The sequence below is a fragment of the Mixta hanseatica genome (genome assembly GCF_023517775.1).
GTDB lineage: Bacteria > Pseudomonadota > Gammaproteobacteria > Enterobacterales > Enterobacteriaceae > Mixta > Mixta hanseatica.
The window spans coordinates 2050781-2108451 of the sequence record NZ_CP082904.1; the positions used below are offsets into that span (position 1 = coordinate 2050781).

General features: G+C 55.6%; 53 protein-coding genes and 3 tRNA genes (1 of these 56 cut by a window edge). 26 read left to right on the plus strand and 30 right to left on the minus strand.

The window, feature by feature from the left end; translation table 11 throughout:
* Positions 1 to 187: 187 nt before the first annotated feature.
* From K6958_RS09960 to K6958_RS09975, 4 genes are all read right to left on the minus strand, one after another.
* Positions 188 to 264: transfer RNA gene (locus tag K6958_RS09960), tRNA-Val, on the minus strand.
* An 11-nt stretch (positions 265 to 275) separates the two neighbouring features.
* Positions 276 to 352: transfer RNA gene (locus K6958_RS09965), tRNA-Val, on the minus strand.
* Positions 353 to 356: 4 nt separating this feature from the next.
* Positions 357 to 433, minus strand: a tRNA-Val gene (locus K6958_RS09970).
* A 138-nt stretch (positions 434 to 571) separates the two neighbouring features.
* Entirely contained in the window at positions 572 to 1945 is a 1374-nt protein-coding gene (locus K6958_RS09975; protein WP_249894482.1) for an MATE family efflux transporter, read from the minus strand.
* A gap of 222 nt (positions 1946 to 2167) precedes the next feature.
* Between K6958_RS09975 and K6958_RS09980 the strand changes: the two genes are divergently transcribed.
* Positions 2168 to 2818 (plus strand): riboflavin synthase subunit alpha, encoded by a 651-nt coding sequence (locus K6958_RS09980; protein ID WP_249894483.1) that lies wholly within the window; start codon positions 2168 to 2170, stop codon positions 2816 to 2818.
* 56 nt (positions 2819 to 2874) lie between these two features.
* Here K6958_RS09980 and cfa read toward each other — a convergent pair whose 3' ends face one another.
* Both cfa and punC read right to left on the minus strand, forming a co-directional pair.
* Positions 2875 to 4023, minus strand: a complete 1149-nt coding sequence (cfa, locus tag K6958_RS09985; RefSeq protein WP_249894484.1) for a cyclopropane fatty acyl phospholipid synthase — start codon at positions 4021 to 4023, stop codon at positions 2875 to 2877.
* A gap of 289 nt (positions 4024 to 4312) precedes the next feature.
* Positions 4313 to 5515, minus strand: a complete 1203-nt coding sequence (punC, locus tag K6958_RS09990; RefSeq protein ID WP_249894485.1) for a purine nucleoside transporter PunC — start codon at positions 5513 to 5515, stop codon at positions 4313 to 4315.
* A gap of 111 nt (positions 5516 to 5626) precedes the next feature.
* Here punC and punR point away from each other — a divergent pair, with 111 nt between their 5' ends.
* Positions 5627 to 6535 (plus strand): DNA-binding transcriptional activator PunR, encoded by a 909-nt coding sequence (gene punR / locus K6958_RS09995; protein ID WP_249894486.1) that lies wholly within the window; start codon positions 5627 to 5629, stop codon positions 6533 to 6535.
* A 35-nt stretch (positions 6536 to 6570) separates the two neighbouring features.
* Here punR and purR read toward each other — a convergent pair whose 3' ends face one another.
* Positions 6571 to 7596 carry an HTH-type transcriptional repressor PurR gene (purR, locus tag K6958_RS10000; protein WP_249894487.1) on the minus strand — a complete coding sequence of 342 codons (1026 nt, stop codon included), beginning with the start codon at positions 7594 to 7596 and terminating at the stop codon, positions 6571 to 6573.
* A gap of 283 nt (positions 7597 to 7879) precedes the next feature.
* Here purR and cydH point away from each other — a divergent pair, with 283 nt between their 5' ends.
* A complete protein-coding gene (cydH, locus tag K6958_RS10005) occupies positions 7880 to 7969 on the plus strand; it encodes a cytochrome bd-I oxidase subunit CydH (protein WP_249894488.1) in 90 nt (29 codons plus the stop codon).
* Positions 7970 to 8031: 62 nt separating this feature from the next.
* Here cydH and K6958_RS10010 read toward each other — a convergent pair whose 3' ends face one another.
* Complete coding sequence (locus tag K6958_RS10010; RefSeq protein ID WP_249894489.1) at positions 8032 to 8838, minus strand: C40 family peptidase; 807 nt, start codon at positions 8836 to 8838, stop codon at positions 8032 to 8034.
* 357 nt (positions 8839 to 9195) lie between these two features.
* Between K6958_RS10010 and K6958_RS10015 the strand changes: the two genes are divergently transcribed.
* Entirely contained in the window at positions 9196 to 9531 is a 336-nt protein-coding gene (locus tag K6958_RS10015) for a Grx4 family monothiol glutaredoxin (protein ID WP_208615362.1), read from the plus strand.
* Between the two features lie 65 nt (positions 9532 to 9596).
* Here the strand turns inward: K6958_RS10015 and rnt are convergent, their stop codons facing one another.
* The 4 genes from rnt to eptA form a co-directional block, all read right to left on the minus strand.
* Positions 9597 to 10277, minus strand: coding sequence for a ribonuclease T (gene rnt, locus K6958_RS10020; RefSeq protein ID WP_249894490.1), 681 nt, complete (start codon positions 10275 to 10277; stop codon positions 9597 to 9599).
* Between the two features lie 102 nt (positions 10278 to 10379).
* The gene (gene gloA / locus K6958_RS10025; RefSeq protein WP_249894491.1) at positions 10380 to 10787 is read right to left on the minus strand and encodes a lactoylglutathione lyase; all 408 of its coding nucleotides are present in this window, start codon (positions 10785 to 10787) and stop codon (positions 10380 to 10382) included.
* Between the two features lie 130 nt (positions 10788 to 10917).
* Positions 10918 to 11508 (minus strand): TetR/AcrR family transcriptional regulator, encoded by a 591-nt coding sequence (locus K6958_RS10030; RefSeq protein WP_249894492.1) that lies wholly within the window; start codon positions 11506 to 11508, stop codon positions 10918 to 10920.
* Positions 11509 to 11546: 38 nt separating this feature from the next.
* The gene (eptA, locus tag K6958_RS10035) at positions 11547 to 13184 is read right to left on the minus strand and encodes a phosphoethanolamine transferase EptA (RefSeq protein WP_249894493.1); all 1638 of its coding nucleotides are present in this window, start codon (positions 13182 to 13184) and stop codon (positions 11547 to 11549) included.
* Between the two features lie 201 nt (positions 13185 to 13385).
* On the opposite strand from eptA, the gene K6958_RS10040 reads away from it, so the two are divergent.
* The 4 genes from K6958_RS10040 (at position 13386) to slyA (ending at position 16076) form a co-directional block, all read left to right on the plus strand.
* Positions 13386 to 13625, plus strand: coding sequence for a DUF1289 domain-containing protein (locus K6958_RS10040; RefSeq protein ID WP_249894494.1), 240 nt, complete (start codon positions 13386 to 13388; stop codon positions 13623 to 13625).
* A gap of 71 nt (positions 13626 to 13696) precedes the next feature.
* Positions 13697 to 14593, plus strand: coding sequence for an aldo/keto reductase (locus K6958_RS10045; protein ID WP_249894495.1), 897 nt, complete (start codon positions 13697 to 13699; stop codon positions 14591 to 14593).
* Positions 14594 to 14684: 91 nt separating this feature from the next.
* Entirely contained in the window at positions 14685 to 15206 is a 522-nt protein-coding gene (sodC, locus tag K6958_RS10050; protein WP_249894496.1) for a superoxide dismutase [Cu-Zn] SodC, read from the plus strand.
* A 426-nt stretch (positions 15207 to 15632) separates the two neighbouring features.
* Positions 15633 to 16076, plus strand: coding sequence for a transcriptional regulator SlyA (gene slyA / locus K6958_RS10055; protein WP_249894497.1), 444 nt, complete (start codon positions 15633 to 15635; stop codon positions 16074 to 16076).
* 53 nt (positions 16077 to 16129) lie between these two features.
* On the opposite strand, the gene slyB is transcribed toward slyA, so the two are convergent.
* Positions 16130 to 16597, minus strand: a complete 468-nt coding sequence (gene slyB / locus K6958_RS10060) for an outer membrane lipoprotein SlyB (protein ID WP_249894498.1) — start codon at positions 16595 to 16597, stop codon at positions 16130 to 16132.
* A gap of 287 nt (positions 16598 to 16884) precedes the next feature.
* On the opposite strand from slyB, the gene anmK reads away from it, so the two are divergent.
* From anmK to pdxY, 5 genes are all read left to right on the plus strand, one after another.
* Complete coding sequence (gene anmK / locus K6958_RS10065; RefSeq protein WP_249894499.1) at positions 16885 to 18003, plus strand: anhydro-N-acetylmuramic acid kinase; 1119 nt, start codon at positions 16885 to 16887, stop codon at positions 18001 to 18003.
* 19 nt (positions 18004 to 18022) lie between these two features.
* Positions 18023 to 18334, plus strand: coding sequence for an MliC family protein (locus K6958_RS10070; protein WP_249894500.1), 312 nt, complete (start codon positions 18023 to 18025; stop codon positions 18332 to 18334).
* 58 nt (positions 18335 to 18392) lie between these two features.
* Positions 18393 to 19049, plus strand: a complete 657-nt coding sequence (gene pdxH, locus K6958_RS10075; protein WP_249894501.1) for a pyridoxamine 5'-phosphate oxidase — start codon at positions 18393 to 18395, stop codon at positions 19047 to 19049.
* 133 nt (positions 19050 to 19182) lie between these two features.
* Complete coding sequence (gene tyrS / locus K6958_RS10080) at positions 19183 to 20457, plus strand: tyrosine--tRNA ligase (RefSeq protein WP_249894502.1); 1275 nt, start codon at positions 19183 to 19185, stop codon at positions 20455 to 20457.
* Between the two features lie 57 nt (positions 20458 to 20514).
* Complete coding sequence (pdxY, locus tag K6958_RS10085) at positions 20515 to 21375, plus strand: pyridoxal kinase PdxY (protein ID WP_249894503.1); 861 nt, start codon at positions 20515 to 20517, stop codon at positions 21373 to 21375.
* Between the two features lie 51 nt (positions 21376 to 21426).
* Here pdxY and gstA read toward each other — a convergent pair whose 3' ends face one another.
* The 3 genes from gstA to betT form a co-directional block, all read right to left on the minus strand.
* Positions 21427 to 22032: a glutathione transferase GstA gene (gene gstA / locus K6958_RS10090; protein WP_249894504.1), complete on the minus strand. Its 606-nt coding sequence runs from the start codon at positions 22030 to 22032 to the stop codon at positions 21427 to 21429.
* Positions 22033 to 22155: 123 nt separating this feature from the next.
* Positions 22156 to 23643, minus strand: coding sequence for a dipeptide/tripeptide permease DtpA (gene dtpA / locus K6958_RS10095; RefSeq protein ID WP_249894505.1), 1488 nt, complete (start codon positions 23641 to 23643; stop codon positions 22156 to 22158).
* 534 nt (positions 23644 to 24177) lie between these two features.
* Positions 24178 to 26187 (minus strand): choline BCCT transporter BetT, encoded by a 2010-nt coding sequence (betT, locus tag K6958_RS10100; RefSeq protein WP_249894506.1) that lies wholly within the window; start codon positions 26185 to 26187, stop codon positions 24178 to 24180.
* Between the two features lie 162 nt (positions 26188 to 26349).
* On the opposite strand from betT, the gene betI reads away from it, so the two are divergent.
* From betI to betA, 3 genes are read left to right on the plus strand one after another with little or no spacing between them, the layout of a single operon-like run.
* Positions 26350 to 26955, plus strand: coding sequence for a transcriptional regulator BetI (gene betI / locus K6958_RS10105; protein ID WP_249894507.1), 606 nt, complete (start codon positions 26350 to 26352; stop codon positions 26953 to 26955).
* 11 nt (positions 26956 to 26966) lie between these two features.
* A complete protein-coding gene (gene betB, locus K6958_RS10110) occupies positions 26967 to 28427 on the plus strand; it encodes a betaine-aldehyde dehydrogenase (RefSeq protein WP_249894508.1) in 1461 nt (486 codons plus the stop codon).
* Positions 28428 to 28469: 42 nt separating this feature from the next.
* Complete coding sequence (gene betA, locus K6958_RS10115; RefSeq protein ID WP_249894509.1) at positions 28470 to 30155, plus strand: choline dehydrogenase; 1686 nt, start codon at positions 28470 to 28472, stop codon at positions 30153 to 30155.
* Positions 30156 to 30216: 61 nt separating this feature from the next.
* On the opposite strand, the gene nth is transcribed toward betA, so the two are convergent.
* The 9 genes from nth to ydgT form a co-directional block, all read right to left on the minus strand.
* On the minus strand, positions 30217 to 30852 hold the full coding sequence (gene nth / locus K6958_RS10120; protein ID WP_249894510.1) for an endonuclease III: 636 nt from the start codon (positions 30850 to 30852) through the stop codon (positions 30217 to 30219).
* Complete coding sequence (locus K6958_RS10125) at positions 30849 to 31538, minus strand: electron transport complex subunit E (RefSeq protein ID WP_249894511.1); 690 nt, start codon at positions 31536 to 31538, stop codon at positions 30849 to 30851. The genes nth and K6958_RS10125 overlap by 4 nt, the downstream gene beginning before the upstream one ends.
* Positions 31531 to 32163 (minus strand): electron transport complex subunit RsxG, encoded by a 633-nt coding sequence (gene rsxG / locus K6958_RS10130; protein ID WP_249894512.1) that lies wholly within the window; start codon positions 32161 to 32163, stop codon positions 31531 to 31533. The genes K6958_RS10125 and rsxG overlap by 8 nt, the downstream gene beginning before the upstream one ends.
* A gap of 3 nt (positions 32164 to 32166) precedes the next feature.
* Positions 32167 to 33222: an electron transport complex subunit RsxD gene (gene rsxD, locus K6958_RS10135; protein ID WP_249894513.1), complete on the minus strand. Its 1056-nt coding sequence runs from the start codon at positions 33220 to 33222 to the stop codon at positions 32167 to 32169.
* Entirely contained in the window at positions 33223 to 35625 is a 2403-nt protein-coding gene (gene rsxC, locus K6958_RS10140; protein ID WP_249894514.1) for an electron transport complex subunit RsxC, read from the minus strand.
* Positions 35618 to 36196: an electron transport complex subunit RsxB gene (gene rsxB / locus K6958_RS10145; RefSeq protein WP_249894515.1), complete on the minus strand. Its 579-nt coding sequence runs from the start codon at positions 36194 to 36196 to the stop codon at positions 35618 to 35620. Before rsxB ends, rsxC begins: the two co-directional genes overlap by 8 nt.
* Positions 36196 to 36777, minus strand: a complete 582-nt coding sequence (gene rsxA, locus K6958_RS10150; RefSeq protein WP_249894516.1) for an electron transport complex subunit RsxA — start codon at positions 36775 to 36777, stop codon at positions 36196 to 36198. Before rsxA ends, rsxB begins: the two co-directional genes overlap by 1 nt.
* A 125-nt stretch (positions 36778 to 36902) precedes the next feature.
* Entirely contained in the window at positions 36903 to 37346 is a 444-nt protein-coding gene (locus K6958_RS10155; protein ID WP_249894517.1) for a DUF2569 domain-containing protein, read from the minus strand.
* 110 nt (positions 37347 to 37456) lie between these two features.
* Positions 37457 to 37672, minus strand: coding sequence for a transcription modulator YdgT (ydgT, locus tag K6958_RS10160; protein WP_249894518.1), 216 nt, complete (start codon positions 37670 to 37672; stop codon positions 37457 to 37459).
* A gap of 682 nt (positions 37673 to 38354) precedes the next feature.
* Here ydgT and ytfQ point away from each other — a divergent pair.
* The 4 genes from ytfQ (at position 38355) to yjfF (ending at position 42897) form a co-directional block, all read left to right on the plus strand.
* Entirely contained in the window at positions 38355 to 39311 is a 957-nt protein-coding gene (gene ytfQ / locus K6958_RS10165; protein WP_249894519.1) for a galactofuranose ABC transporter, galactofuranose-binding protein YtfQ, read from the plus strand.
* Between the two features lie 71 nt (positions 39312 to 39382).
* Positions 39383 to 40900: a galactofuranose ABC transporter, ATP-binding protein YtfR gene (ytfR, locus tag K6958_RS10170; RefSeq protein WP_249894520.1), complete on the plus strand. Its 1518-nt coding sequence runs from the start codon at positions 39383 to 39385 to the stop codon at positions 40898 to 40900.
* Positions 40893 to 41912, plus strand: coding sequence for a galactofuranose ABC transporter, ATP-binding protein YtfT (gene ytfT, locus K6958_RS10175; protein ID WP_249894521.1), 1020 nt, complete (start codon positions 40893 to 40895; stop codon positions 41910 to 41912). Before ytfR ends, ytfT begins: the two co-directional genes overlap by 8 nt.
* The gene (gene yjfF, locus K6958_RS10180) at positions 41905 to 42897 is read left to right on the plus strand and encodes a galactofuranose ABC transporter, permease protein YjfF (RefSeq protein WP_249894522.1); all 993 of its coding nucleotides are present in this window, start codon (positions 41905 to 41907) and stop codon (positions 42895 to 42897) included. The genes ytfT and yjfF overlap by 8 nt, the downstream gene beginning before the upstream one ends.
* A gap of 327 nt (positions 42898 to 43224) precedes the next feature.
* On the opposite strand, the gene araA is transcribed toward yjfF, so the two are convergent.
* Positions 43225 to 44727: an L-arabinose isomerase gene (araA, locus tag K6958_RS10185; RefSeq protein WP_249894523.1), complete on the minus strand. Its 1503-nt coding sequence runs from the start codon at positions 44725 to 44727 to the stop codon at positions 43225 to 43227.
* 9 nt (positions 44728 to 44736) lie between these two features.
* Positions 44737 to 46422, minus strand: a complete 1686-nt coding sequence (locus K6958_RS10190) for a ribulokinase (RefSeq protein WP_249894524.1) — start codon at positions 46420 to 46422, stop codon at positions 44737 to 44739.
* 372 nt (positions 46423 to 46794) lie between these two features.
* Between K6958_RS10190 and K6958_RS10195 the strand changes: the two genes are divergently transcribed.
* The 5 genes from K6958_RS10195 to add all read left to right on the plus strand — a co-directional run bounded on the left by K6958_RS10195 (position 46795) and on the right by add (position 52532).
* Positions 46795 to 47778, plus strand: coding sequence for an arabinose ABC transporter substrate-binding protein (locus tag K6958_RS10195; protein ID WP_249894525.1), 984 nt, complete (start codon positions 46795 to 46797; stop codon positions 47776 to 47778).
* Positions 47779 to 47905: 127 nt separating this feature from the next.
* Positions 47906 to 49429 carry an L-arabinose ABC transporter ATP-binding protein AraG gene (araG, locus tag K6958_RS10200; protein ID WP_249894526.1) on the plus strand — a complete coding sequence of 508 codons (1524 nt, stop codon included), beginning with the start codon at positions 47906 to 47908 and terminating at the stop codon, positions 49427 to 49429.
* Between the two features lie 15 nt (positions 49430 to 49444).
* A complete protein-coding gene (gene araH / locus K6958_RS10205; protein WP_249894527.1) occupies positions 49445 to 50428 on the plus strand; it encodes an L-arabinose ABC transporter permease AraH in 984 nt (327 codons plus the stop codon).
* Between the two features lie 54 nt (positions 50429 to 50482).
* Positions 50483 to 51400, plus strand: coding sequence for an arabinose operon transcriptional regulator AraC (gene araC / locus K6958_RS10210; protein ID WP_249894528.1), 918 nt, complete (start codon positions 50483 to 50485; stop codon positions 51398 to 51400).
* Between the two features lie 133 nt (positions 51401 to 51533).
* Positions 51534 to 52532 (plus strand): adenosine deaminase, encoded by a 999-nt coding sequence (gene add / locus K6958_RS10215; protein ID WP_249894529.1) that lies wholly within the window; start codon positions 51534 to 51536, stop codon positions 52530 to 52532.
* A 38-nt stretch (positions 52533 to 52570) separates the two neighbouring features.
* Here the strand turns inward: add and K6958_RS10220 are convergent, their stop codons facing one another.
* The 3 genes from K6958_RS10220 to manA form a co-directional block, all read right to left on the minus strand.
* Complete coding sequence (locus tag K6958_RS10220) at positions 52571 to 53356, minus strand: DUF1460 domain-containing protein (RefSeq protein WP_249894530.1); 786 nt, start codon at positions 53354 to 53356, stop codon at positions 52571 to 52573.
* Positions 53357 to 53562: 206 nt separating this feature from the next.
* A complete protein-coding gene (locus K6958_RS10225) occupies positions 53563 to 55062 on the minus strand; it encodes a YdgA family protein (RefSeq protein ID WP_249894531.1) in 1500 nt (499 codons plus the stop codon).
* 74 nt (positions 55063 to 55136) lie between these two features.
* A complete protein-coding gene (gene manA / locus K6958_RS10230) occupies positions 55137 to 56309 on the minus strand; it encodes a mannose-6-phosphate isomerase (protein ID WP_249894532.1) in 1173 nt (390 codons plus the stop codon).
* Positions 56310 to 56509: 200 nt separating this feature from the next.
* Between manA and fumC the strand changes: the two genes are divergently transcribed.
* Positions 56510 to 57671, plus strand: the 5' portion of a protein-coding gene (gene fumC / locus K6958_RS10235) for a class II fumarate hydratase (protein ID WP_249894533.1). 236 nt of this gene lie beyond the right edge of the window; only the first 1162 of its 1398 coding nucleotides appear in the window; its start codon is at positions 56510 to 56512; its stop codon lies off the right edge, out of view.

Sequence of the window (57671 nt, forward strand, 5' to 3'; positions counted from 1 at the left end):
ATGCCGCCTGTATACCAGGAAAGTTCTGATATGGGCAATTTTATTACCCACAGATTTTGGGTAAAAAAATATTTTTATGTGCAATAAAACAGGCAGAAAAGGGAGGTGTTTTAAGGTTTCGGACAAAGATAAATTAAGTGCGGAGTATGCCTGATGCTGCAAAAGAGGATAACGCAGAAAAAGAGAGTGGTGCGTTCTAATGGACTCGAACCATCGACCCCCACCATGTCAAGGTGGTGCTCTAACCAACTGAGCTAAGAACGCATCATGATTTTTGGTGCGTCCGAGTGGACTCGAACCACCGACCCCCACCATGTCAAGGTGGTGCTCTAACCAACTGAGCTACGGACGCACTTTGGTGCGTTCTAATGGACTCGAACCATCGACCCCCACCATGTCAAGGTGGTGCTCTAACCAACTGAGCTAAGAACGCATCTGCCGTCTTGGGTGACGGCGGGGACGAATATTAGCGACACTGTTCATCGCTGGCAAGCAGAAACATGCAATTTTCTGCGCAACTGCCCATCAACTGTGCGACCCGCCGTTTTTTTAGACGCGACGGGCCTTTATCTTAATGTTCCGCGCGGCTCAGGATCAGTTCAGGCGGTAATTTTTGCAGCCGACGAATCCGCCACAGCATCATAATCGCCGCTGAGGTTAAGCCCAGGATAAAGCCGCACCAGAATCCCGCCGGACCCATTGGCGCGACAATCCAGTCGGTTAGCGCCAGCAGATAGCCGCTGGGTAAACCTATCACCCAATAAGCAACCAGCGTAATAAAGAAAATTGAGCGTGTATCTTTATAGCCACGCAGAATGCCGCTGCCGATCACCTGAATGGAATCGGAAAACTGGTAGATGGCGGCCAGCATCATCAGCTGCGAGGCCAGCATAACCACCTGCGGATTATCGTTATACAACAGAGCGATCTGTTCTCGGAAGGTAACGGTAAACAGCGCGGTGATGGCGGCCATCATGATGCCGACGCCCTGGCCAGTCCAGGCCGCCACCTTAGCCGCCTCAACCGACCCCTGACCGAGGCGAAAGCCGACGCGAATCGTCGTCGCAACGCCCAGCGAAAGCGGCAGTACAAACATTAATGAGCTGAAGTTAAGCGCAATCTGATGGCCGGCGACATTCACAATGCCCAACGGCGAAACCAGCAGAGCGACCACGGCAAACAGCGTTACCTCGAAGAATAGCGCCAGCGCCACCGGCAGCCCAAGGCGTATCAAACGCTTCAATACTGTCCAGTCTGGCGTACTGAAATAGTCGGGCAGGGTAATATCGCGCATTGAGCGCGCGCGCCGCACCCACAGCCGCATAACGATAAACATCACCCAGTAAACCGACGCCGTCGCCACGCCGCAGCCGACGCCGCCCAACGCGGGCATGCCAAGGTGACCGTAAATAAAGACATAGTTAACCGGAATGTTCACCAGCAGGCCGATAAAGCCCATCACCATGCCGGGTTTGGTCTTCGACAGCCCCTCGCACTGGTTACGTGCGACCTGGAAAAAGAGGTAGCCCGGCGCGCCCCATAATAAGGCGCGCAGATAGCCTACCGCCTTATCGGCTAAGGCGGGGTCGATATCATGCATCGCGTGGATCATATAGCCGGCGTTCCACAGCACAATCATAATCAGCACCGAGACCATCGCCGCCAGCCAGTAAGCCTGACGTACCTGAGCAGCGATACGCTCACGACGCCCGGAGCCGTTAAGCTGCGCCACTACTGGCGTTAGGGCCAAAATCAGACCGTGGCCGAATAAGATAGCGGGGAGCCAAATTGAGGTGCCGACCGCAACGGCGGCCATATCCGTCGCGCTAACCGAGCCTGCCATAATGGTATCGACAAAACCCATCGCCGTCTGTGCGACCTGCGCCAGAATAACCGGAATGGCAAGAGCCAGTAATTGACGCGCTTCTGTCAGGTACTTCTGCACGTATACACCTTTTTAGTTTTAAGAGATGAATAAATAACGCCCGGAGGACAGGATAATAAAGAATAGATAATGATGCACAACGCTGGTGCAGAATCATAACGACATCATACGATGAAGGAAACCGCATTTTATGGCACCCGGACGGCGCTTTTCGCCCCTTTGCCAACCTGCTCTGTGCTGGAGAGTATGGTAATATCAACAAAAACTGACCGAGGCCAATCTATGTTTACCGGAATTGTGCAGGGCACCGCAGAGCTGGTTGCCATTGAAGAAAAACCTAACTTTCGTACGCATATTGTGAAAATGCCGCCGGCATTATTACCCGGCCTGGAACTGGGCGCTTCGGTAGCGCATAATGGCTGCTGTCTGACCGTGACGGAAATTAATGGCGATCGGGTTAGCTTTGATCTGGTAAAAGAGACATTGCGCATTACTAACCTGGGCGATCTGCAGCTGGGCGACGTGGTAAATATTGAGCGTGCGGCGAAGTTCAGCGACGAAATTGGCGGTCATTTGATGTCCGGCCATATTATGACCACCGCTGAAATCAGCAAAATTATTAATGCCGAAAATAACCGTGAGATCTGGTTTAAACCGCAGGACAGCTCGCTGCTGAAATATATCCTGCATAAAGGCTTTATCGGGATCGATGGCATCAGCCTGACGGTGGGCGACGTGACCAAAACGAAATTTTGCGTGCATCTTATCCCCGAGACGCTGATGCGTACCACGCTGGGCGCCAAAAAACTGGGGCAACGGGTAAACATCGAAATCGATCCGCATACTCAGGCGATCGTGGATACGGTTGAACGCGTGCTGGCTCAGCGTGAAGCGGCGCTGGCGGCCACGCTGCAAAATAACACCGCAGAGTAAGTAATAAAAAACAGGCAACCGTGAGGTTGCCTGTTTTTTAAGTGCGCCGCAGGATATTAATGCGGTACGCGCAAGCCGCCTTCAACGCCGCGGCTGAATACCACCTGCCACAGTTGAATATCACGCGCGCGAAACGCGCCGGCGCAGGCGTTCAAATAATAGGTGAACATCCGTTTAAAGCGTTCGCCATACTCCTCAGCCAACTGCGGCCAGGCCTGCAGAAAACGTTCGTGCCATGCCATCAGCGTCGTATCATAATCGGCGCCAAAGTTATGCCAGTCTTCCATAATAAAATGCGGCTCGCTGGCTTCGGCAATATGACGTACCGACGGCAAACAGCCGTTGGGGAAGATATATTTATCAATCCACGGGTCAACGTTCATATCGGTTTTAATCGCGCCGATAGTATGCAGCAGGAACAGGCCGTCCGGCTTAAGGTTACGATCGACCACGTTAAAATAGGTCGCGTAATTTTTAGGGCCGACATGCTCGAACATGCCTACGGAAACGATGCGGTCGTACTGATTATTCAGATCGCGATAATCCTGCAGTAGAATATTGACATCAAGCCCTTCGCAGCGCTGCTGCGCCATTTTCTGCTGTTCGGCGGAGATGGTTACCCCATCGACCGTTACGCCATAGTGGCGCGCGGCAAACTCCGCCAGTCCGCCCCAGCCGCAGCCGATATCAAGCAGCTTAAGCCCCGGTTTCAACTGAAGCTTTTCGCAGATCATTTTTAGCTTCGCCTGCTGCGCCTCTTCCAGCGTTTGGGCTGTTTTCCAGTAGCCGCAAGAGTATTGCATAAAGGGATCGAGCATTAGCGAAAAAAGGTCGTTGCCTAAATCGTAGTGCTCCTTGCCAACCATCCACGCGCGTTTTTTCGACTGTAAATTAGTCAGTCGCGCTGCGGCAATACGTAACGTATCTTTGAAATGATGAGGGAGCTGTTGATCCAACTTGTGCTTTAGCACGCGATGAAAAAACATATCAAGGCGTTCACATTCCCACCAGGTGTCCATATAACTTTCGCCCAGGCCGAGGGATCCCTCCTGTAAAACGCGTTTAAAAAAGTCAGGATTTTTTACCTGAATATCCCAGGGGCGCTGACCATTGATCTCAATATCCGCCATTTCCAACATTTCATGGGCGATACGATACCAATGGTTTTCCTCCAGGTTCACTTCTTCTATGCACGATGAACTCATAGCTTCTCCATCACCTGTGTGATACGAACCTGAGAAACAGAATAGTCAATTTCTCAGGATTGTGAGAAATCTCACGGAAGACCGTGTGCCAGATATCCGACGTTAAGCAGAGGATTGAAACTGAATGAAAGCCCTGACCAGTACGCTGCCGCCTGAAAGGCGCTGGCTGGCCGGGGAAAAAGCACGTTAATTATTATAAGTGACTGCCTTGCAAGGAGTATATTCTCCCGCAAGGCATTATACAATGGCTAATAGTTAGTGCGCTAAGCATGCCGACAGCGGCGGATGCTTAATTGGAAAGGGAAGACGGCGGGCTGTTTTTCGTTTCCGCTGTGCGGTCGTGGGCTACATGCTGCAAGGCATAACCCAGCGCCACCAGGATAATCGTCGACACCATTACCGAGCTGGTGGTCAGTAAAGGCTGGGTCAGCCAGGAGGAGACGGCGAGGCTGGCGAAAAAGCACAGGCCCAGCTGCAAACAGTTCTGCAGCGCCGCAGCCTTACCAGTGTCATCCGGGAAGGGCAGCAGGGCGTTAGCCACCACGATGGGATAAATCGCGCCGTTTGCCAGCGCCATGCCGCAAAACGGGATCAGCAGGCCCCAGAGCGTAACATGGTCGCTTATCGAAACCATAAATAGTGCGGTCACGCTTAGCGCATAAAAAATCAGCAGGAACGGCAGCAGGCTGCGGCCGCTATGACGCTGAAGCGCAGAGCGACAGCCAAAGCCGCCGACCAGAAACGCCACGGTTTGCGGTAGATAGCTCAGACCGATATCAGCCGGACTCAGGCCCAGATCGTGCAGGATAAACGGCGAACCGGTTAGCCAGGCGAAAAAGCTGGCTGAGCAGGCGGCGTAAATCAGCACGTTGCCACTGTAGATACGTGACGCCAGCAGACGGAAAAAGCCGCTGCGTTGAGCGGTGGCTGCAGAGGCGGGTGCAGTTTTTTTCAGCTTCGCCGTTGCAAACAGCAGCGGCAGCGTGACCAGCAACAGCGCCAGAAAAATCGCACGCCATGAAAAATGACTGAGCAGCCAGGCACCTAACAGCGGCGCCAGCGCCGGCGACAGGGCCACTAGCGGCATGATGGTGGCAAAAACGCGATTAGCCTGCGCGCCGCGATAGCGATCGACCACCAGCGCCTGCCAGCTTACCGCCGCCGCACAGACGCCTACCGCTTGAATAAAGCGCAGGGTTAACATCTGCCAGGTGGCATTCGCCCACAGCATGCCCGCGCAGCCCAGTGCAAACAGCACGAGGCCCAACAGCAGTATCGGTCGGCGACCATAGCGATCGGAAAGCGGCCCCCACAGCAGCTGGGCGCAGGCGAAGCCGCCTAAAAATACGGTCAGGCTGGCGCTGATAATCCCAGCGGAAGTCGCAAAACTTTCCTGCATGGCGGTAAACGCCGGCAGATACATATCGGTGGCCAGAAAACCCAGCGTGCTGAGCAGGGCCAGATAGAGCATAAATCCTTTTGAACCAGGCATCTCTTTCTCGTTTATAAGCAGGTGAACAGACGGCGCGAGGGTAAAGGATGTTTTTCTCAATGTGAAACGCTAAAATTTGCCGCTTGATATCAAAATTTTTGCAGGCAAAAAATGTGGTCTGAATATGCACTGGAAGTGGTTGATGCCGTGGCGCGTAACGGCAGCTTTTCTGCTGCCGCGGAAGAGCTGCACCGCGTACCCTCAGCCATCAGCTATACGGTGCGTCAGCTGGAATCCTGGCTGGCGGTGCCGCTTTTTGAACGGCGGCATCGCGATGTGGTGCTGACCGAGGCAGGAGAGCTTTTTATTCGCGAAGGACGCGCTGTTATCAAAAAAATGCTAGCCACGCGGCGACAGTGTCAACAGGTGGCGAACGGCTGGCGCGGGCAGTTAAGCATTGCGGTGGATCGTATCGTTAAACCGCAGCGTACCCGCCAGCTGGTGCTCGATTTTTACCGGCACTTTCCGGATATGGAGCTGTTGATTACGCCGGAAGTGTTTAACGGCGTCTGGGATGCGCTGGCCGACGGACGGGTGGATGTGGCGATTGGCGCAACCCAGGCGATCCCGGTGGGCGGGCGCTTCGCCTTCCGCGATATGGGGGCGCTCAACTGGCGCTGCGTGGTCAGCGTTAATCATCCGTTAGCCGGCATAACGACCCAGCTGCAGGATGATGATATTCGTCCCTGGCCGTCGCTGGTGCTGGAAGATACCTCGCGCGCGCTGCCGCGACGTACCACCTGGACGCTGGATAATCAGCGCCGGCTGGTGGTGCCCGACTGGGAAAGCGCCTTTGATTGCCTGCGCGCCGGGCTGTGCGTGGGGATGGTGCCCGGCCACTTTGCCGCGCCGCTGCTGCAAGCCCGGCAGCTAACGGAGCTGACCTTACCGCAGCCTTTCCCGGATAGCTTCTGTTGCGTGAGCTGGTCAGAGCAAAGTAATTCACCCGCGCTGCGCTGGCTACTGGACTATCTTGGCGATACGGAAACCATCAATCGGGAATGGCTGCGTGAGGAGTAGCAGGCTCAGGAAGCGGTTTTCCTGAGCCTCAGGCATTAACGGCGGTAGTCGCGGAACGGACCGTCAGCAACGGAGCGGCGTTCAATCAGCGTAGGATGCACTTCAATGGTCTGCGGTTCTTCGCGTTTGCTGGTAATACGGTCCAGCAGCATATCGAAAGCGGTTTCGCCCAGCTGCTCTTTTGGCTGATGTACCGTGGTCAGCGCTGGGGTGAAATAGCGCGCGTTGCGCACGTTATCGTAGCCGATAACGGAGATATCCTGCGGCACGCGCAGCCCCATCTCATCCGCAGCGCAAATCGCGCCCATCGCCATAATATCACCGCCGCAGAAAACAGCGGTAGGGCGCTGCTTTTGCGCCAGGATTTGCTGCATGGCGCGATAGCCCGATTCCGGTTCAAAGTCGCCCTGCACGATCCACTCATCACGTACCGGGATGTTGGCTTCATTCAACGCTTTTACGAAACCTGCAAAACGTCCGCTGCCGGTGTTGCGCTCCATCTGGCCGGGGATCGCGCCGATGTCGCGGTGGCCGCGCTCGATCAAATAGCGCCCGGCCAGATAGCCGCCTTCAAACGCGTTATCCAGCACGGTATCGGTAAAATCGCCGCGGGATTCGCCCCAGTCCATCACCACCATAGGGATATTGCGGTTCTCCTCAAGCATCTTCAGCAGTGCTTCAGGATACTCAGAACACATTACCAGCAGGCCATCCACGCGCTTCTGCGCCATCATGGAGAGGTAAGCCTGCTGTTTCTGTAAATCGTTGTGGGCATTGCCCAAAATCAGGGTATAGCCGCGAGCGAAACAGCGCGTTTCCACCGCTTCTATAATCTCAGCGAAATAGGGCGCTTCGCTGGAAGTCGCCAGCAGACCAATCGATTTGGTATGGTTAACCTTCAGGCTGCGCGCAACGGCACTGGGCGAATAGTGTAATTCTTTGATGGCTGCCCAGACGGCCTCTCGGGTCTCTTCCGCGACAAAACGCGTTTTATTGATGACGTGCGATACCGTAGTAGTGGAAACGCCGGCACGCTTTGCGACATCTTTGATTGTTGCCATTAAAAAGATACTCCTGCGCCTGACGTAATAGTCTGATCAGGCTAATGTTAATCGTTTGCGTCCGCATGGCGTTATTCAGCACGCATAAAGGTGAAATTGGCGGGCTGAGGTACGTCTGATAGGCGGGACGTCTTTAAAATAAGGGTTGGCAACGGTGGTTTTTTGTCGTTGCGCAACGCAAGGCGGGGATTCTATCAAGGTGGCGCAAAGAAAACGAGATTTTTACCAGGGAGTATGGGAAAATCTATACCGTTATTTTTTGTGTGGTTAAAGGAGAGGGTGAATGAGCACCGATTTAAAACTATCAATAGGCACCACGGTTGCGGCATTGCTGATGATTATTGCATTTAGCTTCACTGCCGTAATGCACTGATCGCAGCACGAAGGATAAAAAAAGCCTGTCACTAAGACAGGCTTTTTTGTTGCGCAACAGCGTTAGCGAATGGTGCGCGGCGTCATCACGCGGCGCGCGCCAACATAGTGCCGCTGCCAGTAATCATCGCTAAGCTGGCTAATCTGGATATCTTTACCGGTTCGCGGTGACTGAATAAAGCGGCCGTTACCCAGATAGACGCCCACGTGATCGGCCGCGCCGCGGTTATTGATGCGGAAGAAGACCAGATCGCCTTTCTCCAGCGCCTCACGGTTAATCGGAGCCGCATCACGCAGGTGATACATCTCATTGGCGGTACGCGGGATCTTAAATTTCACTACATCTTTATAGGCGTACCAGACCAGACCGCTGCAGTCGAAACCGGTATGAGGCGAGGTGCCTCCCCACAGATAAGGCTTACCTAGCTGACTCATCAGTTTGTTCATCGCCGTTTCACGCGCTTTTTGATAGCGTTCACGGTGCGCCTTACTCATTTCCAGCGGCCCGCGCTTTGCGAGCGCCGTCGAATTTTTGTCGCCGCGCTGACGACCATAGCGTTGTTTGCTCTTTTTAAGGCTGCTTTTTTTCACGCTGGCGGTTTTGGTTGCGGCGCGACTTTTTTTTGTGCTGGCGGCGGTTACCACCGCAGGCTTGCTTTTTTTCTTCAGCTTGTTTTTTTCAACGCTGGCCGGACGCGCCTTTTTACTGGCCGTTTTCACCGGCCGACGCTTACGACGATCGTCGTCGCGGGCGATTTTTTTATCAACTTTATGCTGGCTGGCCTTAACCGGCGCCTGCGGCGATGCCTGGGCAACGTTAAAAAAGAGTTGGGCAACGGTCAGCATAAAAAGCGTAATCAATAAACGCATGGTGTGGTTACACTCAAAGCGCAGTGATAGCGCAAGGTTAATCTTATTTCTGCCATAGCGGCAGACTCCTGGTGGCCAATTCTAATCGAACTTATTGCGAAAAGATAAAGCCTTTTTTAGTGAAATAAACTTTAAGTGCATACAGATGTAAAAATAAGCATAAACAGGCTTTTATCTCAGCAATGTTATGACCAGTTATTAATCGCCGCCGCAGAAATGCCCCAGACGGTGGTTATTTTGGCCGCGCAACCCGGTACAATAACCTGCGTTATTTAACCTTACAGAAAATGTCGTTTTCAGCAACCCGCTACAGTCGCTACAATCAATAGACACGAAGCATGCTATTTAAGGAAGGCAATTATGAGTACTGTTGAAAAAATTCAGCGCCAGATCGCAGAAAACCCGATTCTGCTCTATATGAAAGGCTCGCCGAAGTTACCAAGCTGCGGCTTTTCTGCGCAAACGGTTCAGGCTCTTTCTGCCTGCGGCGAACGCTTCGCCTATGTCGATATCCTGCAGAACCCCGATATTCGTGCTGAACTGCCGAAATATGCTAACTGGCCGACCTTCCCGCAGCTGTGGGTAGATGGCGAACTGGTTGGCGGCTGCGATATCGTAATCGAAATGTTCCAGCGCGGCGAACTGCAAACGCTGATTAAAGAAACTGCAGAAAAATATAAAGAAGCGGAATAAGTCCTTATCCCGTTTATGACAGCAAAGGGCGCTTCGGGCGCCCTTTTTTATTTTATGCTGACCGGCTATTCGCCCTCGGCGATCTGCGCGTCGACAGGCTGCTCTTCAGCCACCGGCAGCGGCGGCCAGCCGCCCAGCCGTTTCCAGCGGTTAACCAGCTCGCAGAATAGTTCTGCGGTACGCTCGGTATCGTACAGCGCCGAGTGGGCCTGGCTGGCGTCAAAGGCGATGCCCGCCGCCTTACAGGCTTTCGCCAGCACCGTCTGGCCAAGGACCAGCCCGCTCAGGGCTGCGGTATCAAAGGTGGCGAACGGATGGAAAGGGTTACGCTTTAGCGCGGCGCGCTCGGCGGCGGCCATCATAAAGCTGTGATCAAAGTTGGCGTTATGCGCGACAACAATGGCGCGGTTGCAGCCCTGATCTTTTATACCTTTGCGCACCTGCTTAAAAATAGCGTGCAGCGCATCATATTCATTGACCGCGCCGCGCAGCGGATTTGCAGGATCGATACCATTGAACGCCAGCGCTTCCGGATGCAGAATCGCGCCCTCAAAAGGCTCCACGTGAAAATGCAGCGTCTGGTCGAGCTGTAACCAGCCATCTTCATCCATTTTCAACGTAACGGCGGCAATTTCCAGCAGTGCATCGGTTTTGGCATTAAATCCGGCGCTTTCAATATCAATCACCACCGGATAAAACCCGCGGAAGCGGTCAGATAATGCGTTCAGTTGTTTCGATTCAGACATCAGGATCTCATTGGCGAAAAAATGCAGCGCGCATTATGGCAAATTTCGCCAGGGGTTGCAGCAGCGGGAAAAAAGAAGGGCGCCAGCAGACGCCCTGAAAACTTAGTTGCCAAGGCCGTGGCCGGCGTGGGCGTTTTCAATCAGTTCGATTTTATAACCGTCCGGATCTTCCACAAAGGCGATAATGGTGTTGCCGCCTTTAACCGGGCCAGCCTCACGGGTCACCTTGCCGCCCGCCTGACGAATTCTTTCACAGGTCGCGGCGACATCATCAACGCCCAGCGCGATGTGACCATAGGCGTTGCCCAGGTCATACTGATCAACGCCCCAGTTATAGGTCAGCTCAATCACTGCGCCTTCGCTTTCGTCAGTGTAGCCAACAAACGCCAGGTTATATTTATATTCCTGGTTTTCGCTTTCGCGCAGCAGACGCATGCCCAGCACGCGGGTATAAAAATCAAGGGAACGCTGCATATCGCCAACGCGCAGCATAGTATGAAGTAAGCGCATAATAGTCTCCTGAAAGGGGTGTCATCGTCCGATGACGGTCAAAAAAGCTTAGTATAGCGGCCTGTTTCCAGCTGGAAAAACCGCGGTCAGTCATTAGTAGACCAGTCGTCTTGAAAATGGTTTTTTTAATTTAGCTCTCTGGCAGCAGCTGTAAAATTGCCTGTAGCGCATCGGTCAACGCGCTGCCATCGCGGCGTATTTTGCTCTGCAGGCTGGCGCCGAGCCAAAGAGAATAGAGCGTCTGCGCCATCGCTTCAGGCGAACAGCTCAGGCGAAGCGCCTCTTGCGCAACCGCAGCACGCAGCGCCGTAGCCAGGATCGCCATCTGAGCGGCGGCGCCCTGTTCCAGCGCCACTCTCATCTCTTCCGACAGGTCGCACACCTCGGCGGAAATTTTCACCGCCAGACAGTTTTCAATATGGCCGGTTGCGCGAAAGCGCTGTTCCGCCTGATGATAGTAATCCAGCAGGCGCTGACGCGGCGGCAACGGCGCATCGAACCATATCTGCATGTCGTGACGCACATGGCTGAAATAGCGCTCCAGCATGGCGACGCCAAAGGCTTCTTTAGAGCGAAAATAGTGATAAAACGACCCCTTCGGCACGCCGGCCTGCGCCAGCAGTTCACTCAGCCCCATGCCGGTAAAGCCGCGTTGCAAACAGAGCTGCTCGCCGATGGCGAGCAGCTGTTCACGGGTATCATGTCGGGTCGTTTTACTCATAGCGCTCAGGGTAATAGACCAGTTGGTCTAATGCAACCCTAATGCGCCTGACAGGCGGTTAACAGGTCAAGATGCGGCTGATAGAGGCGGGTTTGAACGTTCACCATGCCTAACAGCGTATGGAATACATTATCCTGCGATATCTCATCCTGCTGCGCATGCTGCCGCAGGCAGGAGAGGTTAACGCCAAACGTACGGGCATAATCGGCAGAGAGCCACATCAGAAAAGGGATATGCGTCTGTTGGCTGGGAGCGAACAGATAAGGCGCGCCATGCAGATACATACCGTGCTCGCCAAGCGATTCCCCATGATCGGAGAGATAAATCAGCGCCACGTTAAAGCGATCCTGATACCGTTTTAGCAGGTCGATGGTGTCGCTTAGCATTGCATCAGTATAAAGCAGCGTATTGTCATAGGTATTGACCAGCGCCTGATGATCGCAATCCTGAATCTGTTTGCTGTCGCAGGTTGGCGTAAACTGACGCATCGCAGTCGGATAGCGCAAATAGTAGGCGGGGCCGTGACTGCCCATCTGATGCAGCACAACCACCGAATCATCTTTCACGCCATCAATATAGTGCGATAAACGATGCAGCAGGACCTCATCCAGGCAAGCGTCGCTGCGGCAAAGATCCGTCAGTTTCCATAATGTCATATCGCTATGCGGAATACGGTTGCAGGCGCCTTTGCAGCCGCCATCGTTCTCGCGCCACAGGAGGTTAACGCCCGCATGCGCCAGCACATCCATCAGCCCTTCCTGATGGCGCGCCAGGTTGGCGTTATATTGCGCGCGCGGCATGCCTGAAAACATGCAGGGCACCGAAATAGCGGTTTCGGTTCCGCATGAGCTGGCGTGCTGCCAGTAAATTACGTTCTGCTGTTTCAGCCGCGGATTGGTCTCACGGCCATAGCCGCCGAGTGAGAAATTTTCCGCCCGCGCCGTTTCGCCCAGAACAAAAATAACCAGCGTCTTTTTTTGCGCGGTTTTAATCAGCGGCCCTTTATGCGCATCCTGCCCGATGCGCACCAGCGCCTGGCTGCCCTGCAGCCAACGATTATCAACATAGTTAATCACTCCGCTGACCACATTGGCGGGCGTAACCATTTTGACCAGCCCTTTATTATTGCGAAACAGCGAGGCGTAATCCTTATACATCAGGGCCGCTATCAGCAAAATAACCAGCACGGAGCCGATAGCCCATAGCGCCCGCATCGCCAGGGAGAACCACCATGGGCGGGTAGCGGTGATCTTCGTTAGCGCTATGATCAGCGCAGGGATCACACCCAGCACCAGCAGCCACAGCAGGTAGCGCACGCTAAGCAGGGCTGTCGCCTCTTGCAGATCGGTTTCAAACACGTTTTGCACCATATTGGTGTCAATAACCGTACCGAAGCTATACATAAAGTAATTTGCCGCCGCGCCGCACAACAGCAAAATAATCAGCAGCGGTTTGCGAATCCAGGGCAGCGCCAGCAGGCTAAAAATCAGCATAAAGGCGCAAAACAGCACCAGCGGAATTGAGGCGATAAACAGATAATCATGCAGAGCTGTTCGGGGCGTGCGTTCTGCCGCACGTACAATAAACTGAGCATTAAGGATAAAGGTAAAAAACAGGGCGCAACCGATAAGGAACCAGGATTCACTACAGCGTATTTTTTTTAGCATCCGCATCATCAAAATAAAAGTGGAGGGTTTTATGTATCCTGGTTGAAAAGCCTTAATAAAACCTTAATAGCGGTTTAATAAAGTGACTATTGGCATGCCGCAAATCATTATCGTGCTTTTATTCACCGTTAGGATGAATTTTTGTCGCCAGGCTTGCGCTCCTGCCTGAAGCTGTCTTGAATGAAAGAGGATGTTTACTCAGGAGGCGATGTGGCAGAGCAGCTTGAATTTTTCCCGGTGCCAAGCCCGTGCCGCGGTATTTGTCAGTCGGATGAACGCGGCTACTGCCGTGGCTGTCTGCGCAGCCGCGAAGAGCGCTTTAACTGGATGCAATACAGCGATGCGCGCAAGCGCGAAGTGCTGCGTCTGTGTCGGCAGCGCTGGTTACGCCTGCATCGCAATGAAAAAGCGTCTCCTCCTGAAGAACCCCAACAGCCGTCACTGTTTTGATATCTGTCCCTTTTTTTTGCTGACGTCGGCGTATACTGCCTGCCCGAAAAGTGAATCTTAAAGGTAAAAAAATGACAGAACGCGTATGTATTGCGCCACAGGGGCCAGAGTTTTCCCGTATGGTAATGGGCTACTGGCGGTTGATGGAGTGGCAAATGTCTGCGCAGCAGTTGGCGACATTTATCGAGCAGCATCTGGAGCTGGGCATCACCACTGTCGATCATGCCGATATTTATGGTGATTATCAGTGCGAAGCGGCTTTTGGCGCCGCGCTGCGCCTGGAACCCTCGCTACGTCACCGCCTGGAGCTGGTAAGCAAGTGCGGCATCGCCACCACCGCCAGACCGGAAAATACGCTGGGCCACTACATTACCGATGGAGCGCATATTATCCGCAGCGCGGAAAACAGCCTGCGTCACTTCTCGACCGATTACCTCGATCTGCTGCTAATTCATCGGCCCGATCCGCTAATGGACGCGGATGAAATTGCCGAGGCCTTTAGCGCGCTGCATCAGAGCGGCAAAGTACGCCATTTCGGCGTCTCCAACTTTACGCCATCGCAATTTGCCCTGTTACAGTCACGCCTGCCGTTTACGTTGGCGACCAACCAGGTTGAAATTTCTCCGCTCTGTCAGGACGTGCTGTTAGACGGCACGCTCGATCAATGCCAGCAGTTACGCATTAAGCCGATGGCCTGGTCCTGCCTTGGTGGGGGACGACTATTCAGCGAAGAGAAGTTTGCGCCGCTGCGCGCTGAACTCCAGACTATTGCCGAAGAGACGAGTGCCGAATCGCCGGAACAGGTGGTTTACGCCTGGATTCTGCGTCTGCCTTCTATGCCGCTGCCGGTGATCGGGTCGGGTAAAATCGAACGGGTGCGCGCCGCACATAAAGCCAGCGCAGTTGAGCTTAGCCGCCAGCAATGGTTCCGCATTCGCAAAGCGGCGCTGGGCTATGATGTGCCGTAAAGATTCGCAAAAAAATAACTTCCCGTTCGGCTAAAGTATTATTTTCCGCCAGGCTGTAGAGGCAAGCTGACATTAATCTGCAGGAGGTTGGATGAAATATTACGGTTTGGCAGCGTTGGCGCTGTTGGTCTGCGGCTACGCTCAGGCAGCCAGTGAAGAGGTTACGCTGCATAGCGTGACCAAAGAGGGCGTAGGCGCCTCCGTTGGCATCGTCACCATTGATGAAACGGCCTACGGGCTGACCTTTACGCCGAAATTGACCCAACTGCCGCCCGGCATTCATGGTTTCCATGTTCATGCTAACGGCAGCTGCGAGCCGGCCACCACCGACGGCAAAACCGTGCCGGCGGGCGCGGCGGGCGGCCACTTTGATCCGCAAAACAGCGGGAAACATCTTGGTCCCTGGGGCGAAGGGCATCTGGGCGATCTGCCGGCCCTTTACGTGAATGCCGAAGGGGAAGCCAGCTATCCGGTGCTGGCGCCGCGACTGAAAAAAATCAGTGAAATTTCCGGCAAGGCGCTGATGGTGCATACGGGCGGCGATAATCACAGCGATCACCCACAACCGTTAGGCGGCGGCGGCGGGCGTTACGCCTGCGGCGTCATTAAGTAACTATTTGGCTGAAGCCGCCAGCATGATGCCTGATTTACGAATCGGGCATTTTTTTAAGTCGAACCTTTCTGCGCTTACGGCAAACGCGCGATTTTGCCGGGTAATACGCCATTCAACACGTTTTATCGCTTCTTTGAGACGATGCCCATTGCTGCCACCGCCTGACCCGGCATGATCAGCAGGGCGCACCTGTCTGAATATTCTGTGCGTTACGGCGTAATGTCCGTCCAATTAATCGCCTCTGGCGCCTGAGTTTCCGCTACTCACCAGGGCAAGAGACGCCCGACTTTACTCATACAGCGATGCAAGCTGTTTGCATCAGGAATGAACCCGCTTTCTACAGCGTGTCGAATTTGTATTTTGCCCGATAAACTCGCAGAATAGGATTAAATCGCGCTTGATTGCTAGCAAGCTAATTATAAGGAGATGAAATTGGATACGCCATTAGGAACGGATTTAGCACGCTTAGTGCGCATCTGGCGTGCGCTGATTGATCAACGTCTTAAACCGCTGGAACTGACGCAAACCCATTGGGTGACTTTGCATAACATTCATCAGTTACCGCCGCATCAGTCGCAAATTCAGTTGGCTAAAGCTATCGGTATTGAGCAGCCTTCACTGGTGCGCACTCTCGATCAGCTGGAAGAAAAAGGGCTGATTATGCGCTGCACCTGCGCCAACGACCGGCGAGCGAAACGCATCAAACTGACGAAAGCGGCAGAACCGGTTATCCAGCAGGTAGAGCATGTTATCGATGCCACGCGTGATGATATTTTAGCAGGCATCTCAAAACGTGAAGTGGATCAGCTGATTACGCTGATTGCCCGTCTGGAGAAAAATATCGCTGAACTGCAAAAGAAAAGCGAGTGAGGGATAGGATAAAAAAACCGACGCGGGGCGTCGGTTTTTGCTTTCAGCAAGCCTTAGCGCGGTGAAACGGTCACCTGGCTGCCGTTAGAGGCAAGCACCACACGCTGGCCTACGGAATAGCGGCTGGCGGCCTGTTTCTGCACGACCATAATGGTGTTGCCGTCATCCTTCCGAATTTCCAGCTCGACACCGTCCGCTTTGTTCATCGCGCCCTGCACGCCCTGACCTGCCACGCCGCCCAGCACCGCGCCGCCCGCGGTAGCCAGACTACGACCTGCGCCGCCGCCAACCGTATTACCCAGGAAGCCGCCCAACACCGCGCCGCCAATAGCGCCGATCACGTTATTATCATCGCCGCCCTGAATTTTAACCGGACGAACAGAGACCAGCGTCCCGTAGCTTACGCTCTGCACCTGTTTGGCTTCGTTAGCGCTGTACACGTCACCGGAAAGCGTATCCGTGTTAGCACAGCCTGCCAGCGTAATGCCTGCCAGCGCCACAACTAATAAACGCTTCATCATTATAAAGCTCCTTTCATGATTGTTGACTGCAATGAAAAAGCAGCCACAGATGACTTAATTATACGGCAGAACCTGCGCCTGTTTTAAAATAGTGAAAAAAAGACGAGGACTGAGCATAGACCGTCCCGGATAAACAAAGATTCAATTATGCCAGCAAAAAATCATGCCCGAATGTAAAAGCGCTGGTGGTACTTAAAAAAGGACAATTAATCATAGAATTACCCAGTGTTTTTTGCCAGGCTGAGTGCTGTTTGGATTCTCTTCCCGTGCGGAAGTAAGGTCAGTGAATGAAATCGGGACGCTATATTGGCGTGATGTCCGGTACCAGCCTGGATGGCGTGGATGTGGTGCTAGCCGCGATTGATGAACGTATGGTGGCGCAACAGGCCAGCTACTGTCACCCGGTGCCGCAGGCGATACGCCAGCAGCTGTTGGCGATCAATCAGGGGCAAAGCCTGACGCTGTCGCAGCTGGGGCAGCTGGATACGCGTCTTGGCCGCCTGTTTGCCGAGGCGGTGTTAACGCTTATGAAACAGCAAAACCTGAGCGCCGATGACATTACCGCTATCGGCTGCCACGGCCAGACGGTATGGCATGAACCTTATGGCGATGCGCCGAGCACGTTACAAATTGGCGACAATAACCAGATCGCCGCCGCGACCGGTATCACCGTAGTCGGTGATTTCCGCCGCCGCGATATGGCGCTGGGCGGGCAGGGTGCGCCGCTGGTCCCGGCCTTTCATCAGGCGCTGTTGATGCATCCACAGGAGCGGCGCATGGTATTGAATATCGGCGGCATTGCCAATCTTTCGGTATTGATCCCGGGCAGGGCGCCTGGCGGTTACGATACCGGGCCCGGCAATATGCTGATGGATGCGTGGATCTGGCGTCATCGCGGCCTGCCTTTTGATAAGGATGGCGCCTGGGCGGGCGGCGGCCAGGTTATTCTGCCGCTACTGAAGCAGATGCTCAGCGACGGCTGGTTCGCGTTGCCGGCGCCGAAAAGCACCGGCCGGGAATATTTCAATTTCGGCTGGATCGAAAAGCAGCTAAGCCGCTTTCCCGGCGTGGCGGCACAGGATGTGCAGGCCACGCTGCTGGAGCTGACGGCGGTGACCATCAGCGAGCAGGTGTTGCTGAGCGGCGGCTGCGATCGGTTGCTGGTGTGCGGCGGCGGCTGTCGTAACCCATTGCTGATGGCGCGTCTGGCCGCCTTGTTGGCCGGCACCGAAGTGTCCACCACCGATAAAGTCGGAATTAATGGCGACGATATGGAAGGGCTGGCGTTCGCCTGGCTGGCTTACCGCACCTTATCCGGCCTGCCGGGCAATCTGCCTTCGGTTACTGGCGCGCGCGAAGCCAGCGTGCTGGGCGCGATTTATCCGGCCAATCGGCCGCCATTGTGAAGCCTTGTAAGGAGAGACTATGCGTAACTATTTGCTGCTGCCGATCGTATTGCTGTCCGGCTGCAGCCTGTTTGGCCAATCTCAGCAGGAAGCGCAGACGCTACACTATCTTTGCGGCACGCTGCCGCTAACGGTAAAAATAACCCCGCAGCAGGCGCGTTTGATCATGGATGGCCAGCCGCTGACGCTTACCGAGCAGGAATCCGCCTCCGGGGTGCGCTACAGCGACGGCACTTATACCTTTTGGTCTAAAGGCGATAGCGCCTTTATTGAACGTAATCAGCGCATTATCGTGAATGATTGTCAGCTGCAAACGCCGCAGGCGCGTTGAATATTATCAAGGGGAATAGCACAATAGCCTTACCCCTTAGCTTTGGTGGAATTCGGTTATGAGTGAAAAGGATAGTTTGCAACAGATTGCCCATTTACGCCGCGAATATACGCGCGGCGGCCTGCGCCGTAAGGATCTGCCCGAACAGCCGCTGGCGTTATTTGAGCAGTGGCTGCGTCAGGCCTGCGATGCCCAGTTGCCCGATCCCACTGCGATGTGCGTGGCGACGGTCGATGCGCAAGGCCAACCTTATCAGCGTATCGTACTGCTAAAGCATTACGACGAGCGCGGTATGATTTTCTATACCAACCTGGGCAGCCGTAAGGCGCAGCAGCTGACCGCTAACCCGCGCGTGAGCCTGCTGTTTCCCTGGCATTTCCTGGAGCGTCAGGTCATGGTGCTCGGCGAGGTGGAAAAACTTTCGACGCTGGAAGTGGTGAAATACTTCCACAGCCGACCGCGCGATAGTCAAATTGGCGCCTGGGTTTCTCAGCAGTCGAGCCGTATTTCCGCCCGCGGCGTGCTGGAAAGCAAATTTCTGGAGCTGAAACAGAAATTCAGTCAGGGCGAAGTGCCGCTGCCCAGCTTCTGGGGCGGATTTCGGGTAAAAATTGACGCCATGGAATTCTGGCAGGGCGGCGAGAACCGGCTACACGATCGCTTTTTCTATCAGCGCGACGGCGAGTGCTGGAAAATCGATCGGCTGGCACCCTGAATTCACGAAATATCCGCCTGAGGCGCTGGCGCTGGCGGCAACGGCGCTTTATTCTATACGCCTTCATTTCTCCGCACGTCAGCGGAAAGCTGTGTACCAGCATAGGTGCAGTCGTTACAACATGGAGTCTTTAATGACCAGCAGTAACCTGATTAAACAATTGCAAGAGCGGGGGCTCATCGCCCAGGTAACGGACGAGGATGCGTTAGCAGAGAGACTGGCGCAAGGGCCAATCGCTCTCTATTGCGGCTTCGATCCTACCGCCGACAGCTTGCATTTGGGCCATCTGGTACCTTTGCTTTGTCTGAAACGTTTCCAGGATGCGGGACATAAACCCGTTGCGCTGGTGGGCGGCGCCACCGGACTGATTGGCGATCCCAGCTTCAAGGCGGCAGAGCGCAAGCTGAACACGACTGAAACAGTGAATGAATGGGTAGAAAAAATCCGCCGGCAGGTCGCCCCGTTCCTGGATTTCGACTGTGGTGACAACAGCGCTATCGCAGCCAATAATTACGACTGGTTCGGCAGCATGAACGTGCTGACCTTCCTGCGCGATATTGGCAAGCACTTCTCTGTTAACCAGATGATTAACAAAGAAGCGGTAAAGCAGCGTCTGAACCGTGAAGATCAGGGCATCTCGTTTACCGAGTTCTCCTATAACCTGCTGCAGGGCTATGATTTCGCCTGCCTGAACGAGCGTTATGGCGTGGCGCTGCAGATTGGCGGATCTGACCAGTGGGGCAATATCACCTCCGGCATCGATCTGACGCGTCGTCTGCATCAGAATCAGGTCTTTGGCCTGACCGTTCCGCTGATCACTAAATCCGACGGCACCAAATTTGGTAAGACGGAAGGTGGCGCGGTATGGCTCGACGCGAAGAAAACCAGTCCATACAAATTCTATCAGTTCTGGATCAACACCGCCGATGCGGATGTCTATCGCTTCCTGAAATTCTTTACCTTTATGAGCATTGAAGAGATCAATGCGCTGGAAGAAGAAGATAAAAACAGCGGTAAAGCGCCGCGAGCCCAGTATGTACTGGCCGAGCAGGTAACCCGGCTGGTGCATGGAGAAGAAGGTCTCGCCGCCGCGCAGCGTATCACGCAGAGCCTGTTCTCCGGCAGCCTGAGCGCAATGACCGAAGCGGATTTCGAACAGCTGGCGCAGGACGGCATGCCGACCATTGCGCTGGACGACGAGGCCGATCTGCAGCAGGCGTTAGTTAACGCGGAACTGGTGCCGTCACGCGGTCAGGCGCGTACCATGATCAATTCCAACGCGGTGACGGTTAACGGTGAAAAACAGTCTGATGCGGAATATCGCTTCAGCGACAGCGATAAGCTGTTTGGCCGTTATACATTGCTGCGTCGTGGTAAAAAGCACTATTGTCTGGTGTGCTGGAAATAAATATAAAAGGCCGGTTCGACCGGCCTTCTTTTTTTGGCAGGGCTGTGCAGGTTTAACATGAAAAATATTCTCGCTATTCAGTCTCACGTAGTTTTTGGTCACGCCGGCAACAGCGCGGCGGAATTCCCGATGCGCCGTATGGGCGCCAACGTTTGGCCGTTAAATACCGTCCAGTTCTCTAACCATACGCAATATGGGCACTGGACCGGCACCGTGATGCCGGCATCGCATCTCACTGATATTGTTAAAGGCATTGCCGATATCGATCGCTTAAAAACCTGCAATGCTGTGCTGAGCGGCTATCTTGGTTCCGCCGAGCAGGGCGAACAGATTCTGGAAATCGTCCGCCAGGTGAAACAGGCGAATCCCGATGCCTGGTACTTCTGCGATCCGGTGATGGGCCATCCTGAGAAAGGCTGTATCGTGGCGCCGGGCGTGGCGGAGTTTCACTGTAAATCCTCGCTGCCGGCCAGCGATATCATCGCGCCGAATCTGCTGGAACTGGAAATGCTGAGCGGCAGCAGCGTGGCAACGGTAGAAGAAGCCGTGACAGTGTCACGTAAGCTGATTGCGCAAGGACCAAAAATTGTGCTGGTTAAGCATCTGGCGCGTGCCGGTCGCCGTAGCGATCGCTTTGAAATGCTGCTGGTGACCACGCAGGAGGCCTGGCATATCAGCCGTCCGCTGATCGATTTCGGCGTCAGACAGCCGGTAGGCGTTGGCGATTTAACCAGCGGCCTGCTGCTGGTAAATCTGCTAAAGGGAGAGACGCTGAAACAGTCGCTGGAGCACATCACTGCAGCGGTGTATGAAGTCATGTTGAAGACCCATGAAATGGGCGAATATGAGCTTCAGCTGGTGGCGGCGCAGGATCGGATTGCGCAGCCGCAGCAGCACTTTGTGGCGGAAAAACTCTAAGCCGCCATGGCATAGCAGAAATAACGGGACGCGCTGGCGTCCCGTTTAGCATCAGGCTAATCCTTCCGCCTTCAACGCGGCGACCACCGCAGGACGTTCAGCGACGCGCGCCTGCCAGGCTGACAGCGCCTCCAGACCGTTCAGATCAAGCTGCACCGCTTTGGCCCAGCGCGTCACCACAAACAGATAGGCGTCCGCCACGCTAAAGCGCGTCCCCACCAGCCACTGCTTATCCTGTAATTGATTATTGATATAGCGGAATTTACGCTCCAGCTGTTGGCGCTGCTGCGCCTTGTATTCTTCTGGCGTATCCGGGCGGAACAGCGGCGTAAAGCCCTTATGCAGCTCGGCCGCGATATAGCTTAACCACTCCAGCGTATGATAGCGCGTCAGGCTTCCGGCAGGCGCCAGCAGCTGGCGATCGGGTTTTAGATCGGCCAGATACTGCACAATGGCCGGGCCTTCAGTGAGCAGCGTGCCATCATCCAGTTCCAGCGCGGGTATCTGTCCTTTGGGGTTGATTTGCAAATAATCTTCACCGCGCTCGGTTTTCTTGCTGGCTAAATCGACATTCACCTGGGTGAAATCCAGGCCGCACTCGCGCAGGATGATATGGGGAGAAAGGGAACAGGCACCGGCCTTACTGAACAGTTTCATACAATGCTCCTTGTTGCATGCGGGGTGAGCATCATCCTACTGCGAGCAACCTGAAATGTCAGCGTAAAAAAGCATAAAAAAAGCCGTCACGAGGACGGCTTTCTGCTGCGTTACGCCAGTCGCTTAAGGCTGTTTAGGCGCGTCATGATCGATAGTCATTCGATTCAGGATCGGCGCCGTCAGCAGCATCAGCACGGCGATAACCGCGGTGGCGATACCAATTTTCTGGAACACATCGCTGTAAATTTGCAGTGACTGCAGCGGATCGTTGATACCTTCCGGCACCGCCATCAGGTTCGCGACCTTACCGGCAATCATTGCCGCACCGGCGGTGGTCAGGAACCACGAGCCCATAATAAAGCCCATCAGACGCTGCGGCACCAGCTGCGCGACCATCGCCAGACCCAGGCCTGAAATCATCAGCTCGCCGATACTCTGCAGCGCATAGCTCAGGATCAGCCAGTTAACCGAGACGATGCCCATCTGATTAGCAAAGCTGGCGCCCAGCGGCAGCACCAGGAAGGCGCCGGAGCAAAGCACCATACCGATAGCAAACTTATGCGGCATTGGCAGGCGGTCGCCCATTTTATTGTAAACGGCAGCCAGAATCGGACTGGCGACCATGATCCAGAACGGGTTCAGCGCCTGATACTGTTCAGGTTCGAAAGTGATGCCCAGGATGCTGTGTTCCACGTTGCGGATGGCGAAAAAGTTCAGCGAGGTCGGCATCTGCATATAGAGTACGAAAAACACAATCGCTTCTATCATCAGCAGGAAGGCGACGATCATTCTACGGCGCGCCGCGCCCTGTAAGGCGAACGCTTCTTTAGCAAAGACCAGGATGATGCCCAGCGCAATCACGCCCAGTACGATACGGGCAATGAACTGATGATGCAGCAGCCAGGTGGCGACAGAAATTAACACCACCACGCCTACCAGCGTTGCCAGCAGTTTACCCATATTCAGCGGAGCGAAATCGGGCTTAGAACCGTAGTTCTTGACCATTTTTTGGCACAGCAGGAAGTTAACCACCGTGATCGCCAGGCCAACCACGGAAAGCGCAAAGGCCACGCTCCAGCCGTAGCGGGCCGCCAGCCACGGCGTCAGCATCATAGAGACCAGTGAACCCACGTTGATCGACATATAGAACATGGTGAAAGCACCATCGATACGCGGGTCATCTTTGTCATAGCAGGTAGAGAGCAGAGAAGCCGGGTTGGCTTTAAACAGGCCGCTCCCCATCGCGATGGTGGCCATGCCGATATAAACCATCGACACATCATGCCCTGACCAGGCCACCAGGCTGTAACCTACCGCCAGCACCAGCGCGCCAAGCACGATAACGCGTTTGGTGCCTAATACTTTATCGCCCAGCCAGCCGCCGATGGCGGTCAGGCCATACACCAGCGCGCTAAAGGAGGAGAAAAGCGTGATCGAATCAGACTCGGACATTCCCAGCTGTTTAACCAGGTAGACCGCCATAATGGCCTGCAGGCCGTAGTAACCGAAACGTTCCCAAAGTTCGATAGAAAAGATCAGATAAAACGCTTTTGGTTGTTTGAACGCGTTGAGGCTTGCCGCCTCATCAGTGTGTTTGTTTGCTGTAGACACTGTTACCTCTGTTGTTTCAACCTGATTTTCATCAGGAAATAAGACCGCGTCGCTGGCGAAACCGGCGCACGATTCTGTAATAAAATCTGAAAAAACGGCGGTTAATTTCTCCTATCCGGTCACGAGTGGCAAGTGTTTTTTTATTTGCTATCTGTAGGGTCGCCGTCAGGGTTAACGGTAAGAGTTGGCCTTGTTAAATAGTGTTAAGTGCTGTTTGATATTTTATTGACGGAATAATATGTTATTTTTTCCGGGCGAAAGCTGGCAGCAGAGCGATTGTTTTCTGGTTAACAGTTTAACCTTATGTCATATAAATAATCCCTAATAATGCAGAATAAATGGCTGGCGTGGGCGGTTTTATAACAATTTTGTGAATATTTATAATGCGTTACGTAACAGGTTTAATTGATAAGCGTTGCGATGTGAGCGCGATCACGTTTTAGAGGATTAATTTAAGGCGAAAATTAAGGGTTGATGAAATATTAAGCCAGATAAGCCGGGCAAAGCTATATTATGCCCGGCTAAAAAGGGAAATTAGCGAATTAAATGCAGGTACTGCAGGTGTCGTTCATAGTGATCCAGAATATCGTTAATTATCTGCTCCTCGGTATAACCCACCAGATCATATTCCTGGCTACCTTCCCACAAATGGACTTCGGCACGATAATAACGACTGGCGGTGGGTAAACTACTGCCGCGCCGCATAAACGAAGGAGTGCGGTATCCCTGCATCTGAACGCCATAAACAAACGGCGCCTCATCGCCATGTTCGACGCGTATGCTCATTGAAAAATCATGCGGCGAAAGATCGCTTTCTACCTGCAGGCCTTTTTCTTCCAGTACTTCTACCACCTTGCTCAGCGCCGGACGCGCCGTCTCATCCATAAAACGATAAACCATATCGCGCCCCGGATAAGAGATGGCCCGGTTCAGGCGGCGGCGCCAGCTGCTGGTATGGCCAGGACGATAGCGACCGTTCAGCAGCGGTGAGGCTATCGCCAGCGACCGGCTGCGGTCACGCTGCTTTTCATGATGCAGCGCGCGATACATCGCCACCACAAACAGCACCAGTACCAGCGAGAAGGGCAAGGCGCTCAGCACCACAGCCGTTTGCAATGAGGTATAGTCGCCGGCAAACAGCAGAGAGAGCGTCAGCATACAGACCGCAGCCGCCCAAAAAATACGCAGCCAGTTTGGCGCATCGCTGCTGCTGTCGCCAGTGCACGAGAGATTGGCGACGACCAGCGCGCCGGAATCGGCGGAAGTAACAAAGAAGATAAAGCAGATAATCACCGCCAGCACAATGAGCGGCGTCGCCAGCGGATAGCTGGAGAGCATATGGTAAACTGCCATCGCCGGCTCGCTGAGCGCAATATCGCCCAGCTGTTTCATGCCGTGCTGGAAGAAGCTCAGGGCGCTGTTGCCGAAGACCGACAGCCAGGCCAGGGTAAAGCCCATCGGGATCAGTAACACGCCGATCACAAACTCGCGCAGGGTACGGCCACGGGAAATACGTGCGATAAACATGCCGACAAACGGCGACCAGGCAATCCACCACGCCCAGTAAAAGACGGTCCAGCTGCCCAGCCAGCGCTCTTTGCCGCTGTCGCTATAGGCGTAGAGATCGAAGGTTTTGCGTGGCAGGCTGGTGAAGTAATCGCCAAAGTTTTGCACCAGCGCGTTGAGCAGATGGCCCGTTGGGCCGGCAAACAGCACAAAGAAGAACATTAGCAGCGCCAGCAGCATATTCAGCTCTGACATCCGGCGGATGCCCTTATCCACGCCGCTGACGGCTGACAGGGTGGCGGCACCCATCACCACGACAATCAGGATGACCTGCATGGTATGGCTTTGGGCGATGCCGGTTAAAAAGCTGATGCCGGAGTTAATCTGCATCACGCCGATCCCCAGACTGGTCGCCAGGCCAAACATGGTGCCGACGATGCCGAAAATATCCACCGCATGGCCGACCGGGCCGTTAATGCGATCGCCGATCAGTGGATAGAAAGCGGATCGCAGCGCCAGCGGTAAATTATGCCGGTAAGCAAAATAGGCCAGTGCCATCGCCACCAGGGTATAAATGCCCCAGCCGTGTAAGCCCCAGTGCATCATAGTCAGCACCATCCCGTCGCGCGCCGCCTGCGCGGAGCCTGCCACGCCTTCTGGCGGCTGCAGTAGATGATCCAGCGGTTCAGACGCGCCGAAAAACAGCAACTCGGAACCGATGCCGGCGGAAAATAGCATCGCTGCCCAGCTGCCATAGCTGAAATCGGGCGTGGCGTGATCCGGGCCCAGCTTAATATCACCATAGCGAGACAGGGCGACAAACAGCACAAAGCCGAGATAGAACGCCACCACCAACATGTAATACCAGCCAAAGGTGGCGGAGGCCCAGGTCTGCGCCTTGCCCAATATCAGGCTTGCCTGTTGAGGAAAGGCCAGCACGCCGGCGGAAAAGAGCACAATAATTAGCGCGGCGCCGTAAAACACCGCTCGGTTAAGCGTAACTGACTGAATAAGTTGTCGGTCTTGTGACCCTGGCATGCCTGCTCCTCATCAAAGTCGGTAAATCATCCCTGCCGGAAAGCCCCTGTAAAGTTCAAGGTTTTGTTATCCATTTGTTATAGATAGTAGGTTTTATTGATTGAACGTTCAATATAAAAAAGCTAGCCTATAAGGACTTTAACGGTGAGAAGTGACAGGACGATGCCAAAAGTCGGAATGAAAGCTATACGCCAGGCGCAGCTGATTAAAGCCACCCTGACGGTGATTGATCGGGTTGGGCTGGCGGAAGCCAGTATCGTAGTGATTGCCAAAGAGGCGGGTGTCTCAACCGGCATCGTCAGCCACTATTTTGGCGATAAAAATGGTCTGCTGGACGCCTGTATGCGGCAAATCCTGGCCGATCTCTACCTGGCGGTCGAGCGGCAAAGACGTCAGGCGCCGGATACGCCGGAGGCGCAGATCCGCGCCATTATCGACGGCAATTTTGACCTGTCACAGGTTGATGCGCCGGTACTGAAAACCTGGCTGGTGTTCTGGACCAACAGCCTGCATCAGCCCAGGCTGCAGCGTCTGCAAAGCATCAACGATCGACGGCTGTGGTCGAACCTTACCGCGCAGTTTGCCCGTGTGATGCCGCGTGAGCAGGCACGGGCGGCAGGCAGCAGTATGGCGGCGGTGATCGATGGTCTGTGGCTGCGTATGACGCTGGCGCCGCTGCCAATTGAAGACGGACTCGAGCGGGCCCGATCGCTCTGCTATCAGAATCTCGCGCTCTGGCTGCAGTCGCCGGGGCAGAATACGGATTAACAGGAGGAATCATGGCGGAACGCCGCGGAAACTATATCAACGGTCGTGAGGAACAGGGCCGGGGAGCCACTTTTACCAGCATCAATCCCGCTACTGGCAAGGTACTGGCGGAAATCAGCGCCGCCAGCCGTGACGATGTGGATCGCGCCGTCGCCAGTGCGCTGGCCGGGCAGCGTATCTGGCGCAGCTACACGCCGGTCGAGCGCAGCCGCGTGTTGCTGAAGGCGGTCGCGCTGCTGCGTGAGCGTAACCAGACGCTGGCGGAACTGGAAACCGCCGATACCGGCAAGCCGATTAGCGAAACGGCGACGGTGGATATCGTTACCGGCACTGACGTACTGGAGTATTACGCCGGTCTGGCGCCCGCTCTGCAGGGTGAACAAATCCCTTTGCGTGACAGCGCGCTGGTTTATACCCGTCGTGAGCCACTGGGCGTCTGCGCTGGTATTGGCGCATGGAACTATCCGATCCAGATCGCGCTGTGGAAGAGCGCGCCCGCGCTGGCGGCTGGCAATGCGATGGTGTTTAAGCCCAGCGAAGTCACGCCGCTGAGCGCGCTGGAGCTGGCGAAGCTCTACAGCGAAGCGGGCCTGCCGGATGGCGTATTCAACGTGGTGCAGGGCGCAGCCGAGGTAGGACAGGCGCTGAGCCAGCATCCGGATATTGAAAAAATCTCGTTTACCGGGGAAGTGAATACCGGCAAGCGGGTCATGGCGGATGCGGCGCTGGCTAACCTGAAAGAGGTCACCATGGAGCTGGGCGGCAAGTCGCCGCTGATTGTATTTGACGATGCCGATCTGGAGCGCGCCGTGGATGGCGCCATGATGGCCAATTTTTACAGCAGCGGGCAGGTTTGCACCAACGGCACGCGCGTCTTCGTGCAGCGCTCGCTGCTACCGGCGTTTGAGCAACGACTGCTGGAAAAAATGGCGCGCATCAAAACCGGCGACCCGCGCGATCCGACGGTTAACTTTGGTCCGCTGGTCAGCGCGCAGCACTGCGAAAAAGTGGTCTCCTACCTGCAACTGGGTAAAGAGGAGGGCGCACGCCTGCTGGCCGGCGGCCAACGCATCACCGAAGGGGCGCTGGCGGCAGGTTACTACGTAGAGCCGACGGTGTTCAGCGATTGTCACGATGAGATGCGCATTGTACAGGAAGAGATCTTCGGTCCGGTGATGAGCATTCTCACCTTTGACGATGAAGATGAGGCGATCCAGCGCGCTAACGCCACCGGCTACGGTCTGGCGGGCGGCATTTTCACCCAGTCGCTGAACCGGGCGCACCGCGTTATCCATCAGCTGGAAGCCGGTATCTGCTGGGTTAACAGCTGGGGAGAGTCGCCGGCGCCGATGCCGGTTGGCGGCTACAAGCAGTCGGGCGTGGGGCGTGAAAACGGGCTGGATACGCTGCAGCACTATACCCGAACCAAATCCGTGCTGATCGAGATGGGAGACTATCCGTCAGCGTTTTAATGACGATACCGGCGGCGCAGGTCGCCGGCTGCTGGAGGTTTAATGCAGGAATTTGATTACATCATTATCGGCGCTGGTTCAGCGGGCAATGTGCTGGCGACGCGTCTTACCGAGGATGCTGACGTATCGGTACTGTTACTGGAAGCCGGCGGACGCGATCACCGCTGGGACTTCCGTACCCAAATGCCAGCCGCTTTGGCCTATCCGTTACAGGGTAAACGCTACAACTGGGCTTACGAGACCGATCCCGAACCCCATATGAACGATCGTCGCATGGAGTGCGGACGCGGCAAAGGACTGGGCGGCTCCTCCCTGATTAACGGCATGTGTTACATCCGCGGCAACGCGCTCGATTATGATGGCTGGGCCAAAAAAGCAGGACTGGAAAGCTGGTCCTATCTGCACTGTTTGCCCTATTTCCGTCGGGCGGAAAAGCGCGATATCGGCGAAAACGACTATCACGGCGGCGACGGCTATCTGAGCGTAACCACGCCGAAAGTCGGCAACAATCCGCTTTATCGCGCCTTTATCGAGGCGGCAAAGCAGGCCGGACATCACGAAACTGACGATCTGAACGGCTATCGGCAGGATGGCTTTGGCCCGATGGATCGCACCGTTACGCCGCAGGGGCGTCGTTCCAGCACCGCGCGCGGCTATCTGGATGTGGCGAAGCAGCGTCCTAACCTGACCATTATCACCCATGCGCAAACCGATCGTATTCTGTTTACCGGTAAAACCGCCACTGGCGTAACCTGGCTGCGTAAGGGCGTGCGTCAGCAGGCCAGCGCGCGACGTGAAGTATTGCTTTGCGCGGGCGCGATCGCCTCACCGCAGATCCTGCAACGTTCCGGCGTGGGGCCGGAAGAGTGGCTGCGCGAGCTGGATATCGATGTGGTGCATGCGCTGCCGGGCGTAGGGCGTAATCTGCAGGATCATCTGGAAATTTATATGCAGTTCCGCTGCAAAGAGCCAATTTCTCTCTATCCGGCGCTGAAATGGTGGAACCAGCCGGCGATCGGCGCTGAGTGGCTGCTGAAAGGAACCGGCATCGGCGCCAGCAATCAGTTTGAAGCGGGCGGTTTTATCCGCAGCGACAAGCATCCGGAATGGCCGGATCTGCAATATCACTTTCTGCCGGTGGCGATTAACTACAACGGCAGCAGCCCGGTTAAAGAGCATGGTTTCCAGGCGCACGTTGGGCCGATGCGTTCTATGAGCCGGGGACGTATCAAGCTGAAGTCGAAAGATCCTTATGAGGCGCCGTCGATTTTCTTTAACTATATGTCCGAGAAGCGCGACTGGGTCGAGTTTCGCGCGGCGGTGCGTCTGACGCGTGAGATTATGCGTCAGCCGGCGCTGGAACCTTACTGTGGAGCGGAGATCCAGCCAGGGCTGGCGGTACAGAGCGATGACCAAATCGACGCTTTCATTCGCCAACATGCGGAAACCGCCTATCATCCCTGCGGCAGCTGCGCCATGGGATACGGCGAAATGGACGTGGTGGACAGCGAAGGGCGGGTGCACGGCCTGCAGCAGCTTCGCGTCGTGGATGCCTCGATTATGCCGCAAATCACCACCGGCAACCTGAACGCGCCGACGGTGATGATTGCCGAGAAGATGTCCGATCTGATCCGCAGCAAACAGCCAATCGCGCCGTCGCAAGCGGACTATTATCGCCTGCAGCGCGAACAGGATATTGCCGAAGCGGATGCGCGGGAGAGCGCATAATCAATAAGCCGGTCAGCAGAGCCTGAGTCGGTCAGTGAAAGCTGACCGGCTGTATGACGCCCTAAAGATCGACTTTCTCTTTATACTCGCACAGATCTTCAATCAGACAGGAGCCGCAACGCGGCTTACGGGCGATGCAGGTATAGCGGCCGTGTAAAATCAGCCAGTGGTGGCAATCCACTTTAAATTCGGCAGGCACTACCTTTAACAGCTTCTCTTCTACCTGTTCAACGTTCTTGCCCGGGGCAAAATTGGTGCGGTTGCAGACGCGAAAAATATGGGTATCCACGGCGATGGTCGGCCAGCCGAAGGCGGTATTCAATACCACATTGGCGGTTTTACGGCCGACGCCGGGCAGGGCTTCCAGCGCGGCGCGATCTTCCGGCACCTCACCCTGATGCTTCTCCAGCAGAATGCGACAGGTCTTAATCACATTTTCCGCTTTGCTGTTAAACAGGCCGATGGTTTTAATGTACTGCTTTACGCCCTCGACGCCGAGCTCCAGCATCGCCGCAGGCGTATTAGCCACCGGATAGAGTTTCGCCGTCGCCTTATTGACGCTGACATCGGTCGCCTGTGCCGAAAGCAGCACCGCAATCAGCAGCTCAAAAGGCGAATTAAACTGCAGTTCGGTGGTCGGATGCGGATTATTCTCCCGCAGTCGTGACAGAATCTGATAGCGTTTTTCTTTATTCACACCGCTTTCCCGGCTGGTTGCTGGGCAAGGATCTGCTGCGCGGCGGCGCGCGCCTTCAATTTCTGATCGATGATATATTTGGCCGCCAGCAGCATGCCAAGGCCGATAAACGCGCCCGGCGGCAGCATCGCCAGCAGCATCGGCGAATCGAAATGCACCACTTCAATCCGCAGCGCTTTCGCCCAGCTGCCCAGCAGCTGATCGGCGCCGTTAAAAATGGTGCCGTTGCCAATAACCTCACGCAGGCAGCCCAGCACGAACATGGCGCAGGTGGCGCCCATGCCGATAGCAAAGCCATCCAGCGCCGACAGCGGCACAGAACTTTTCGAGGCGACCGCCTCCGCGCGTCCCACCACAATGCAGTTAGTCACGATTAGCGGGATAAAGATCCCCAGCGACTGATACAGGCCGTAGGCCCAGGCGTTAATCAGCATCTGCACACAGCTCACCACCGAAGCGATGATCATCACGTAAATAGGAATACGGATTTCCGACGGCACCCAGCGGCGTGAGGCGGAGATGGCGCTGTTGGTAATTGTCAGTACCAGCGTCGTGGCCAGCCCTAATCCCAGCGCATTAGTGGCGGTGGAAGTCACGGCCAGCAGCGGGCAGAGGCCCAGCAGCTGCACCAGCGACGAGTTGTTTTTCCACAGCCCGCCGATTAACAGATTTTTAGCTTCACTCATTAGCGTCTCCACAAACGGGTAGCGCAGAAATTTTTTCTGGCAGAGTTTCTATAAGCAGCGTAGCGCGTTTCGCCGCGTTAACCACTGCGCGTGGGGTAATGGTCGCACCGGTAAACTGATCAAAATCACCGCCATCTTTTTTCACTGCGAAATGGCTATCCTGCGCGCCGTTCAGCTGCACGCCGCTAAAAGCGGTAATCCAGTCGGAAATGCGCAGGTCGATTTTATCGCCCAGCCCGGGCGTTTCGTGATGTTCAACCACACGCACGCCCAGCACTTTACCGTGAAAATCGGCGCCGACCAGCATCTGGATTGCGCCGGAATAGCCGTCCGGCGCGGTGGTCTCCAGCGCCGCCGCCACCGGACGATCGTCTTTACGCGCCACGTATAAGCGGTGGGGCTTATCATTGCCCAGCGTGCTATCCGTGACAACGTAACATTCATTCTGCATGGCGTTGTTATAATTTTCCGGCGGCACCACCTGATCCAGCAGAATTTTTTGCTGTACCGCGGTTTGATGATCGATGGTTGGCTTGGTAACCGCATTGATCACCGCCGTCAGGCCGGTGGTTACAGCGGCAAACAGCGCCAGCCTTACGCCATTTTTACGTATGGTATCCAGCATGCTTTACTCCTTGCGGTGGCCGTACACGCGCGGCTGGGTATAGTAATCGATCAGCGGAACGCAGATGTTCGCCAGCAGCACCGCAAAGGCGACACCGTCGGGATAGCCGCCGAAACTGCGGATCAGCCAGACCAGCAGACCAATTAACGCGCCGAAGATCAGGCGACCTTTATTGGTAGTGGCGGCGGAAATCGGGTCGGTAGCGATAAAAAATGCGCCGAGCATGGTGGCGCCAGAAAACAGATGAATCATCGGCGACGCCAGCGTAGAAGGTGCAAACAGCCAGCTCAGCGTGGCACAGACCAACAGCGAAAGCAGGAAGCTTGCCGGGATATGCCAGCGGATAGTACCTTTCGCCAGCAGGAAGAGCCCGCCCAGCAGGAAAGCCGCGTTTACCCACTGCCAGCCGAGGCCGGCAAGAACGCCGCTGTAAATCGGCTGGGCCAGCAGCTGTTCGGCGCTGTGGCCGGCGCGCAGGCCGGTTTTAAAGTTATCCAGTGGGGTTGCCTGGCTAATGCCATCCACGCCCAGCTGCAGCTGTTGCATGGTATCGCCTGCCAGCGTGTGATGGGTGAAGATCATGCTCAGCGAATCGAGCAGGCCGGGCGTCACCGATTGCAGCGCCTGCGGCGGTAGCCAGCTGGTCATCTGTACCGGGAAAGAGATCAAGAGCACCACATAACCGATCATTGCCGGGTTAAACGGGTTTTGTCCCAGCCCGCCGTACAGCTGCTTGGCGATGATAATGGCGAAGGCGGTGCCAATTACAATCAGCCACCATGGGGCCAGCGGCGGCAGGCTAATGCCCAGCAGCACAGCGGTGAGCAGGGCGGAGTGATCTTTGAGATTCAGCAGCACCGGTTGCTTGCGCAGGTGCAAAATCGCTGCCTCAGTGCCCCATGCGGTCAGCGCCGCCAGCGCTATCTGGATAAGGTTGCCATAGCCAAAGTAGTACCACTGGACGGCAATGCCCGGTACGGCGGCCAGCAGCACCAGCAGCATAATGCGGCTGGTGGCGCGATGGTTGTGGGTATAAGGGGAACTTGCAATACGAAACATTTAATCCTCAAGGCTCTGCTGCTGTGCTTTGCGCGCTTTCGCACGGGCAACGGCGTCGGCGACTGCGGCTTTACGACGCGCAGCCGCATCCATTTCGCTATCCGCCTGCGGCGGGATATCACTATTTTGCGATTCAGCGCTGGCGGCCTGTGCCGCCTTCTTCGCTTTGGCGCGGGCGATTGCTGCTTCTACCGCTGCCTTGCGCGGATCGACCGCAGCGTCGGCGTTCGGCGCGCTTTGCGGCCTGGCGTCGGGTTCTGCCGTGCTGGCGGCCTGCGCTGCCTTCTTCGCTTTGGCGCGGGCGATTGCCGCTTCTACCGCTGCCTTGCGCGGATCGAGCGCGGCGTCGGCGTTCGGCGCGCTTTGCGGCTCGGCGTCGGGTTCTGCCGTGCTGGCGGCCTGCGCTGCCTTCTTCGCTTTGGCGCGGGCGATTGCCGCTTCTACCGCTGCCTTGCGCGGATCGACTGCGGCGTCGGCGTTCGGCGCGCTTTGCGGCTCGGCGTTGGGTTCTGCCGTGCTGGCGGCCTGCGCTGCCTTTTTCGCTTTGGCACGGGCGATTGCCGCTTCTACCGCTGCCTTGCGTGGATCGACCGCGGCGTCGGCAGGCGGCGAAGTAGCTGCGGTGGCCGGCACGCTGTGGCCTTCCGCATTCATCTCATTTTCAGCTTCTGAGCGTGCGACGCCAGCCACCTGCGCTTTCCTGGCTTTAGCGCGGGCAATCGCGGCTTCCACCGCCGCCTTACGCGGGTCGCCAGCCTGACGTGACAGCGGTTCGGTCTCCGCCTGTTTCTCTGCCTGGCGCGCGCGCGCCATCGCCTTACGTGCTTCACGTTGGGCAATAACCGCGGCGTTATCCGGTTCTTCTCCTGCTTTTACCTCTACCGGCTCGGCAGCTTTCGCCTTCACGCGCTCAAGCGCGGCGGCGATTTCATCCTGTTCGCTGGCGCTAACCCGACGTTTCGCCTGAGCATGACGCGCTTCGCGTGCCAGTTTTTCGCGCTCAAGACGTGCCTGGCGCGCTTCGAAACGCGCTTTCGCCTCCGCGGTGCGCTTCGCTTCCAGATCGATGGCGCGCAGCTCCGCTTTTTCCTGACGGTAATACTGCACCAGTGGAATATTGCTTGGGCAAACCCAGGCGCAGGCGCCGCACTCGATGCAATCTTCAATATTATATGCACGCGCTTTATCGTGATCGGCGCCCTGGCTGTACCAGTACAGCTGTTGCGGCAGCAGATTAGCCGGGCAGACGTCGGCGCAGGCGCTACAGCGAATGCAGGAGAGCTCCTGCTGGGGCGTGCCCATCTCACTGGCGGAAGGCGCCAGCAGACAGTTAGTGATTTTAACCACCGGCACATCCAGCGCGGGCAGGGTAAAGCCCATCAGCGGGCCGCCCATAATCACCATTTGCTGCGGCTGCGGCTGGAAACCGGCTTGATGCAGCAAATGGCTGACGGGCGTACCAAGACGCCCCCAGACGTTGCCGGGGTTGCTCACCGCTTCGCCGGTTAGGGTAACGACGCGCTCGGTTAACGGCTCTCCGTCGATAATGGCGCGCTTAACCGCATAAGCGGTGCCGACGTTCTGCATCAGCACGCCGATATCGGTTGAGCGCCCGCCGTGCGGCACCTCTTTGCCGGTAAGAATTTTGGTTAACTGCTTTGCGCCGCCGGAAGGATATTTGGTGGGAATGACCCGCAGCTGCAAATCGTTGCTGCCGCCCAGCGCGCGTTTCAGGGCAGCAATCGCCTCTGGCTTATTATCTTCAATGCCGATCAGCACGCGCTCTGCCTGCAGGACCCAGGCCAGGATGCGGCTGCCTTCCAGCACCTCTTCGGCGCAGTCCTGCATCAGCCGATCGTCGGCGGTGATATAGGGTTCGCACTCGGCGGCGTTAATAATCAGCGTACGGGTGCGTTCAAGACCGCCTTTCAGCTTGGTGGCGGTAGGGAAACCTGCGCCGCCCAGACCGGCAACGCCCGCCTGGTGGATACGCTTCACCACCTCTTCCCGCGACAGCTGGCGATAATCAATTAGCCTCTGGCGTTCAATCCAGCGGTCTTCACCGTCCGGCACGATAAACACGGAAATTTCAGCCAGCCCGGAGGGATGGGCGGTCATATGCGGGCCGATCGCTTCTACCGTACCGGACGTCGGCGCGTGTACCGGCAGCATGCGGCCGGCGCCAAAGGTCAGCGGCTGTCCGCGCAGCACCTTATCGCCCGGCTTAACGCACAGTTCGCCTTCATGGCCGATATGTTGCTTCAGCGGAATGATAAAACGATCCGCCAGCGGCAGCTGACGCAGCGGCGTGCCGTTGGACTGGGTTTTCATCTCCGGCGGATGAATGCCGCCGTCGAAGTCCCATATTTTATCTTTACGGAATAAATTCAGTAGGTTAAGCATGATGTTCCACAGGAATAACCCGAACAGGGATAGTTTCCAGATCCCACTTCCAGTTGGCTGTCGTGGTGGCAACCGGACGCATTTCAATACAGTCGGTCGGGCAGGGAGCAACGCAAAGATCGCAGCCAGTGCAAACATCGCTCAGCACGGTGTGCATGGCGCGCGTGGCGCCGACGATGGCATCAACCGGACAGGCCTGGATGCACTTGGTGCAGCCGATACAGTTGGCTTCATCGATCCAGGCGACGGTGCGCACCGGCTCTTTAGCGCTGAGATCGCCATCCAGCGGCTGCGGATCAACGTTCAGCAGCTCCGCCAGCTTCAGCATGGTCTGCTCGCCGCCGGGGGCGCATTTATTGATGGCCTCGCCATTGTTGCCCACTGCTTCGGCGTAAGGGCGACAGCCGGCATAGCCGCACTGCCCGCACTGGCTCTGCGGCAAAACAGCGTCGACTTGTTCCACGATCGGATCCGCTTCCACTTTGAAGCGGCGTGAAGCGTAGCCCAGCAGCCCGCCAAAAATCAGGCTCAGGGCGCTAATGGCAATAATAGCTATCCAGATAGCGGTCATCAGAATTTCACCAGACCGGAGAAGCCCATAAACGCCAGCGCCATCAGGCCAGCGGTAATCAGGGCGATAGAAGAACCTTTGAAGGGCGCCGGCACGTTGGCCAGCACCAGACGCTCGCGCATTCCGGCAAACAGCACCATAACCAGCGAAAAGCCCAGCGAGGCGCTGAAGCCATAGAGCGCCGCCTGCAAAAAGGTATGGTTAAGGTTAACGCTTAGCAACGGCACCGCCAGCACTGCGCAGTTGGTGGTGATCAGCGGCAGGAAAATCCCCAGCAGACGATAGAGCGCCGGGCTGGTTTTACGCACCACCATCTCAGTGAACTGAACGGTTACCGCAATCACCAGGATATAAGAGAGCGTACGCAGGTAGACCAGATCCAGCGGCAACAGAATAAGGTGATTCACCAGCCATGCGCAGATCGAGGCCAGCGTAATCACGAAGGTGGTAGCGAGCCCCATGCCTATCGCCGTCTCCAGCTTTTTGGAGACGCCCATAAAAGGGCAAAGGCCGAGAAACTTCACCAGAACGAAGTTATTCACCAGCACGGTGCCAATAAAAAGAAGCAGGTAATCGGTCATCGTTTCGTCCGGAATAAGAAAAGCGGCTTATTATCAAATATTCCCGCGGCTATCACAACGGCACCGCGCGGTTAAAAAGAAGCCAACAGCACTCAGGATTAAATTTCTGATGATTTTGGCAACGCTTATGGCGCAACGAAGGTCTCTTTTACCCGTTGAGAGCGTCTGAAATAGGGCACCAGCACCGCCGCCGCCAACAAAGCGATCAGCAAAGAGCGCACCGCCGCGCCATCCGTCACTGGCGAAAAGGCAAAAGTTTTTAACGCCAGCACCACCGTCAGCAGCAGCCAGATAATGTAATGACGCGGCAGACGGCGCGAGCGCAAACAGAAAATCCACGTGACCCATGCGCTGTAACACCAGACCGCCAGCGATGTTGCCAGCGATAATCCCCACTGCAGCAGAAAGGCGTGATCGTGGCTGAACAGCAGTTCGCGCCACTCGGGATTGAACAGGGCGCCAATATACATTATTACCACCAACGCACTGGTTAACAGGGTCAGGATCAACCAGGCAAGCGGCAGCAACAGCCAGCCGCCCAAACGCGGCGTGGAAGAGGTTAACGGCATAATGCATTCCTTACAGGATAAACGGTGGCGTGAGACAGGCGTTATGCAAGCGAATCACGCCTGTTGGACCGGGTATTATAGGGGAAAGAAACGGGAGGAAACAGACAGGATTAAACCACGTAGCGCCAAACCGACTTAGGCACTTCGCCTAAATTAAACAATCGCCCACCAGAAACCAGCTCTGCACGACGATGATCGGCAGCGCGGTACATATTCATTAATTCCCGATCGTCAGTCAGCGAGTAATTTAGATGATCAAATAATTTTTCCAGGCTTTCTGAGGTATTTAATTTACGAAATTTTAACAGGTAATCTTGCGCTGTCATAATAACCATAATAATGGAAAGAAGATTGAGCGCTCAGTATAGAGAGGCCGCGACATCTGTCCAGATCCTGCCTGACAAAAAATGGTTAAATTCAGAAAATAGCGCTGTTCAGAAAAAATTAAGATTTAAATTTAAACTTTCTTCCTGTTTCATGCTGCAGGCAAACGATTACGCCTGAGGTGATAAGCAGAAATGAATAATTTGTTAGGAATTTTCTCAACAAATAACATCGGGCGGCAGGGGTATCAGGCAGGGGAAAAGTGACAGTTGCTATGTCACAATAAGTTTCGATAATCTCACATTACAGTCGCGAGAGCCTAAATTATTAACATTTCCGCTAAAAATCGCACGGAACTGCACTGTGCGAATCATCACAAATCCATGATTTAAACCGCTGAAGCTGTGGTTAGCGGCGATGACTAAAGTTTACACGTCATTGTAATCGGTTCCAAAAGGTGGACTCGCTAAACGCTTCTCTTTATTACAGTTATTTAACATTGTCATTAACAAAATTCAGGCGATTTATCCATATTCTCTACAGGAGATGATCAAACTGAAAACAGGTAACTCTTTTAATTAATTGAATTTTGTGAGGCATGTCGAAATCTGCCGTAGCCGAATCGGCCAGGCTGTAAGGGCTTTTGTACCTGAACATCTGAATCCCACCAGAGGAATAAATATTATGTGGAAGCGTTTACTTATCTCAGCCATGGTGAGCGCTGCGCTCGCCGCACCGGCGCTGGCGGCAGATTTGACCGTAGGTTTTTCTCAGGTCGGTTCTGAATCAGGCTGGCGTGCGGCTGAAACCAGCGTAGCGAAAAGTGAAGCGGCTAAGCGCGGCATTACCCTGAAAATAGCCGATGGTCAGCAGAAACAGGAAAATCAAATTAAGGCGGTACGTTCCTTTATCGCTCAGGGCGTGGATGCAATCTTTATCGCCCCGGTGGTGCAAACCGGGTGGGAACCGGTGCTGGAGGAGGCGAAAGATGCGGAAATTCCGGTATTCCTGCTCGATCGCGCTATCGTCGTGAAAGACAAATCGCTCTATATGTCTGTGGTCACGGCGGATAATGTGCTGGAAGGGCGGCTTATCGGCGACTGGCTGGTAAAACAGATGAACGGCAAACCCTGTAATGTAGTGGAACTGCAGGGAACGGTAGGCGCCAGCGTGGCCATCGATCGTAAAAAAGGGTTTGCTGAAGCGATTGCTAATACGCCGACAATCAAAATAATCCGCTCACAGTCTGGCGACTTTACCCGCAGCAAAGGTAAAGAGGTGATGGAAAGCTTTATTAAGGCGGAAAATAACGGAAAAAATATCTGCATGGTTTATGCGCATAACGATGACATGGCCATCGGCGCGATTCAGGCTATTAAAGAAGCCGGGTTAAAACCAGGGAAAGATATTCTCACCGGTTCGATTGATGGCGTTCCTGATATTTATAAAGCGATGCTGGCCGGTGAAGCCAACGCCAACGTTGAGCTAACGCCAAATATGGCTGGTCCGGCCTTTGACGCATTAGAGAAATTTAAGCAAAACGGCACCGTACCGCCAAAAGTGATTAAAACCGTCACCACGCTCTGGCTGCCTGCCGATGCGCAAAGCGAACTCGATAAGAAAAAGGATATGGGCTACTAAGAGGCGCGTAACCGCTGTCGTCGGCCAGGCATGACTGCCTGCGCCGACCTTTTTATTTACCGAGGCGCATTATGAACGAGCAAACAGATCCGCTGCTGGATATGCGTGGCGTCAGCAAATTCTTTCCCGGGGTTAAGGCGCTGGATAATGTCTCTTTCAGCCTACGACGCGGCGAGATTATGGCGCTGCTGGGCGAGAACGGGGCGGGGAAATCGACGCTGATAAAAGTGCTGACCGGCGTTTATCAGCGTGACGCCGGAGAGATTGTCTTAAACGGTCAGTCGATAGCGCCGCGCAATACCGCTCAGGCGCAGCAGGCGGGCATCGGCACCGTCTATCAGGAGGTCAACCTGCTGCCAAATATGTCGGTGGCGGATAATCTGTTTATTGGGCGTGAGCCCAGGCGCTTCGGCATGGTCGACCGAAAAACCATGGTTAACGACGCCCGCCGTCTGCTTAATCGCTATGGTTTTGAGCTGGATGTCAACCGTCCGCTTGGCCACTATTCCGTAGCGATGCAGCAAATCATCGCTATCTGTCGCGCCGTGGATCTCTCCGCTCAGGTGTTGATTCTGGATGAACCGACCGCCAGCCTCGATGCCAGCGAAGTCGAGATGCTGTTTACCTTAATGAATCAGCTCAGAGACAAAGGCATGAGCCTGATTTTTGTTACGCACTTTCTCGATCAGGTCTATCGCGTTTGCGACCGGATTACCCTCTTGCGTAACGGACAATATATCGCCACCCGTGATACCCATACGCTGTCGCAGCTGGAGCTGATTAAGCTCATGCTGGGGCGCGACCTGCTGCAAACCGCGCTCCAGCGTGCCGGTCGCACCCTGCGCAGCGAAAAGCCGGTGGTGGAATTTCATCACTACGGCAAAAAGGGCGCTATCGAGCCGTTTGATCTGCAGGTGCGCCCGGGCGAGGCTGTGGGACTGGCAGGGCTGTTGGGCTCAGGCCGTACCGAGACGGCGGAAGTGCTGTTCGGCATTCGGTGTCCTGACAGCGGCACGGCGACCATCCGCGGCAAACAGCAAACTATCCGCAGTCCGGCCCAGGCATCACGGCTTGGCATGGGTTTCTGCCCGGAGGACCGTAAAACCGACGGTATTATCGGCGCCGCTTCGGTGCGTGAAAACATCATTCTGGCGCTCCAGGCGCAGCGGGGCTGGCTGCGTCCGATTAGCAAACGTGAGCAGAGCGACATCGCCCAGCGCTTTATTCGCCAGCTGGGTATTCGCACGCCTCATGAAGAACAGCCTATTGAGCTGCTCTCCGGCGGCAACCAACAAAAGGTGCTGCTCTCCCGCTGGCTGGTCACCCGACCGCAATTTTTGATCCTCGATGAGCCAACGCGCGGCATCGACGTCGGCGCGCATGCGGAAATTATTCGCCTGATCGAGTCGCTTTGCGCCGATGGGCTGGCGCTGCTGGTGATCTCTTCCGAGCTGGAAGAGCTGGTGGGCTATGCGGATCGGGTGGTGATCCTGCGCGATCGGCAACAGGTGGCGGAAATTCCGCTGGAAAAACTCTCGGTGGCGGCCATCGTCAGCGCGATTGCCGATGGAGGCGCTCAACATGCCTGAAAGCCATGTATTAACGGAGAAGCCCGCGATGCAAAAGCGTAAATTCCCGCCCGGTATGCCGCAGCTGGTGGCGCTGATTCTGGTGCTGCTGATCGATAGCCTGGTGGCTAATAACTTCTTTGCGCTGCATATACAGGATGGACGGCTGTTTGGTAGCCCGATCGATATTCTTAACCGCGCGGTGCCGGTTGCGCTGCTGGCCATTGGCATGACGCTGGTGATCGCTACCGGCGGTATCGATCTTTCCGTGGGCGCGATCATGGCGATTGCCGGCGCGACGGCGGCCACCTTAACGGTGGCGGGGCACAGCTTGCCGGTAATCGTTCTGGCTACGCTGGGTAGCGGCGTGCTGTGCGGCCTGTGGAACGGCATTCTGGTGGCGCTGCTGAAAATTCAGCCGTTTGTCGCCACGCTGATCCTGATGGTGGCCGGGCGCGGCATCGCCCAGCTGATTACCCAGGGGCAAATCGTGACCTTTAACAGCGATGCGTTGGGTTGGATCGGCAGCGGCTCATTGGCGCTGTTGCCGGTACCGGTATGGATCGCGGCGATCGTTGCGCTGCTGGTTTGGCTGTTGACGCGTAAAACTGCGCTTGGGTTGTTTATCGAAGCCGTGGGCATTAATTTGCGTGCTGCGCGTAACGCCGGGGTTAATGGCTGGCTGGTAGTGATGTCCGCGTATGCGATTAGCGGATTATGCGCGGCGGTGGCTGGGCTGATCGTGGCGGCGGATATTCGCGGTGCCGATGCTAATAATGCCGGCTTATGGCTGGAGCTGGATGCGATTCTGGCGGTAGTGATCGGCGGCGCTTCGCTAATGGGCGGGCGTTTTAACCTGCTGTTGTCGCTGCTGGGCGCGTTGATTATTCAGGCGATGAACACCGGCATTCTGCTTTCCGGCTTTCAGCCGGAGCTGAATCAGGTGGTCAAAGCGGTAGTGGTGATGGCGGTTCTGCTGCTGCAGTCGCCGCGTTTTCTGCAATTACTGAAACGGCGAGGCAAACATGCTTAAACGTCATTTACCCCTGATGATAACTTTGCTGGTGTTTGTCACCGGCTACCTGTTTTGCCTGACGCAGTTTCCCGGCTTCGCCTCCACGCGCGTGATTGGCAACATCCTTACGGATAATGCGTTTCTCGGGATTATCGCCGTTGGCATGACCTTTGTGATCCTCTCCGGCGGGATCGATCTCTCGGTTGGCGCAGTGATCGCCTTTACCGGGGTTTTCCTTGCCAGAGCGATTGGCGATCTGCATTTGTCGCCCTGGCTGGCATTTAGCATTATTTTGCTGGCGGGCGCCGCTTTCGGGGCGATGATGGGATGGCTGATCGATGCGCTGAAGATCCCGGCGTTTATTATCACCCTGGCGGGAATGTTTTTTCTGCGCGGCTGTAGCTACCTGATTGCGGAAAGCTCCATACCGATTGACCATCCGCTTTACAGCACGCTCTCCAGCATGGCGTGGAAAATGCCGGGCGGCGGTCGCCTGAGCCTGATGGCATTAATTATGCTGATGGTGGTGGTGCTGGGCATTATGCTGGCGCACCGGACCCGCTTTGGTAATCAGGTTTATGCCATCGGCGGCAGCATGCATTCAGCGCAGCTGATGGGGGTTTCGACTCGCGCCACCACGGTAAAGGTTTATATGCTGTCTACTCTGCTGGCGACGCTGGCCGGAATTGTTTTCTCGCTCTATACCTCGGCGGGCTACGCCTTAGCGGGGATGGGCGTCGAGCTGGATGCCATCGCCTCGGTGGTGATTGGCGGCACGCTGCTCTCCGGCGGGGTGGGCACGGTATTGGGCACGCTGTTTGGCGTATTAATCCAGGGGCTCATCCAGACCTGGATTAACTTTGACGGCACCCTGAGCTCGTGGTGGACCAAAATTGCCATCGGCGTTCTGCTGTTTGCTTTTATCGCGCTGCAGCGGCTGCTGACGGTAATCTGGGATCGGCAGCAGAATGCGCCGGTGAAACGCATTAGCCTGGAGCCATAACCAACGCGCCGCCACTGACGGTATCCTTTGGCCTGTTGGCCGTTGGGTACCGTTCGGAGCGGCGCTTTTTTAGGTGATAATATTAGTTACAACATACTACTAATTAACCTGAAATATGGGCGCCTGTTTTGGCAATAAAGAAATAAGTTAGTCTACAGGGTTACTATCTCGCGGCGTAAAAATGAGCATTAATGCAGCCGCGCAAGGGCGCAGGCAAGTATTCGGGCTGGGTAGGAAGATACCCTGGATATGCAATCGCGATATAAGCTGGCGGGCGCAAATAAAAAAAGCCGCATCAATGATGCGGCTCTTGTTCAGTCAATGCGCTTAGCGGTTCAGGCGGTAATAAACCTCATTCCAACGCAGCGCATCCTTAAAGGCGGGCAGCGTGGTGTCATTATCAATCACCATCACTTCAATGCCGTGCATCTCGGCATACAGACGCATATCATCCACGTCCAGCGCCTGGCTGAAGACGGTATGATGCGCGCCGCCGCCGAGAATCCAGGCTTCCGACGCCGTCGCAAGCGTTGGCTGCGCTTTCCACAGAGCGTTGGCTACTGGCAGCTTCGGCAACGGCTGCGGCTGATCGATCGCATCCACCACGTTCACCAGCAGACGGAAACGGTCGCCCATATCGATCACGCTGGCGTTAACCGCCGGGCCGGCAGGCGTTGAGAAAATCAGACGGGCCGGATCGGCTTTGCCGCCAATGCCGAGGAACTGCACATCCAGCAGCGGTTTCTCTTCTTTGGCGATAGAAGGGCAGACTTCCAGCATATGCGAGCCCAGCACCAGCTCGTTACCCGGCGAGAAATGGTAGGTATAGTCTTCCATAAATGAGGTGCCGCCGGGACGATCGCCCGCCATCACTTTGAAAATATGCAGCAGCGCGGCGGTTTTCCAGTCGCCTTCGCCGGCAAAACCGTAACCCTGTGCCATCAGGCGCTGAACCGCCAGGCCCGGCAGCTGTGTCATGCCGTGCAGCGTCTGAAAGTTAGTGGTAAAAGCGCGGCAGCCTTCATCTTCGAGGAAACGCTTCATGCCGAGTTCGATACGCGCCGCATCCAGCACGTTCTGGCGTTTTTCGCCGTTAACGGCGGCGACTGCGCTAAAGCGATACTGGCTTTCATACTCATCAATCAACGCATTCACGTCGCCGTCGCTGACCTGATTAATCACCTCCACCAGATCGCCTACGCCCCAACCGTTAACCGCGTAACCAAACTGGATCTGTGCCGCGACTTTATCCCCTTCGGTCACCGCCACTTCACGCATATTGTCGCCAAAGCGCGCTACTTTCAGCTGCTGGCTGGCGTGACGCGCTGCCGCAGCGCGTATCCATTTACCCAGACGCTGATGGCTCTGACTATCCTGCCAGTGGCCAGTGATTACACTGTGTGAAAGGCCCATGCGCGCGCCGATAAAGCCGAACTCACGGCCGCCGTGCGCCGTCTGGTTCAGGTTCATAAAGTCCATGTCCATCGTCTCCCACGGGATCTCCGCGTTAAACTGGGTATGGAACTGCAGCAGCGGCTTGGTTAATACCGACAGGCCGCCAATCCACATTTTGGCTGGCGAGAAGGTGTGTAGCCAGGTAATGATGCCGATACAGCTGGTATCATGGTTAGCGTCGCGGCACAGCGCCAGCGCTTCGTCCGGACTTTTCACCAGCGGCTTCATCACCAGTTTTACCGGCAGGCCCGCTTCCCGATTCAGCCCATCAACCACCTGCTGCGCATGATCGGCGACCTGACGCAGCGTCTCCGGTCCATACAGATGCTGGGTGCCAATCACAAACCACACGCTCAGCGAATCAAACTGTTGCATAAAAACTCCTTAAATAGCGGAAGAGGGACGTGCGGCATAGTTCGGTTCGGCTGTCGCACACCACTGTTGATAACGTTCATAAAGCTGCTGATAGCGCGCCACGCGGGAGGCGTCGGGCTGCAGCGTTTTCTCTACCGGACTGGCCATCTGCTGCTGGGCGCTGGGAACATCCTGATAAACGCCCGCCGCCACAGCGGCAAAAATCGCCGCACCCAGCGCGCAACACTCATCGGACGCCACGATATCCAGCGGACGGTTCATCACATCGCAGCACACCTGCATGATGGCCGGAGACTTACGGGCGATGCCGCCCAGCGTCAGGATGTTTTCAACCGGGATCTGCTGTTGCTCAAAGCACTCCATAATGGCGCGCGCGCCAAAGGCGGTAGCGGCGATAAAGCCGCCAAACAGAACAGGCGCATCGGTACCCAGATTAAGATCGGTAATCACGCCTTTCAGGCGCTGGTTGGCGAACGGCGTACGGCGGCCGTTAAACCAGTCCAGCACGACAGGCAGGTGATCCAGCTGCGGATTTGCTACCCAGGCAGCGGTTAACTGACGCAGCAGATCCTGCGACAGCGCCTCAAGCTGCGGCTTTAACTCAGGGTGCTGACGCGCCGCCTGCTGCAGCGGCCAGTTCAGCAGACGGCTGAACCAGGCGTACATATCGCCAAAGGCAGACTGTCCCGCCTCCAGCCCGATTGCGCCCGGGGTAACGCTGCCGTCAACCTGGCCGCAAATGCCTTCAATCGCGCGGTTGCCGACGCGTTCGCTGTCGGCGATAAGAATGTCGCAGGTGGAGGTGCCGATCACTTTAACCAGGGTGTAAGGCTGGGCGCCGGCGCCTACTGCGCCCATATGGCAGTCAAACGCGCCGCCGGAAAGCACCACGGAGGTGGAGAGCCCAAGGCGCTGCGCCCATTCCGGCGTCAGGGTGCCGACCGGCTTCTCAGCGGTAAAGGTGTCGGTAAACAGCGGGTAGTCCAGCTGCTGGGTTAATAGCGGATCGAGCGCGTCGAAAAACGCCGCCTGCGGCAGGCCGTCCCACTGAGGATGCCACAAAGATTTATGGCCGGCTGCGCAGCGTCCGCGGCGGATGGCCGCCGGCGCGGTAGTGCCGCTCAGCAGCGCTGGCACCCAGTCGCACAGCTCTATCCAGGAAACTGCGGCATCGCGTACGGCGGCATCAGCGCGGGAGACATGCAGAATCTTGGCCCAGAACCATTCAGAAGAGTAAACGCCGCCGATATAGCGTGAGTAATCTTCAAACTGGCCGCTGCGGCAGAGCTGGTTAATCTCTTCCGCCTCTTCAATCGCGGTGTGATCTTTCCACAGCACAAACATTGCGTTGGGGTTATCCGCAAATTCAGGGCGCAGCGCCAGCACGTTGCCGTCACGGTCAATCGGCGCCGGCGTCGAGCCGGTCGAGTCCACGCCGATGCCGACCACGGCGGCGCGCTGCTCGTTGCTCAGGCGCGCCACCACGCCGCAAATCGCTTTCTCCAGCGCTTCAATATAATCCAGCGGATGATGACGGAACTGGCTGACCTGCGGCACGCTGTACTGACCGGCCATCCAGCGCGTATAGGGCGCCACCTCTTTTTGTAGTTCTTCGCCGCTTTGGCAGTCTACCGCCAGGGCGCGAACCGAATCGCTGCCAAAGTCCAGACCAATCGTTATGGCACCAGCACGCATTCGGGCTCTCCTGTTAATGAACAATCGCAGGCTCTAACACTAAAAAGCGCGGCGGTTTTCGGTTAGCCCTTGCCAGCTGGATATATGTATTTTTCTGTCATCGTCAGGGGTTATGTGAAGCCGATCAAAAGTTAACGCCCGGTTAAAATTGCTGAATATATGGATTAACTTGCCATAGTTTTGCTATGTGATACCGCTCTACATTTCATGATGCATTTCCCGCTAAAACTAGCCCAGCGTTTGTTCAGGTAACGCACAGCTTGAGCGCTAATTACCTGATTTACCGTTTGCAAAACGTTTTTAATCCGATTGGTATCGTTTACACCGTTTCGTTGCGCACAACGAAAAAATTACACTGCGCCGGAGAACACCATGCACAAATTCACTAAAGCGTTAGCCGCCATTGGTCTGGCTGCCGTTATGTCACAATCCGCTATCGCCGAGACGATGAAACTGGGCTTCCTGGTTAAACAGCCGGAAGAGCCCTGGTTTCAGACGGAATGGAAGTTCGCTGATAAAGCGGGCAAAGATCTGGGCTTTGACGTGATTAAGATTGCAGTGCCTGACGGAGAAAAAACCCTGAACGCCATCGACAGCCTGGCGGCCAGCGGCGCGAAAGGCTTTGTCATCTGTACGCCGGATCCCAAGTTGGGTTCGGCGATTATGGCTAAAGCACGTAGCTACGATCTGAAAGTGATTGCGGTGGACGATCAGTTTGTGACCGCCAAAGGCAAGCCGATGGAAAGTGTGCCGCTGGTGATGATGGCCGCCACCAAAATCGGCGAGCGTCAGGGGCAGGAGCTGTATAAAGAGATGCAGAAGCGCGGCTGGGATGTGAAAACCTCCGCGGTGATGGCGATTACGGCTAACGAACTGGATACCGCGCGACGCCGCACCTCCGGCTCTATCGATGCGCTGAAGGCGGCCGGTTTCCCGGAAAAACAGATCTATCAGGTGCCGACCAAATCTAACGATATCCCCGGCGCGTTTGATGCTGCTAACTCGCTGCTGGTGCAGCATCCGGAAGTGAAAAACTGGCTGATCGTCGGCATGAACGATAACACCGTGCTGGGCGGCGTGCGCGCCACCGAAGGCCAGGGCTTCAAGGCGGCTAACGTGGTCGGTATCGGCATCAACGGCGTAGACGCCATCAGTGAGCTTTCTAAAGGTCAGGCGACCGGCTTCTACGGGTCGCTGCTGCCCAGCCCGGATGTGCATGGCTACAAAAGTATCCAGATGTTGCATGACTGGGTAACTAACAATAATGAGCCGCAGAAGTTCACCGAGGTCACGGACGTGGTGTTAATCACCCGCGATAACTTCAAAGCGGAGCTGGCGAAAAAAGGGCTGATGTAAGCGTGTCAGCACCAGCGGGCGGCGAATGTCGCCCATTTAGCTGGCGCTTACTCTTCAGCCAGGCAGATGGTCATCATCCTGCGCCGCTTAACCGGCGCTCACAATGAACAGGCAAAGCGGAGACACCATGAACACTGATTCAGCCTTTCTGTCGTTTCATGGCATCAGTAAAACTTTTCCCGGCGTGAAGGCGCTGCAGGATATCAGCTTCAGCTGTCGCGCAGGCGAAGTGCACGCGCTGATGGGAGAAAACGGCGCCGGGAAATCGACGCTGCTGAAAATTCTTAGCGGTAGCTATCAGCCCAGCGGTGGCGCCATTCAGATTCAGGGCAGCCCGGTGAATTTTAACCATACCACCGACGCGCTGAACGCCGGCGTAGCCATTATCTACCAGGAGCTGCACCTGGTGCCGGAAATGAGCATTGCGGAAAATATCTATCTGGGCCAGCTGCCGCAGCGCGGCGGGCTGGTGAACCGTAAGCTGCTGCGCTATGAAGCGGGGCTGCAGCTAAAAAATCTGGGGATGGATATCGATCCTGATACCCCGTTGAAATATCTGTCGCTTGGGCAGTGGCAGATGGTGGAGATCGCCAAGGCGCTGGCGCGCAACGCCAAAATCATTGCCTTTGATGAGCCAACCAGCTCGCTGTCGGCGCGAGAAATCGAGCAGCTGTTTCGCGTGATTCGTCAGCTGCGCGCGGAAGGGCGCGTGGTGCTGTATGTCTCGCATCGTATGGAAGAGATTTTCGCGCTGAGCGACGCCATTACCGTATTCAAAGATGGCCGCTACGTACGCACCTTTGACGATGTGCCGCATACCAGCCACGACATGCTGGTGCAGGCGATGGTCGGGCGCGATCTGGGCGATGTCTACGGCTATGCGCCGCGTGAACACGGAGCGGTACGGCTACAGCTGGATGGCGTGCATGCGGTCGGCGTCAGAAAGCCGGTGTCGTTTAGCGTGCGCGCCGGTGAGATAGTCGGGCTGTTTGGTCTGGTCGGTGCCGGACGCAGCGAGCTGATGAAAGGGCTGTTTGGTGCCACGCGGCTGAAGGCGGGACGGGTGCTACTGGATGGCAAAACGCTGGCCATCAGCGAACCTTCCGACGCCATACGCGCCGGAATTATGCTCTGCCCGGAGGATCGCAAAGCCGACGGCATCATTCCGGTTCATTCGGTGCGCGATAACATCAATATTTCCGCGCGCCGCAATAACCTGACGGCGGGCTGCCTGATTAACCATCGTTGGGAATCGCAGAACGCCGATAAGCATATTCGCTCGCTAAATATCAAAACGCCAGGCGCCGAGCAGTTGATTATGAATCTCTCCGGCGGCAACCAGCAGAAGGCGATTTTAGGCCGCTGGCTGTCGGAGGATATGAAAGTTATTTTGCTGGATGAGCCGACGCGCGGGATTGATGTTGGTGCCAAGCATGAGATCTACAACCTGATCTACGCGCTGGCGCAGCAGGGAATCGCCGTGCTGTTCGCCTCCAGCGATCTGCCGGAGGTAATGGGCCTGGCCGATCGCATTCTGGTGATGCGCGAAGGCGAGATCGCCGGTGAACTGTTACATGATGAGGCAACGGAACAGCTGACGCTGAGCCTTGCCATGCCGAAAAATACGCAACAGACGGCCGCCGTGGCCTGATGCAGGAGTAATGCTATGTCTTCCACGACTTCAAATACGCCGCCGGTAGCGCGCTCTGGTTTACGGTTGGGCCGTATCTGGGATAACTTCGGAATGCTGGTGGTTTTTGCCGTACTGTTTATCGCCTGCGTGCTGTTTATTCCTAACTTCGGCTCCTTTATTAATATGAAAGGGCTGGGTCTGGCAATGTCGATGTCCGGCATGGTGGCGTGCGGTATGCTGTTCTGCCTCGCCTCCGGTGACTTTGACCTGTCCGTCGCCTCGGTGATTGCCTGTGCAGGCGTTACCACCGCGGTGGTGATCAACATGAGCGAAAGCCTGTGGCTGGGTATCGGCGCGGGTCTGCTGTTGGGGATGCTCTGCGGCTTTGTTAACGGTTTTGTCATCGCCAAATTGAAAATTAATGCGTTGATCACCACGCTGGCGACCATGCAGATTGTGCGCGGTCTGGCGTATATCTTTTCCGATGGTAAAGCGGTGGGCATTGAAGATGAGCGTTTCTTCGAGCTGGGCTACGCCACCTGGTTCGGTCTGCCGGCGCCTATCTGGCTGACCATCGGTACGATGATCATCTTCGGCTTCCTGCTGAATAAAACCACCTTTGGCCGCAATACGCTGGCGATTGGCGGCAATGAAGAAGCGGCGCGGCTGGCTGGCGTGCCGGTAGTTCGTACCCGAATCATTATTTTTATCCTCTCCGGGCTGGTTTCCGCCGCTGCCGGGATCATCCTTGCCTCGCGTATGACCAGCGGACAGCCGATGACCTCGCTGGGCTATGAGCTGATCGTTATCTCCGCCTGCGTGCTGGGCGGCGTATCGCTGAAGGGCGGAATTGGTAAAATTTCTTACGTGGTGGCTGGCGTACTGATTCTGGGTACCGTTGAGAATGCGATGAATCTTCTGAATATCTCACCCTTCTCACAGTATGTGGTGCGCGGTCTGATACTGTTGGCGGCGGTGATTTTTGACCGCTACAAACAGAGCCATAAAGCGGCCTGATCGTCGCGGGCAGTTCGCTGCCCGCAATTTCGACGCTTCGCAACGAGGATTATTATGTACCATCGTCAACCGATTGAGTCACAGCCCAACCCTTTGCTGCCGGGCTACGCGTTTAATGCCTGGCTGGTGGCCGGGCTGACGCCGATTAGCGCCGGAGGCGCGCTCGATTTCTGTATCGATCGTCCGCACGGCATGAAAGGCTACATTATCAACCTGACGATAAAAGGGCGGGGCCGGGTATTTGACGGCGACGTCTCTTTCGACTGCGAACCTGGCGAAATGCTGCTGTTTCAGCCTAAAACGCCGCATTACTATGGTCGCGCACCGGATAGCGACTGCTGGTATCACCGCTGGATCTATTTCCGGCCGCGCGCCTACTGGCATGACTGGCTGCGCTGGCAGGATGAAACCAGCGGTGTGGGCCGGCTGCGGCTGCCTGAATCGCTGCGCGGCGAGTTTGATCGCCTGTTTGCCAACATTGAGCAAACCCATAACTCCGGCCGCCGCTTTGCTGAAGAGCTGGCGATGAACCTGCTGGAGCGATTACTGCTGCGGGCAGTGGAGGAAGATCCGCGCTCCCATCAGCAAATTCGTGATCCACGCATTATTGAAGCCTGTCAGTATGTGACCAACAATCTGGCGGGAGAGCTGAAAATTGAGGCTGTGGCGAAGCACGTTTGCCTGTCGCCGTCACGGCTGGCGCACCTGTTCCGGGAGCAGATGGGCGTAAATTTGCTGCGCTGGCGTGAAGATCAGCGGGTGATCCGCGCCAAGCTGCTGCTGCAAACTACCCAGGAACCGATCGCGTCCATTGGGCGCGAAGTCGGTTACGATGACCAACTCTATTTTTCCCGGGTCTTCCGCAAACGCGTCGGCGTCAGCCCCAGCGATTTTCGCCGCCGCAGCCAGGATGCGCATGATGCGCTGGTGGCGCAGGAAACCTGGCAATTACCGAAGCGAGCAGGGGAGTAAGGCGCCACGGAACGCCGCCAGCGGCCATTTAACCAGCAGTCGGCTTAACATCTTGCGCAATTATCTGGCATAGTTGCGCAACTTATTTTTATACTACTCTGCACTTTACCTTAAAGATTAAAAGTGAGTGCATATGATCGACGCCCGCCTTCCGCTTACCGATATTCATCGCCATCTTGATGGCAATATCCGCGCAGCCACCATCCTTGACTTAGGCCGTGAGTTTAATATCGCTTTGCCAGCGAATAGCCTTGAAGCGCTGCGCCCGCATGTGCAGGTGGTAGAAAATCAGCCGGACCTGGTGAGTTTCCTGCAAAAACTGGACTGGGGCGTAAAGGTACTGGGTTCGCTGGAGGCGTGCCGCCGCGTCGCGCTGGAAAACGTGGAGGATGCCGCGCGCGCCGGGATCCATTACGCCGAGCTGCGTTTTTCGCCCGGCTACATGGCAATGAACCACAATCTGCCGATCGCCGGTGTGGTGGAAGCGGTAATTGATGGCGTGCGCGCCGGCTGTCAGCAGCATGATATCGATGTACGACTGATCGGCATCATGAGCCGTACGTTTGGCGAAGAAGCCTGCCTGAATGAGCTGGAAGGGTTGCTGGCGCATCGTGACGGCATTACCGCTGTGGATCTGGCCGGTGATGAGCTGGGCTTTCCCGGCAGTGAATTCCTGAGCCACTTTAACCGGGCGCGTGATGCCGGTTTCCGCATTACGGTACATGCCGGCGAGGCCGCCGGTGCGGAAAGTATCTGGCAGGCGATTCGTGAGCTGGGGGCGGAGCGTATCGGCCATGGCGTTAAGGCGGTGGAGGATCCGGCGCTGATGGATTTCCTTGCTGAAAATCGCATTGGCATAGAATCCTGCCTGACGTCCAATATCCAGACCAGCACTGTGGCGCATCTTAGCCATCATCCGCTGGTGAAATTCCTCGATCATGGCATCCTCGCCACGCTGAACACCGACGATCCGGCGGTGCAAGGGATCGAAATTACTCATGAGTATCAGGTGGCCGCGCCGCAGGCTGGCCTGTCCGCTGCGCATATTCGTACCGCCCAACAGAATGGCCTGACTATCGCGTTTCTGAGCGAAGAAGAGAAACAGCGTATTCGCCAGCGCGTAGCAAGCTAAGCTGTGAAACCACCAGCCCGCTACGCGTCAGGGGCTGGCTAGAGCGGTCGGGCGACTACAATGCCTGGCCGCGTCTTGATATAAGAGAGCAGCGGGGTATCGACAACCTTATTATTCTTTTTCAAAGAAGAGGCATTGCGCAACCAAACCTGCTGACCTTTTTTAATAATAATACCGGTATGCGAAACATCCAGCCCCGCCAACGGCGTATAAATTCCTACGTAGTCACCGGTTTGTAATGCGTTTAATGTTGCCTTATTAATATTATTAGCAGGGATATAATTAATAATTCGCTGGGTAACTGGCAGGCCTGACAAATAACGTCCGCCGTCGGCTTTTAAATTAAGCTGTTTAGTGACTTTGATCGTTGGCGTATTTAGCTGGTCGGTAATATCGCGCGCATTCAGGGGCGTCAGGCTAAACCAGTCAGAAAAAAAGTGTTTGCGCTGGGTAAAGCTGACCTGGCCCTGATGGTAGCGCGTAAGGCGAAGCTGGGTAAAAAAGTCGTTGCGGCTGCTGGCATGGCTCAGCGCTGCAACATAATCCAGCAGGGTAAAGCAGTCAACGCCGTTAAAATTAACCACCAGCTGCTCCGGAACGCTGTCGGTGCCTATCAGGGTATCCGCCTGATAAGGCGTGCCGAGAAAAGCCTGTGAGATAGCGGCGATTTTCTCGCCTGTCGGTTTATCCTGCGATGGAATAACCTGCTGTTCAATGAGCGCATCAAGCCGTTGCGAAGTGTGTTTATCTATTATCGGACAAGGCGGCTTAACCGTGCAGGCAGAAACAGAGAATATTAATAATATCGATGCTATTAATTTCATAATTAATTCCTTTTGTATTATTTCCAGAAAGTAAGAAATAATCTCGATCCTGAGAAGGGAAGGAAATAATTATTAAATAAAGCTCTGAGCGCAAGTTTTATTTTTATGGTTGAGAGAGGAAACGCAAAATAATAAATTCGAATCCAAAAAAAGGCGACATTATGTCGCCCTGGTGAGTAACGCCGCGTTTAATTCGGCAAATAACTTTATTCCGGCAGGCCTTCTGCAGCCGGCGCGCCCAGCATATAACGGGAAAGGAAGCCGTCGAGCGGCATGTTTTCGCCGTTCATGGTGACCTGAGCACCGTTAAACTGCAGGCTGGTAACGATGTTATCGTCCTGCTGCTGGGTCAGGCGGAACATCTGTCCCATCGCCGCCAGCCCTTTAATCTGCTGCTCAGCCAGTTTATTTGCATCCGATTCCTGATAACCCTCCGCCATGGCGACCTGTTTCATCATTTCGGTAGCCATTGGCATATTGATTACCAGCTTGCCATCCAGCGTTTTCAACATGCGGCTAAGCGCTTCGGCAGATGTCTGCGCCGCGCCCTGCGCAGTCGCGGGATCTTTGAAGTGCGCGGCTAAATTAAAGCTGCTTTCGCCTTTATCATTTTTCCAGCTTAGCGGCGCGATGGTGACCACCGGATCGCCTTTCAGCACTAGCGGCAGATTAGCGGCCAGAATCTGACGCACGCCTTCCTGATAGCGCACCGGATCTTGCTCAATGCCAGGCTGATTGATTAACGCCTGCATTTGGCTGCGATAGTTATCGGAAGCGGTTTTCAATGCCTGACCGTCAAACTGCGACAGTTTCAGCGTCATTTTGCCGGAACCAAAGCTGTGTTTTTCCAGCGTGACGTTATCAATAGCGTAATCAATCTGGCCGGAGACGGTATTACCGCTGGAATCAAAGGCCGTTTTGATATCCATGCCTTCCAGCGTCGCCGCTTCCTGGCCGTTAACCGCCGTCGTCAACTTTTTCAGGTTGAAATGCTGATCGCCGATACGCACGCCCTGCGGGCTGAGCCAGGTTTTGCCGTTAAGGCGCATGCCGTTCAGGGTGAACAGCACCGGCAGATTCGCCTCGTTTCTGACCGTCAGCGCCACGCTGTCGATATCAGAGTCAAAATTGACCCGATCGCCTTCAGCATCGCTGTCAATGCCCAGCGTGCCGCCGTTCCAGGCGTAGCGTTCGCCGGTTTCGCTGTTTTGATAATCCAGCGGCAGCAGACGGATCGCCGAGGCGGTTGCCCCGCTGTAGCCGATACGTGTATCCGCATCGATAACTGACTGACCTTTGGTCAGATCAAACAACTTCTTCAACGCGGGGGTATTTTCCAGCTCGCTGTGCACCGAGGCCATGCTGGGGATCAGATTAAACTTTTTCAGTTGGGCAAACGGGAAAGGACCGTGATCGATAGTTTCGTTCAGCACGACGCTCTGGCCAGGCTTCAGCAGCGCATTATCTTCCGTTTGCGAACTGGCCTGCACCACCAGCTGCGTACGGCTGCTAAACAGACCGCGCTGATAATTCTGGTAACTCACTTTCAGACGGCTGTCCGGCGCCAGTTTGTTGAGCTGCGCGTTGGCGTTTTGCACTATCTGATCCATGTGGCTTTCGATCTGCTTGCCTGTCAGCCAGGCCGCGCCCGTCCAGACCACTCCCAGCGCGACTACAACGCCAACCGCAATTTTCGTCTTGTTCATCGATTCGTCCTTTTTCCGGCATCAATGCCTGATATTAATTTATTGAATAATCATAGCATTTGCAGGCGTAGCCGTCAGCCTGGCAGGTTATAAACTCGGGCAAGTTGTCCATGACCGCTCACTTCGACTGGCGATTCGCTGGCGGCAACAAAACAGGATTCGCCCGCCCTGAGCGTCAGCGCCTGCTGTCCCGTCAGCCGGGCTTCGCCGTCAATACAGAACAGGATCGCCGCGCTCTGCTGGCTAAGCGTAACCGGCATGGCGTTTAGCTGATGGATGGCGAAAGCGAAATCATCGACCGGCACCGGGAAATCAAGGGCGCCTGCGTGCTGTACCGGCTCGGTCAGCAGGGTGTCCGCGGCGCGCGGCGTGAATTTCACATTGGCCATTAGCTCTGCAATATCAATATGTTTCGGCGTCAGCCCGGCACGCAGCACATTATCTGAGTTAGCCATTACCTCTAGCGCGACGCCGCGCAGATAGGCGTGCGGCGTTTCAGCAAACAAGAACATCGCTTCGCCTGGCTGTAGCTCAATAACGTTCAGCAGCAGCGGAGAGAACAGCCCTGGGTCATCGGGATAGACTTCAGCGATAGATTGGATGGTCTGCCAGGGTTCACCATTCTGCGCGTGCAGGGTGGCCTTAAGAATATCAAGCGCGCGTTTTTTCTCTTCCTGCTGTAAAGCGAGCAGCGAGGAGAAGAGCATGGCCAGGCTTTTCTCTTCTGGCTGCTGCAGGAAGTGGGCAATGGCCGGATGCGCGCCGGCAACCGGCTGCAGCAGCGAAATAATTTCAGCAAACGGCCGGAAACCGTTAATAGCCAGGAAAGGCGTCAGCGCATAGACCAGTTCAGGCTTATGGTTGGCATCTTTATAATTACGTTCCGGTGCGCTGAGCGGTATGCCCGCTGCATTCTCACGGGCAAATCCCGCTTCAGCGGCGGCTTTGCCGGGATGCACCTGAATCGATAACGGTTGTTCGGCGCACAGCACCTTAAACAAAAAGGGCAGCTCGCCGAAACGTGCTGCCACTTTTTCCCCTAACAGGCCCGACTTATCCGCCGCGATAATTTCTCGTAGCGAGCGCCGTTCGCCGTCTACGTTGACCACAGAACTACTTTTGGGATGCGCGCCCATCCACAGCTCGGCCATCGGCTGCTGCGTCGGATTTTCAATGCCATACAGTTCGGTTAATGCCGTTTTACTGCCCCATGCATAATTCTGCAGTGTATTGTAAAGCTTAAACATGATGACTCCTTTTAACTGGCGGCTGTCCGAAGGTATTAAAGCAGAAAGCGTTTTCGAAACCTGGATGCAAGTCAAATAAGGACGATTGGCTCGCAGAATGTTAAATTATTGTATGTCACACTATGGCCCATGCCCGCTGTGTCGGATAGTCACAGGTCAGGGCTTTTTAAATCATATGTTTGTGCTAAAGGAGAGAAGTAATGGCAGCCAACCGCATTGAAAAAGATTCAATGGGACCTATTGATGTACCGGCTGATAAACTGTGGGGCGCGCAGACGCAGCGCTCGCTGGAACACTTTCGCATCTCTACAGAAAAAATGCCTGCTGAGCTGGTGCATGCGCTGGCATTAACCAAACGCGCCGCTGCTAAGGTTAACAGCGATCTGGGCCTGCTGCCGCAGGAGAGGGCGCAGGCGATTATTCAGGCGGCGGATGAAGTGCTGGCAGAAAAGCATACCGCTGAATTCCCGCTGGCTATCTGGCAGACCGGCTCTGGCACACAAACCAATATGAACATGAACGAGGTGTTGGCCAATCGCGCCAGCGAGATCCTCGGCGGCGAGCGCGGCATGTCACGTCTGGTGCATCCCAATGACGATGTGAATAAAAGCCAGAGCTCGAATGACGTTTTCCCGACCGCCATGCATGTGGCGGCGGTTATCGCCCTGCGTGAGAACCTGGTGCCGCAGCTCAATATTCTGAAGCAAACGCTGCAGTCGAAAGCGGAAGCCTTCAAAGACATCGTTAAAATTGGCCGTACGCACCTGCAGGACGCCACGCCGCTGACGCTGGGCCAGGAGATTTCCGGCTGGGTGGCGATGCTGGAACATAACCTGAAGCACATTGAGCAGAGCGTGCCGCATATCGCCGAGCTGGCGCTGGGCGGTACCGCCGTGGGCACCGGGCTGAATACCCATCCAGAATATGCGGTGCGCGTTGCCGAAGAGCTGGCGGCGTTGACGCGTCAACCGTTTGTTACCGCGCCGAATAAATTCGAAGCGCTGGCGACCTGCGATGCGCTGGTGCATGCGCACGGCGCGCTGAAAGGTCTGGCGGCTTCGCTGATGAAAATTGCTAACGATGTGCGCTGGCTCTCATCCGGCCCGCGTTGCGGCATCGGCGAGATCGCCATTCCGGAAAATGAACCGGGCAGTTCTATCATGCCAGGCAAAGTTAACCCGACCCAATGCGAAGCGATGACTATGCTTTGCTGCCAGGTAATGGGTAACGACGTGGCGATTAACATCGGCGGCGCATCCGGTAACTTTGAGCTGAACGTTTTCCGCCCGATGGTGATCCATAACTTCCTGCAGTCGATCCGTCTGTTGGCGGACGGTATGGATAGCTTTAATCACCATTGCG

Excerpts from the sequence above, each read along its gene's own strand:
- K6958_RS10125 (WP_249894511.1), bottom strand. The coding sequence starts at position 31,538 with ATGAGTGAAGCTAAAAATCTGTTAATCGGCGGGCTGTGGAAAAACAAC.
- ytfQ (WP_249894519.1), top strand. The coding sequence starts at position 38,355 with ATGTGGAAGCGTTTACTTATCTCAGCCATGGTGAGCGCTGCGCTCGCC.
- araH (WP_249894527.1), top strand. The coding sequence starts at position 49,445 with ATGTCTTCCACGACTTCAAATACGCCGCCGGTAGCGCGCTCTGGTTTA.
- araG (WP_249894526.1), top strand. The coding sequence starts at position 47,906 with ATGAACACTGATTCAGCCTTTCTGTCGTTTCATGGCATCAGTAAAACT.
- slyA (WP_249894497.1), top strand. The coding sequence starts at position 15,633 with ATGAAATTGGATACGCCATTAGGAACGGATTTAGCACGCTTAGTGCGC.
- cydH (WP_249894488.1), top strand. The coding sequence starts at position 7,880 with ATGAGCACCGATTTAAAACTATCAATAGGCACCACGGTTGCGGCATTG.
- K6958_RS10225 (WP_249894531.1), bottom strand. The coding sequence starts at position 55,062 with ATGAACAAGACGAAAATTGCGGTTGGCGTTGTAGTCGCGCTGGGAGTG.
- tyrS (WP_249894502.1), top strand. The coding sequence starts at position 19,183 with ATGACCAGCAGTAACCTGATTAAACAATTGCAAGAGCGGGGGCTCATC.
- rsxG (WP_249894512.1), bottom strand. The coding sequence starts at position 32,163 with ATGCTGGATACCATACGTAAAAATGGCGTAAGGCTGGCGCTGTTTGCC.
- punR (WP_249894486.1), top strand. The coding sequence starts at position 5,627 with ATGTGGTCTGAATATGCACTGGAAGTGGTTGATGCCGTGGCGCGTAAC.
- K6958_RS10030 (WP_249894492.1), bottom strand. The coding sequence starts at position 11,508 with ATGAGTAAAACGACCCGACATGATACCCGTGAACAGCTGCTCGCCATC.
- araC (WP_249894528.1), top strand. The coding sequence starts at position 50,483 with ATGTACCATCGTCAACCGATTGAGTCACAGCCCAACCCTTTGCTGCCG.
- K6958_RS10155 (WP_249894517.1), bottom strand. The coding sequence starts at position 37,346 with ATGCCGTTAACCTCTTCCACGCCGCGTTTGGGCGGCTGGCTGTTGCTG.
- sodC (WP_249894496.1), top strand. The coding sequence starts at position 14,685 with ATGAAATATTACGGTTTGGCAGCGTTGGCGCTGTTGGTCTGCGGCTAC.
- ytfR (WP_249894520.1), top strand. The coding sequence starts at position 39,383 with ATGAACGAGCAAACAGATCCGCTGCTGGATATGCGTGGCGTCAGCAAA.
- betB (WP_249894508.1), top strand. The coding sequence starts at position 26,967 with ATGGCGGAACGCCGCGGAAACTATATCAACGGTCGTGAGGAACAGGGC.
- pdxY (WP_249894503.1), top strand. The coding sequence starts at position 20,515 with ATGAAAAATATTCTCGCTATTCAGTCTCACGTAGTTTTTGGTCACGCC.
- K6958_RS10195 (WP_249894525.1), top strand. The coding sequence starts at position 46,795 with ATGCACAAATTCACTAAAGCGTTAGCCGCCATTGGTCTGGCTGCCGTT.
- rsxC (WP_249894514.1), bottom strand. The coding sequence starts at position 35,625 with ATGCTTAACCTACTGAATTTATTCCGTAAAGATAAAATATGGGACTTC.
- betT (WP_249894506.1), bottom strand. The coding sequence starts at position 26,187 with ATGCCAGGGTCACAAGACCGACAACTTATTCAGTCAGTTACGCTTAAC.
- K6958_RS10070 (WP_249894500.1), top strand. The coding sequence starts at position 18,023 with ATGCGTAACTATTTGCTGCTGCCGATCGTATTGCTGTCCGGCTGCAGC.
- rnt (WP_249894490.1), bottom strand. The coding sequence starts at position 10,277 with ATGTCTGAATCGAAACAACTGAACGCATTATCTGACCGCTTCCGCGGG.
- K6958_RS09980 (WP_249894483.1), top strand. The coding sequence starts at position 2,168 with ATGTTTACCGGAATTGTGCAGGGCACCGCAGAGCTGGTTGCCATTGAA.
- ydgT (WP_249894518.1), bottom strand. The coding sequence starts at position 37,672 with ATGACAGCGCAAGATTACCTGTTAAAATTTCGTAAATTAAATACCTCA.
- K6958_RS10010 (WP_249894489.1), bottom strand. The coding sequence starts at position 8,838 with ATGCGTTTATTGATTACGCTTTTTATGCTGACCGTTGCCCAACTCTTT.
- K6958_RS10220 (WP_249894530.1), bottom strand. The coding sequence starts at position 53,356 with ATGAAATTAATAGCATCGATATTATTAATATTCTCTGTTTCTGCCTGC.
- betA (WP_249894509.1), top strand. The coding sequence starts at position 28,470 with ATGCAGGAATTTGATTACATCATTATCGGCGCTGGTTCAGCGGGCAAT.
- rsxB (WP_249894515.1), bottom strand. The coding sequence starts at position 36,196 with ATGACCGCTATCTGGATAGCTATTATTGCCATTAGCGCCCTGAGCCTG.
- cfa (WP_249894484.1), bottom strand. The coding sequence starts at position 4,023 with ATGAGTTCATCGTGCATAGAAGAAGTGAACCTGGAGGAAAACCATTGG.
- anmK (WP_249894499.1), top strand. The coding sequence starts at position 16,885 with ATGAAATCGGGACGCTATATTGGCGTGATGTCCGGTACCAGCCTGGAT.
- gstA (WP_249894504.1), bottom strand. The coding sequence starts at position 22,032 with ATGAAACTGTTCAGTAAGGCCGGTGCCTGTTCCCTTTCTCCCCATATC.
- slyB (WP_249894498.1), bottom strand. The coding sequence starts at position 16,597 with ATGATGAAGCGTTTATTAGTTGTGGCGCTGGCAGGCATTACGCTGGCA.
- eptA (WP_249894493.1), bottom strand. The coding sequence starts at position 13,184 with ATGATGCGGATGCTAAAAAAAATACGCTGTAGTGAATCCTGGTTCCTT.
- purR (WP_249894487.1), bottom strand. The coding sequence starts at position 7,596 with ATGGCAACAATCAAAGATGTCGCAAAGCGTGCCGGCGTTTCCACTACT.
- pdxH (WP_249894501.1), top strand. The coding sequence starts at position 18,393 with ATGAGTGAAAAGGATAGTTTGCAACAGATTGCCCATTTACGCCGCGAA.
- araA (WP_249894523.1), bottom strand. The coding sequence starts at position 44,727 with ATGCAACAGTTTGATTCGCTGAGCGTGTGGTTTGTGATTGGCACCCAG.
- manA (WP_249894532.1), bottom strand. The coding sequence starts at position 56,309 with ATGTTTAAGCTTTACAATACACTGCAGAATTATGCATGGGGCAGTAAA.
- rsxD (WP_249894513.1), bottom strand. The coding sequence starts at position 33,222 with ATGTTTCGTATTGCAAGTTCCCCTTATACCCACAACCATCGCGCCACC.
- yjfF (WP_249894522.1), top strand. The coding sequence starts at position 41,905 with ATGCTTAAACGTCATTTACCCCTGATGATAACTTTGCTGGTGTTTGTC.
- rsxA (WP_249894516.1), bottom strand. The coding sequence starts at position 36,777 with ATGACCGATTACCTGCTTCTTTTTATTGGCACCGTGCTGGTGAATAAC.
- ytfT (WP_249894521.1), top strand. The coding sequence starts at position 40,893 with ATGCCTGAAAGCCATGTATTAACGGAGAAGCCCGCGATGCAAAAGCGT.
- K6958_RS10045 (WP_249894495.1), top strand. The coding sequence starts at position 13,697 with ATGACAGAACGCGTATGTATTGCGCCACAGGGGCCAGAGTTTTCCCGT.
- K6958_RS10190 (WP_249894524.1), bottom strand. The coding sequence starts at position 46,422 with ATGCGTGCTGGTGCCATAACGATTGGTCTGGACTTTGGCAGCGATTCG.
- punC (WP_249894485.1), bottom strand. The coding sequence starts at position 5,515 with ATGCCTGGTTCAAAAGGATTTATGCTCTATCTGGCCCTGCTCAGCACG.
- gloA (WP_249894491.1), bottom strand. The coding sequence starts at position 10,787 with ATGCGCTTACTTCATACTATGCTGCGCGTTGGCGATATGCAGCGTTCC.
- add (WP_249894529.1), top strand. The coding sequence starts at position 51,534 with ATGATCGACGCCCGCCTTCCGCTTACCGATATTCATCGCCATCTTGAT.
- betI (WP_249894507.1), top strand. The coding sequence starts at position 26,350 with ATGCCAAAAGTCGGAATGAAAGCTATACGCCAGGCGCAGCTGATTAAA.